At 66.0% G+C, this 54,577-nt stretch carries 59 protein-coding genes (2 of these 59 running past the window's edge); 36 read left to right on the top strand and 23 right to left on the bottom strand.

Translation table 11 applies throughout. The features are described from left to right. Window positions 1–120: the end of a ubiquinol-cytochrome C chaperone family protein gene (locus FSZ31_RS01560; protein WP_147121303.1), read on the top strand. Its footprint begins 417 nt before the window's first position; only the last 120 of its 537 coding nucleotides appear in the window; its start codon lies beyond the left edge, outside the window; it ends in the stop codon at window positions 118–120. Beyond that, window positions 117–671 (top strand): YceD family protein, encoded by a 555-nt coding sequence (locus tag FSZ31_RS01555; RefSeq protein ID WP_328592384.1) that lies wholly within the window; start codon window positions 117–119, stop codon window positions 669–671. The genes FSZ31_RS01560 and FSZ31_RS01555 overlap by 4 nt, the downstream gene beginning before the upstream one ends. Before the next feature lie 171 nt (window positions 672–842). Here FSZ31_RS01555 and gpmA read toward each other — a convergent pair whose 3' ends face one another. The 3 genes from gpmA to FSZ31_RS01540 are packed head-to-tail and all read right to left on the bottom strand — an operon-like array spanning window position 843 to window position 3,278. Next, on the bottom strand, window positions 843–1,529 hold the full coding sequence (gene gpmA, locus FSZ31_RS01550) for a 2,3-diphosphoglycerate-dependent phosphoglycerate mutase (protein ID WP_147121302.1): 687 nt from the start codon (window positions 1,527–1,529) through the stop codon (window positions 843–845). A 4-nt stretch (window positions 1,530–1,533) separates the two neighbouring features. Next, a complete protein-coding gene (locus FSZ31_RS01545; protein ID WP_147121301.1) occupies window positions 1,534–2,667 on the bottom strand; it encodes a M14 family metallopeptidase in 1,134 nt (377 codons plus the stop codon). Continuing rightward, window positions 2,664–3,278 carry a DUF4136 domain-containing protein gene (locus tag FSZ31_RS01540; protein WP_147121300.1) on the bottom strand — a complete coding sequence of 205 codons (615 nt, stop codon included), beginning with the start codon at window positions 3,276–3,278 and terminating at the stop codon, window positions 2,664–2,666. Before FSZ31_RS01540 ends, FSZ31_RS01545 begins: the two co-directional genes overlap by 4 nt. A gap of 236 nt (window positions 3,279–3,514) precedes the next feature. Here FSZ31_RS01540 and ykgO point away from each other — a divergent pair, with 236 nt between their 5' ends. Then, complete coding sequence (gene ykgO / locus FSZ31_RS01535) at window positions 3,515–3,640, top strand: type B 50S ribosomal protein L36 (RefSeq protein ID WP_147121299.1); 126 nt, start codon at window positions 3,515–3,517, stop codon at window positions 3,638–3,640. Between the two features lie 98 nt (window positions 3,641–3,738). Next, a complete protein-coding gene (locus tag FSZ31_RS01530) occupies window positions 3,739–4,347 on the top strand; it encodes an HAD family hydrolase (RefSeq protein ID WP_147121298.1) in 609 nt (202 codons plus the stop codon). 5 nt (window positions 4,348–4,352) lie between these two features. Here FSZ31_RS01530 and FSZ31_RS01525 read toward each other — a convergent pair whose 3' ends face one another. Then, on the bottom strand, window positions 4,353–6,629 hold the full coding sequence (locus FSZ31_RS01525; protein ID WP_147122485.1) for a S9 family peptidase: 2,277 nt from the start codon (window positions 6,627–6,629) through the stop codon (window positions 4,353–4,355). Here FSZ31_RS01525 and FSZ31_RS01520 point away from each other — a divergent pair. Then, entirely contained in the window at window positions 6,628–8,475 is a 1,848-nt protein-coding gene (locus tag FSZ31_RS01520; protein WP_147121297.1) for an aminopeptidase P family protein, read from the top strand. The two genes, FSZ31_RS01525 and FSZ31_RS01520, sit on opposite strands and share 2 nt — an antisense overlap. Window positions 8,476–8,828: 353 nt before the next feature. Here FSZ31_RS01520 and pgmG read toward each other — a convergent pair whose 3' ends face one another. Genes pgmG through FSZ31_RS01505 form a run of 3 tightly spaced genes read right to left on the bottom strand, consistent with a single transcriptional unit; the run spans window position 8,829 to window position 11,523 of the window. Beyond that, window positions 8,829–10,229, bottom strand: coding sequence for a phosphoglucomutase/phosphomannomutase PgmG (gene pgmG, locus FSZ31_RS01515; protein WP_147121296.1), 1,401 nt, complete (start codon window positions 10,227–10,229; stop codon window positions 8,829–8,831). Window positions 10,230–10,260: 31 nt separating this feature from the next. Then, the gene (locus FSZ31_RS01510; protein WP_147121295.1) at window positions 10,261–10,692 is read right to left on the bottom strand and encodes a J domain-containing protein; all 432 of its coding nucleotides are present in this window, start codon (window positions 10,690–10,692) and stop codon (window positions 10,261–10,263) included. A gap of 6 nt (window positions 10,693–10,698) precedes the next feature. Continuing rightward, complete coding sequence (locus tag FSZ31_RS01505; protein WP_147122484.1) at window positions 10,699–11,523, bottom strand: division plane positioning ATPase MipZ; 825 nt, start codon at window positions 11,521–11,523, stop codon at window positions 10,699–10,701. Between the two features lie 102 nt (window positions 11,524–11,625). Between FSZ31_RS01505 and panC the strand changes: the two genes are divergently transcribed. Next, window positions 11,626–12,462, top strand: coding sequence for a pantoate--beta-alanine ligase (gene panC, locus FSZ31_RS01500; protein WP_147121294.1), 837 nt, complete (start codon window positions 11,626–11,628; stop codon window positions 12,460–12,462). Between the two features lie 164 nt (window positions 12,463–12,626). Continuing rightward, a complete protein-coding gene (locus FSZ31_RS01495) occupies window positions 12,627–12,941 on the top strand; it encodes an SEL1-like repeat protein (RefSeq protein ID WP_147121293.1) in 315 nt (104 codons plus the stop codon). Between the two features lie 61 nt (window positions 12,942–13,002). Here the strand turns inward: FSZ31_RS01495 and FSZ31_RS01490 are convergent, their stop codons facing one another. The 3 genes from FSZ31_RS01490 to FSZ31_RS01480 form a co-directional block, all read right to left on the bottom strand. After that, window positions 13,003–13,500 (bottom strand): Dps family protein, encoded by a 498-nt coding sequence (locus tag FSZ31_RS01490; RefSeq protein ID WP_147121292.1) that lies wholly within the window; start codon window positions 13,498–13,500, stop codon window positions 13,003–13,005. Window positions 13,501–13,619: 119 nt separating this feature from the next. Further along, entirely contained in the window at window positions 13,620–14,177 is a 558-nt protein-coding gene (locus FSZ31_RS01485) for a TMEM165/GDT1 family protein (protein ID WP_147121291.1), read from the bottom strand. A gap of 12 nt (window positions 14,178–14,189) precedes the next feature. Beyond that, window positions 14,190–14,534, bottom strand: a complete 345-nt coding sequence (locus FSZ31_RS01480) for a hypothetical protein (RefSeq protein ID WP_147121290.1) — start codon at window positions 14,532–14,534, stop codon at window positions 14,190–14,192. Between the two features lie 264 nt (window positions 14,535–14,798). Between FSZ31_RS01480 and rpmG the strand changes: the two genes are divergently transcribed. Beyond that, window positions 14,799–14,966: a 50S ribosomal protein L33 gene (gene rpmG, locus FSZ31_RS01475; protein ID WP_147121289.1), complete on the top strand. Its 168-nt coding sequence runs from the start codon at window positions 14,799–14,801 to the stop codon at window positions 14,964–14,966. Window positions 14,967–15,099: 133 nt separating this feature from the next. Here the strand turns inward: rpmG and FSZ31_RS01470 are convergent, their stop codons facing one another. After that, on the bottom strand, window positions 15,100–15,471 hold the full coding sequence (locus FSZ31_RS01470) for a response regulator (protein WP_147121288.1): 372 nt from the start codon (window positions 15,469–15,471) through the stop codon (window positions 15,100–15,102). A gap of 78 nt (window positions 15,472–15,549) precedes the next feature. Here FSZ31_RS01470 and FSZ31_RS01465 point away from each other — a divergent pair, with 78 nt between their 5' ends. From FSZ31_RS01465 to FSZ31_RS01440, 6 genes are read left to right on the top strand one after another with little or no spacing between them, the layout of a single operon-like run. Continuing rightward, window positions 15,550–15,840: a DUF3572 domain-containing protein gene (locus tag FSZ31_RS01465; protein WP_408021642.1), complete on the top strand. Its 291-nt coding sequence runs from the start codon at window positions 15,550–15,552 to the stop codon at window positions 15,838–15,840. 9 nt (window positions 15,841–15,849) lie between these two features. Then, window positions 15,850–16,527 carry an HAD family hydrolase gene (locus tag FSZ31_RS01460; protein ID WP_147121286.1) on the top strand — a complete coding sequence of 226 codons (678 nt, stop codon included), beginning with the start codon at window positions 15,850–15,852 and terminating at the stop codon, window positions 16,525–16,527. Further along, window positions 16,524–16,991 (top strand): RidA family protein, encoded by a 468-nt coding sequence (locus tag FSZ31_RS01455; protein ID WP_147121285.1) that lies wholly within the window; start codon window positions 16,524–16,526, stop codon window positions 16,989–16,991. The genes FSZ31_RS01460 and FSZ31_RS01455 overlap by 4 nt, the downstream gene beginning before the upstream one ends. Beyond that, a complete protein-coding gene (locus tag FSZ31_RS01450) occupies window positions 16,963–17,751 on the top strand; it encodes a glycerophosphodiester phosphodiesterase family protein (protein WP_147121284.1) in 789 nt (262 codons plus the stop codon). The genes FSZ31_RS01455 and FSZ31_RS01450 overlap by 29 nt, the downstream gene beginning before the upstream one ends. A 5-nt stretch (window positions 17,752–17,756) precedes the next feature. Beyond that, window positions 17,757–18,896: a GNAT family N-acetyltransferase gene (locus FSZ31_RS01445; protein WP_147121283.1), complete on the top strand. Its 1,140-nt coding sequence runs from the start codon at window positions 17,757–17,759 to the stop codon at window positions 18,894–18,896. A gap of 41 nt (window positions 18,897–18,937) precedes the next feature. Further along, a complete protein-coding gene (locus FSZ31_RS01440; protein WP_147122483.1) occupies window positions 18,938–20,542 on the top strand; it encodes a cisplatin damage response ATP-dependent DNA ligase in 1,605 nt (534 codons plus the stop codon). A 3-nt stretch (window positions 20,543–20,545) separates the two neighbouring features. Here FSZ31_RS01440 and FSZ31_RS01435 read toward each other — a convergent pair whose 3' ends face one another. The 3 genes from FSZ31_RS01435 to FSZ31_RS01425 form a co-directional block, all read right to left on the bottom strand. Continuing rightward, entirely contained in the window at window positions 20,546–21,379 is an 834-nt protein-coding gene (locus tag FSZ31_RS01435) for a glutaminyl-peptide cyclotransferase (protein WP_147121282.1), read from the bottom strand. A 12-nt stretch (window positions 21,380–21,391) separates the two neighbouring features. Then, window positions 21,392–22,225 (bottom strand): cold-shock protein, encoded by an 834-nt coding sequence (locus FSZ31_RS13080; RefSeq protein WP_147121281.1) that lies wholly within the window; start codon window positions 22,223–22,225, stop codon window positions 21,392–21,394. A gap of 169 nt (window positions 22,226–22,394) precedes the next feature. Next, on the bottom strand, window positions 22,395–23,327 hold the full coding sequence (locus tag FSZ31_RS01425; RefSeq protein ID WP_147121280.1) for a DUF808 domain-containing protein: 933 nt from the start codon (window positions 23,325–23,327) through the stop codon (window positions 22,395–22,397). Window positions 23,328–23,446: 119 nt separating this feature from the next. On the opposite strand from FSZ31_RS01425, the gene FSZ31_RS01420 reads away from it, so the two are divergent. The 6 genes from FSZ31_RS01420 (at window position 23,447) to FSZ31_RS01395 (ending at window position 28,252) form a co-directional block, all read left to right on the top strand. Continuing rightward, window positions 23,447–24,079, top strand: a complete 633-nt coding sequence (locus tag FSZ31_RS01420) for a ribonuclease D (RefSeq protein WP_147121279.1) — start codon at window positions 23,447–23,449, stop codon at window positions 24,077–24,079. A gap of 3 nt (window positions 24,080–24,082) precedes the next feature. After that, complete coding sequence (locus FSZ31_RS01415; RefSeq protein ID WP_147121278.1) at window positions 24,083–24,721, top strand: LPS export ABC transporter periplasmic protein LptC; 639 nt, start codon at window positions 24,083–24,085, stop codon at window positions 24,719–24,721. A 68-nt stretch (window positions 24,722–24,789) separates the two neighbouring features. Beyond that, window positions 24,790–25,299 carry an LptA/OstA family protein gene (locus FSZ31_RS01410; protein ID WP_236643691.1) on the top strand — a complete coding sequence of 170 codons (510 nt, stop codon included), beginning with the start codon at window positions 24,790–24,792 and terminating at the stop codon, window positions 25,297–25,299. A gap of 123 nt (window positions 25,300–25,422) precedes the next feature. Then, on the top strand, window positions 25,423–26,220 hold the full coding sequence (gene lptB, locus FSZ31_RS01405; protein ID WP_147121276.1) for an LPS export ABC transporter ATP-binding protein: 798 nt from the start codon (window positions 25,423–25,425) through the stop codon (window positions 26,218–26,220). A gap of 79 nt (window positions 26,221–26,299) precedes the next feature. Next, entirely contained in the window at window positions 26,300–27,838 is a 1,539-nt protein-coding gene (gene rpoN / locus FSZ31_RS01400) for an RNA polymerase factor sigma-54 (RefSeq protein WP_147121275.1), read from the top strand. Between the two features lie 63 nt (window positions 27,839–27,901). After that, on the top strand, window positions 27,902–28,252 hold the full coding sequence (locus tag FSZ31_RS01395) for a DUF3147 family protein (protein WP_147121274.1): 351 nt from the start codon (window positions 27,902–27,904) through the stop codon (window positions 28,250–28,252). On the opposite strand, the gene FSZ31_RS01390 is transcribed toward FSZ31_RS01395, so the two are convergent. Together FSZ31_RS01390 and FSZ31_RS01385 are read right to left on the bottom strand one after the other, a co-directional pair. Further along, window positions 28,249–28,506 (bottom strand): glutaredoxin family protein, encoded by a 258-nt coding sequence (locus FSZ31_RS01390; protein WP_147121273.1) that lies wholly within the window; start codon window positions 28,504–28,506, stop codon window positions 28,249–28,251. The two genes, FSZ31_RS01395 and FSZ31_RS01390, sit on opposite strands and share 4 nt — an antisense overlap. A gap of 48 nt (window positions 28,507–28,554) precedes the next feature. After that, window positions 28,555–29,556, bottom strand: coding sequence for a ligase-associated DNA damage response exonuclease (locus tag FSZ31_RS01385; RefSeq protein WP_147122482.1), 1,002 nt, complete (start codon window positions 29,554–29,556; stop codon window positions 28,555–28,557). A gap of 18 nt (window positions 29,557–29,574) precedes the next feature. Between FSZ31_RS01385 and FSZ31_RS01380 the strand changes: the two genes are divergently transcribed. The 5 genes from FSZ31_RS01380 (at window position 29,575) to FSZ31_RS01360 (ending at window position 38,834) form a co-directional block, all read left to right on the top strand. After that, on the top strand, window positions 29,575–32,025 hold the full coding sequence (locus tag FSZ31_RS01380) for a ligase-associated DNA damage response DEXH box helicase (RefSeq protein ID WP_147121272.1): 2,451 nt from the start codon (window positions 29,575–29,577) through the stop codon (window positions 32,023–32,025). Between the two features lie 95 nt (window positions 32,026–32,120). Further along, the gene (locus tag FSZ31_RS01375; protein ID WP_147121271.1) at window positions 32,121–33,164 is read left to right on the top strand and encodes an aspartyl protease family protein; all 1,044 of its coding nucleotides are present in this window, start codon (window positions 32,121–32,123) and stop codon (window positions 33,162–33,164) included. A gap of 57 nt (window positions 33,165–33,221) precedes the next feature. Next, window positions 33,222–33,896, top strand: a complete 675-nt coding sequence (gene pdeM, locus FSZ31_RS01370) for a ligase-associated DNA damage response endonuclease PdeM (RefSeq protein ID WP_147121270.1) — start codon at window positions 33,222–33,224, stop codon at window positions 33,894–33,896. Between the two features lie 172 nt (window positions 33,897–34,068). Further along, window positions 34,069–36,825, top strand: a complete 2,757-nt coding sequence (locus tag FSZ31_RS01365) for a TonB-dependent receptor (protein ID WP_147121269.1) — start codon at window positions 34,069–34,071, stop codon at window positions 36,823–36,825. Window positions 36,826–36,965: 140 nt separating this feature from the next. Further along, window positions 36,966–38,834 carry a cation:proton antiporter gene (locus tag FSZ31_RS01360; protein WP_201739099.1) on the top strand — a complete coding sequence of 623 codons (1,869 nt, stop codon included), beginning with the start codon at window positions 36,966–36,968 and terminating at the stop codon, window positions 38,832–38,834. Here FSZ31_RS01360 and FSZ31_RS01355 read toward each other — a convergent pair. Then, window positions 38,831–39,508, bottom strand: coding sequence for a YggS family pyridoxal phosphate-dependent enzyme (locus tag FSZ31_RS01355; protein ID WP_147121268.1), 678 nt, complete (start codon window positions 39,506–39,508; stop codon window positions 38,831–38,833). The two genes, FSZ31_RS01360 and FSZ31_RS01355, sit on opposite strands and share 4 nt — an antisense overlap. 23 nt (window positions 39,509–39,531) lie before the next feature. On the opposite strand from FSZ31_RS01355, the gene FSZ31_RS01350 reads away from it, so the two are divergent. Beyond that, window positions 39,532–40,113: a thiamine phosphate synthase gene (locus FSZ31_RS01350; protein ID WP_236643611.1), complete on the top strand. Its 582-nt coding sequence runs from the start codon at window positions 39,532–39,534 to the stop codon at window positions 40,111–40,113. Window positions 40,114–40,131: 18 nt separating this feature from the next. Here FSZ31_RS01350 and FSZ31_RS01345 read toward each other — a convergent pair whose 3' ends face one another. Then, window positions 40,132–40,839, bottom strand: a complete 708-nt coding sequence (locus FSZ31_RS01345; RefSeq protein WP_236643610.1) for a hypothetical protein — start codon at window positions 40,837–40,839, stop codon at window positions 40,132–40,134. Window positions 40,840–41,089: 250 nt separating this feature from the next. On the opposite strand from FSZ31_RS01345, the gene FSZ31_RS01340 reads away from it, so the two are divergent. The 9 genes from FSZ31_RS01340 to FSZ31_RS01300 all read left to right on the top strand — a co-directional run bounded on the left by FSZ31_RS01340 (window position 41,090) and on the right by FSZ31_RS01300 (window position 51,420). Continuing rightward, on the top strand, window positions 41,090–41,536 hold the full coding sequence (locus FSZ31_RS01340) for a DUF3576 domain-containing protein (protein WP_147121267.1): 447 nt from the start codon (window positions 41,090–41,092) through the stop codon (window positions 41,534–41,536). 35 nt (window positions 41,537–41,571) lie between these two features. Then, window positions 41,572–44,103 (top strand): leucine--tRNA ligase, encoded by a 2,532-nt coding sequence (gene leuS, locus FSZ31_RS01335; protein ID WP_147121266.1) that lies wholly within the window; start codon window positions 41,572–41,574, stop codon window positions 44,101–44,103. Beyond that, a complete protein-coding gene (gene lptE, locus FSZ31_RS01330; protein ID WP_201739098.1) occupies window positions 44,100–44,627 on the top strand; it encodes an LPS assembly lipoprotein LptE in 528 nt (175 codons plus the stop codon). The genes leuS and lptE overlap by 4 nt, the downstream gene beginning before the upstream one ends. Continuing rightward, the gene (gene holA, locus FSZ31_RS01325; protein ID WP_147121265.1) at window positions 44,624–45,685 is read left to right on the top strand and encodes a DNA polymerase III subunit delta; all 1,062 of its coding nucleotides are present in this window, start codon (window positions 44,624–44,626) and stop codon (window positions 45,683–45,685) included. Before lptE ends, holA begins: the two co-directional genes overlap by 4 nt. A gap of 126 nt (window positions 45,686–45,811) precedes the next feature. Next, window positions 45,812–46,894 (top strand): type III polyketide synthase, encoded by a 1,083-nt coding sequence (locus FSZ31_RS01320; RefSeq protein WP_147121264.1) that lies wholly within the window; start codon window positions 45,812–45,814, stop codon window positions 46,892–46,894. A gap of 4 nt (window positions 46,895–46,898) precedes the next feature. Next, window positions 46,899–47,612, top strand: coding sequence for a methyltransferase domain-containing protein (locus FSZ31_RS01315; RefSeq protein ID WP_201739097.1), 714 nt, complete (start codon window positions 46,899–46,901; stop codon window positions 47,610–47,612). Beyond that, complete coding sequence (locus FSZ31_RS01310; protein WP_147121263.1) at window positions 47,609–48,709, top strand: NAD(P)/FAD-dependent oxidoreductase; 1,101 nt, start codon at window positions 47,609–47,611, stop codon at window positions 48,707–48,709. Before FSZ31_RS01315 ends, FSZ31_RS01310 begins: the two co-directional genes overlap by 4 nt. Before the next feature lie 40 nt (window positions 48,710–48,749). Continuing rightward, window positions 48,750–49,145 (top strand): peptide-methionine (R)-S-oxide reductase MsrB, encoded by a 396-nt coding sequence (gene msrB, locus FSZ31_RS01305; protein WP_147121262.1) that lies wholly within the window; start codon window positions 48,750–48,752, stop codon window positions 49,143–49,145. Window positions 49,146–49,257: 112 nt separating this feature from the next. Further along, complete coding sequence (locus tag FSZ31_RS01300) at window positions 49,258–51,420, top strand: transglycosylase domain-containing protein (RefSeq protein WP_147121261.1); 2,163 nt, start codon at window positions 49,258–49,260, stop codon at window positions 51,418–51,420. Window positions 51,421–51,422: 2 nt separating this feature from the next. Here FSZ31_RS01300 and FSZ31_RS01295 read toward each other — a convergent pair whose 3' ends face one another. The 3 genes from FSZ31_RS01295 to FSZ31_RS01285 are packed head-to-tail and all read right to left on the bottom strand — an operon-like array spanning window position 51,423 to window position 53,252. Next, window positions 51,423–52,196: a M48 family metallopeptidase gene (locus tag FSZ31_RS01295; RefSeq protein ID WP_147121260.1), complete on the bottom strand. Its 774-nt coding sequence runs from the start codon at window positions 52,194–52,196 to the stop codon at window positions 51,423–51,425. Next, a complete protein-coding gene (locus tag FSZ31_RS01290; protein WP_147121259.1) occupies window positions 52,165–52,614 on the bottom strand; it encodes a YcgN family cysteine cluster protein in 450 nt (149 codons plus the stop codon). Before FSZ31_RS01290 ends, FSZ31_RS01295 begins: the two co-directional genes overlap by 32 nt. After that, a complete protein-coding gene (locus FSZ31_RS01285) occupies window positions 52,611–53,252 on the bottom strand; it encodes an SCO family protein (RefSeq protein ID WP_147121258.1) in 642 nt (213 codons plus the stop codon). Before FSZ31_RS01285 ends, FSZ31_RS01290 begins: the two co-directional genes overlap by 4 nt. 39 nt (window positions 53,253–53,291) lie before the next feature. Here FSZ31_RS01285 and FSZ31_RS01280 point away from each other — a divergent pair, with 39 nt between their 5' ends. Next, window positions 53,292–53,927 (top strand): ankyrin repeat domain-containing protein, encoded by a 636-nt coding sequence (locus tag FSZ31_RS01280; RefSeq protein WP_147121257.1) that lies wholly within the window; start codon window positions 53,292–53,294, stop codon window positions 53,925–53,927. Window positions 53,928–53,945: 18 nt separating this feature from the next. Here the strand turns inward: FSZ31_RS01280 and FSZ31_RS01275 are convergent, their stop codons facing one another. Together FSZ31_RS01275 and FSZ31_RS01270 are read right to left on the bottom strand one after the other, a co-directional pair. Beyond that, window positions 53,946–54,449, bottom strand: coding sequence for an MmcB family DNA repair protein (locus FSZ31_RS01275; RefSeq protein WP_147121256.1), 504 nt, complete (start codon window positions 54,447–54,449; stop codon window positions 53,946–53,948). A 109-nt stretch (window positions 54,450–54,558) separates the two neighbouring features. Then, window positions 54,559–54,577, bottom strand: the 3' portion of a protein-coding gene (locus FSZ31_RS01270) for a cell wall hydrolase (protein ID WP_236643609.1). It continues 734 nt past the right edge of the window; only the last 19 of its 753 coding nucleotides appear in the window; the start codon falls outside the window, past its right edge — the gene reads right to left on this strand; it ends in the stop codon at window positions 54,559–54,561.

The raw sequence follows: 54,577 nt of genomic DNA, 5'->3' as shown, positions 1-54,577 counted from the left end.
CCGAACCCCGACGCGCTGGCGCACAGCAGCGCGGCACTGACCGCATTTCGCGATATGCTGGCGCAGCGCGACGCCGACGCCCTGCTCGCGGGCGACATCGAAGGACCCGAGGCCGCATGATGACCGCCGACGCGCCCGAATTTTCGCGCCCCCTGACGCTCGACAAGGTCGACCGCCAGCGCGAACCGCTGACGATCACCGCCGAGCCCGACGAGCGCGCCGCGCTCGCCGCTCGCTTCGCAATCGACGCGATCGACGCACTTTCCGCGACGGTTTCGTTCGCAAGCGAGGGCGACGACGTCATCGCGCGCGGCCGGTTGTCGGCGAAGGTGATGCAGACCTGTGTCGCAACGGGCGATGCGCTGCCGGTCAAGATCGACGAGCCCTTTGCCGTGCGCTTCATTCCCGAGCCCGGCAACGCCGCACCCGAGGAAGACGAGATCGAACTGTCGGCCGACGAGTGCGACACGATGCACTATCACGGCCGCGCGATCGACCTCGGCGAAGCCGTCGCGCAGACGCTGTTGCTCAGTCTCGATCCCTATCCGCGCGGCCCCGGCGCCGAGGACTTCCTCAAGGCCAAGGGCGTCAAGAGCGAGGGCGAGGCCAAGCGCGAGGCGAGCCCGTTCGGTGCGCTGGCTGCGCTCAAGGATACGTCCGGGAAAAACTGAGCGGCGTGCGTCTCCGCGCCCAGGCTCCGATCCTTCGATATTGGCCTTCGATACTGGCCTTCGATACTGGCCTTCGGCCCTACTCAGGACAAACGGGTCAGGGTGCCTCGGGCGCGGTGTAAACCAGAAAGACAGGGCTTCGACAGGCTTTGCCCGAACGGCTTGCGATGCCTAGCGATCGGCGAGATAATACCGGTCGGTCGCACCCAGCGTGTCGTCGAGTTCGTAGACGATCGGCTGGCCGGTCGGGATTTCGAGCCCGGTAATCTCGTCGTCGGGAATGTTCGACAGGTGCTTGACCAGCGCGCGCAGCGAATTGCCGTGTGCCGAGATCAGCACGCGCTCGCCCGCCTTTAGGCACGGCGCGATCCGGCTTTCCCAATAGGGCAGGACGCGCGCGATCGTGTCCTTGAGGCTTTCCGATTGCGGTACGTCGATCCCGGCATAGCGCGGGTCGGAAGACAGGTCGTACGGCCCGCCCGGCTCCATCGGCGGCGGCGGCACGTCGAAGCTGCGGCGCCAGATATGGACCTGCTCGTCACCGTAGCGATCGCGCGTGTCCTGCTTGTCGAGCCCGGTCAGCCCACCATAATGGCGCTCGTTGAGGTGCCAGTCCTTTTCCTCGGGCAGCCACAGGCGGTCCATTTCCTCGAGCGCGAGATGCAGCGTCTTGATCGCGCGCGTCTGCAGCGAGGTGAAGCAGCGGTCGAACTCGAGACCACGCTCGCGCATCAGTCGCCCGGCGGCGCGCGCTTCCTCGGCGCCCTTTTCGGTCACGTCGACGTCCCACCAGCCGGTGAAACGGTTTTCGAGGTTCCACTGCGACTGGCCGTGGCGAATCAGGACGAGCGTGGGCATTGTCTCACATCACCTCGTCGACCAGCTCGGCGAGGACGGCGAGGCAGTCGTGCGCCAGGCTCTTGCAGCGTTCGGGCGACCAGCCATGTTCGGCGTCGGGCAGGTCGACATTGTCCTTATAGGGCATTTCCAATGTCATCGCGGCGCAGCCGAAGCGTTCGGCGACCTGGTTGGTCGACATGCTGAGATTGGCGCTGCCCTTGGCAGCGGTCTCGTAGCCGAGCCTGGTCTGGAAATCTGGCGTGCGCTTGGCGAGCAGGTCGCGATAGGCGTAGAACTTGTCGCCCTGCGCGTCGGTCCACGACGCGATACCTTCGAAACCGGCGAGGAACACCGCGGGGATCGCTTCGTCACCGTGGATATCCATCGCGAAATCGACGCCGGTCGCGTCCATCGCATTGCGCACGCACAGGACTTCGGGGCTCTTTTCGGCGGTCGGCGTGTCCCATTCGCGGTTGAGGTTGGTGCCCGCGTAGTTGGTCCTGAGATGGCCGCGGATGCTGCCGTCGGGATTCATGTTGGGGACGATGTGGAAACGGCATTTCTGCCGCAGCAGCCGCGCGTGGGGATCCTGCGCGTCGCACAGCATTTCGAGCGCGCCTTCGACCCACCATTCGGCCATCGTCTCGCCGGGATGCTGGCGCGCATAAATCCACACCTGCTTGTCGCCCTCGCCCATTTCGAGGCAGTCGATCGGGCGGCCTTCGAGCGTTTCGCCGAGCTGGCGCAGCGAAACGCCGGCGGTCGAGGCGGCTTCGGACACCAGATTGTGGTGCCGGTCGAGACTGTAGGGTGCGAAATAGGCGAACCAGGCGATATTGCCGGTCGGCGCATAGCGGATCGTCAGCGTGCCGCCGTCGGCATCCTTGTCGTACGACGTCTCGGCGCGCGTCCAGTAATCGCGGTCTTCGCTGACGCACGCGTTGTACTCGCTCCAGCCGCCCGGATAGGCAGATTGCTCGAGCCCGGTGATCGCCAGTTCGAGCTCGGCCCCCGCTTCGCAGGCGACGCGGAAATGGAACCACTGGAAAAAGTCCGACTCGCGATCCTTCGCGATATGGAGGCGAGCCGAACTGCCGTCGATCGAATCGACGACGATGTTTCCGCCGTCAAACGCGGCGCTGATCTGAATAGTCATCGCACGGTGATAGTGCGCCCCGACTCCCCGGGAAACCCCTTGAACAGTGCTGCGGCAAGTTTATTTGCCATCGCCTCGACGCTCGCCGCATCGCTGCCCTCGCGCGCCGCGGTGTCGGCGCGGCCCTCCCACACAACGCTGGCGTCGGCGCGGCGTTCGATCGCAACGCTGAGCTGGGTTAGGACCTCGCCGCGCTTCTTGCCGCCGAGCGAGATGCCGAGGCCTATGCCGACGCCGCTGCCATAGCTGCCGGTCGATCCGCCGACCCCGACGCTGACCGGACTGCGGCTCGGTCCCGCTTCACGAGTCGCGCGGCGATAGTTGACGCGCGCCAGATAGGCGGCGCCGCTTGCTTCGGCGACGGGCGTATAGCCAATCTGCCTCAGCTGTTCGGCAACCGCGGCTGCGTAGCTGCGAAATTCGAGGCTTTGCGAATCGAGCGGCGAATCGGTCACCGTGCCGATCGCGATCGTACCGCGGGCGATCTGGCCGTCGCTGCCGGCAAGGTGAAAGCGCGTGACATCGACCGGACCGGCGCCCGATCCCATCGACGCGCATCCGCCCAGCGCGAGCAGCGGCGGGACTATCGCAAGACTGAGAAAACGCCGCATGGAATGGCTCCTTTTCGGACAAAACACGGTCGGTGACGACATGGTAACGCCAGCCACCGTTCGACGCATCAACGCGTCGGCTTCGATTCGGCTCCGTAATCATCGATTATGCGGTGCGATGCCAGCGTTTCGACGAAAGGCCGGTTGACTTTTAACGGGGGCAACCATAGATGCCCGCCTTCGCGATCGGTGACGAAAGATCCCGAACGCCCGCAGATTCATCCGGAAGAGATATCATGAAAGTTCGCAACAGCCTCAAGTCGCTGAAGGACCGCCATCGCGATTGCCGCGTCATCCGCCGTCGTGGCCGGACCTATGTGATCAACAAGACCAACCGCCGCTTCAAGGCGCGTCAGGGCTGATCCAGCGTGTCGGCCGTGCGCAGCGCGCGCGGCGGTAAAATCGACAACCGCCGCGGGAGCGATCCGGCGGCGGTTTTTCTGTGTCCGGGAGCCGAACATTGAGCCAGCCGACCGCGGTCATCTTCGACGTCGGGCGCGTCCTGTTCGAATGGGACCTGCGCCATCTGTTCGCCAAGCTGATCACCGATGACGACGCACTCGAACAGTTCGTCACCACCGTCGTCACGCCCGAATGGCATCTCCAGGCCGACCAGGGCCGCGCACTCGACGAGATGATCGCCGAGCGCATTGCCCAATTTCCGCAGCATGCGCAGCTGATCCATGCGTATGCGGAGCGTTTCACCGAGACGATCCCCGGCCCCGTCGCGGGCATGCCAGAGCTCGTCGCGCGGCTCGATGCGGCCGAGGTGCCGCTCTATGCGATCACCAATTTCGGGCATGAGTTCTGGCAGATGTTCCGCCCGGCCCAGCCGGTCTTCGACCGCTTCGCCGATATCGTCGTGTCGGGCACCGAACAGCTCGCCAAGCCCGACCGCCGCATCTTTCGCCTCGCGCTCGATCGCTTCGCGCTCGCGCCGCACCAGGCGTTTTTCATCGACGACAACGAAGACAATGTCGCCGCCGCGCGCGCGATGGGCATCACCAGCCACCACTTCACCGACGCCGCCAGCCTCGAAACCGACCTCGGGCGATTTGGGCTGCTCTGATCGGGTTACTCGGGGTCGGGCTGCATCTGCGTCAGGATGAAGGCGAATTCCTCGGCGGTTTCGCGCAAGCTTTCGAACCGCCCAGACTTGCCGGCATGGCCCGCACCCATGTTGGTTTTCAAGAGCAACAGATTGTCGTCGGTCTTGGTCGCACGCAGCCGGGCGACCCATTTGGCGGGCTCCCAATAGGTCACGCGCGGGTCGTTGAGCCCGGCGGTCACCAGCATCGGCGGATAGGCGTGGGCGGTCACGTTGTCATAGGGGCTGTACGATCGCATGTATGCGAACGCCGCCTTGTCGGTGATCGGATTGCCCCATTCCTGCCATTCGCCCGGCGTCAGCGGCAGCGATTCGTCCATCATCGTGTTGACGACATCGACAAAGGGCACGTGCGCGACGATCGCGCCGAAGGTTTCGGGCGCCATGTTGGCGATCGCCCCCATCAACTCGCCGCCGGCCGATCCGCCCGAGGCAGAGATGCGCCCCTCGCTGGTATAGCCCAATGCGGCGAGACCCTGAGCAACGTCGATGAAGTCGGTGAAGGTGTTGATCCGCTCCATCCGCTTGCCCTGCAGGTACCAGCGGCGGCCGAGATCGTCGCCGCCGCGGATATGCGCGATGGCATAGACGAAGCCCTGGTCGACGAGGCTGAGGCGCGTCGTCGAAAAGCCCGGCGGCACCGCGTAACCGTATGCGCCATAGGCATAGAGGTGGACGCGCGCCTTGCCGTCCTTCACCAGCCCCTTGCGATAGACGAGGCTGACCGGGACCATCGTCCCGTCGCGCGCCTTGATCGTGACGCGCTCGGTTTCATAACGCGACGCATCGTATCCCGACGGGATTTCCTGCACCTTGAGCGTTTCGAGGCTGCGTGCCGCGACGTCGTAATCATAGATCGTGTCGGGCGTCGTCATCGCCTCGTACGACAGGCGCAGCCTGGTCTGGTCGAATTCGGGATTGTCGTCGAGCCCGGCGGTGTAGCTGGCGGCGGGAAAGGCGATCCGTTCGATCCGCGCGGGGTCGTCGTAATAGCGCACCTCGACCTGGTCGAGCCCGTCCTCGCGGCCCTCGACGACATAGAAATCGCGGAAGGTCTGGACGTCGGTCAGGTAGAAGCGGTCGGACCCTTCGATCAGTGTCGTCCACTTCGCAGGCGCCGACAGCGGCGCGGTTGCGAGGCGGAAATTCTCATGGGTGTCGTTGGTCAGGATGAACAGCGTGCCGTCATGTTCGTCGATATCGTATTCGCGCCCGGTCTTGCGCGGCGCGACGAGCACGGCCTTGGCGAAGGGGTCGTTCGCGGGAAGCAGGCGGACCTCGCTCGTTTCATTGTCGCCGGTGGCGATGACGATATGGCCTTGCGAGCTGGTCAGGCCGACGCCGACCGAAAAGCTCTCGTCGGGCTCGTGATAGATTTCGCGATCGGCCGAGAAATCGGTGCCGATCGTGTGGACGCGGACATTGTCGGTGCGCCAGTTTTCGTTGGCGAGGCCATAGAGCAAATGCTTCGAATCGCTCGTCCAGACGAGGTTCGACAGCGTCCCGGGGATATGGTCGGACAGCAGCGCGCCGGTCGTCAGGTCCTTAACGACGACGTCGAAGCGTTCGGAGCCGTTGGTGTCGGTGGCATAAGCGAGCAGGCGACCGTCGGGACTGACCTCGGCCTGACCGAGACGGAAATAATCATGCGGTTTGGCAAGCGCGGTCTCGTCGAGGATCAGCTGCGCGTCGCCGCCAGCGACAGGTTTGCGGTACCATTTCTTGTACTGCGCGCCCTTTTCATATTCGACCCAGTAGAGCCAGTCGCCGTCCTTCTGCGGGACGCTGGCATCGTCTTCCTTGATCCGCGCCTTCATCTCTTCGAACAACGATTCGACGAGCGGCGCATTGGGCTTCATCGCCGCTTCGAAATAGGCGTTTTCGGCATTGAGATAGGCCCGCACATCGGCATCGTCGACCTTGGGGTAGCCCTGGTCCTTGAGCCAGAAATAGGGGTCCTCGACGGTTTGCCCATGCGCGGTGTAGCTGTGCGCGCGCCGATCGGCGACGGGCGCTGGCGGAAGGTCGGCGGGGGTCACGGAGATCAGGCGCGGCGGGGTCGGGGGTGTGGTCACGGGTCGGGGTGGTTCCTCTATGCACAGATTGCCCGCATCGGGGTCGGGGAGCGAGACGCATCCGGCGAGTGGGGTGGAAAAGACGAGGGCGAAGGTCCAGATAGGATGCAAAGCAATCTCCCCCGGCGCGTCAGGCGCGCCTCTCGTTACGAACAGGAAGCCCGCCATGTCCAGCGATACCAGCACCGCCACCCGTCCCGCCAACCTGACCGACAGCGGCCCCGATGCCGCCGCGCGCCTCGATTTGCTGCGCAATGAGCTCAAGCGGCGCGGGCTCGACGGCTTCGTCGTCCCGATCACCGACGAATACATGTCCGAATATGTCGGCAGCTATGCCCAGCGCATGGCATGGCTGACCGGCTTCCAGGGGTCGGCGGGCAGCGCCGCGCTGCTCGGCGACAAGGCGGCGGTGTTCACCGACGGGCGCTACACGATCCAGGTCCGCGAACAGGTTCCGGGCGACCTTTACGACTATGTCGACGTCCCCGCGTCGAGCCCGGCAAAATGGCTGGTCAAGAATGCCAAGCCAGGCATGAAAGTGGGCTATGACGCGTGGCTGCATTCGGTCGACTGGGTCAAGGCAACCGCCAAGGTGCTCGCCGCCAAGGGCGCCGAGCTCGTCGCCACCGACGGCAATCCGATCGACGCGGTATGGGAAAGCCAGCCCGCGCAGAGCCCCGCCGAAGCCAAGGTCCATGACGACACGCACGCGGGCAAGTCGGTCGCGGCCAAGCGGCAGGAGATCGCCGACTGGCTCAAGGAGAATGACTGCGACGCGACGATTGTTACCGCGCTCGATTCGGTTGCCTGGCTGTTCAACCTGCGCGGGTCGGACGTGACGCACACGCCGGTCGCGCTCGCTTACGCCATCGTCCATGCCGATGCGACCGCCGAGCTGTTCATCGCGCCGGGCAAGGTGACCGACGCGGTCAAACAGCATCTCGGCAATTCGGTCCGGCTCCATGCGCGCGACGATTTCGAGGCGGGGCTCGCCGACCTGGCCGGCAAGACCGTCGCGGCCGACCCCGAACGCGCAGTCGCCGGCATTTTCGAGGCGCTCGAAGCGGCAGGCGCGAAGATCGAACGGCTGCGCGACCCCGTCGTCCTCGCCAAGGCGGTCAAGAACGTCGCCGAGATCAGGGGCCACAAGGCCGCACAGGCACGCGACGGCGCAGCGCTGACCAAATTCCTGCGCTGGATGGAAAACGAAGCCCCCAAGGGCGAGCAGACCGAACTGTCGGCGGTCGATCGGCTGCTGGCATTCCGCGAAGACACCGGAAAGCTGCTCGATACCAGCTTCGACACGATTTCGGGCGCCGGTCCGAACGGCGCGCTGTGTCACTATCGCGTCGACGAGGCGAGCAACCGCAGAATCGCGCCCGGCATGCTTTATCTTGTCGATTCGGGCGGGCAATATGCGGATGGCACCACCGACGTCACGCGCACGATTCCCGTTGGCGAACCGACCGCCGAGAACCGGCGCCGTTTTACGCAGGTGCTCAAGGGACATATCGCCGTCGATCGCGCACGTTTCCCCGCCGGTACGACGGGCGGCCAGCTTGATACGCTGGCGCGGCAGTTTCTCTGGGCCGACGGCGTCGATTATGCGCACGGCACCGGCCACGGCGTGGGCAGTTTTCTCGCGGTCCACGAGGGCCCGCAGAGCATCGCCCCACCGCACAGCAAGCCGGGAACCGACGAGCCGCTCCGCCCCGGCATGATCCTGTCGAATGAGCCGGGTTACTACAAGGAAGGCGGTTTCGGCATTCGCATCGAGAATCTGGTGCTGGTCGTGCCCGTCGAGGTGGCGGGCGCCGAAAAGCAGGTGCTCGGATTCGAGACGCTGACCTTCGCGCCGATCGAACGCGACCTGATCGACGTGGCGTTGCTCACCGACGAAGAACTCGCCTGGCTCAACGACTATCACGCCAGGACGCTGGCATTGCTCGCCCCGCAGCTCGAGGGCGAGGACAAGGCGTGGCTCGAGGAGAAGTGCGCGCCTATTTCCAGGTAGGTTCGCGCGCGGCGCGATATCAGCAAAAAAAAGGGCCGCCCCGAGGGACGACCCATAAAAGTTTTAGGAGAGGATGCCTAAAAGGCACGCTCTTTGTGCAGCGCAGCATAAAATTGTGCAAGTGCGAAGAAAACAAACGCAGTTGCAAGGAATGCAATCGTGAAGACTGGCCCTCTCCCCTTCCGGGGAGAGGCAACGGAGCCTTGCAGCTTGCTGCTCAGGCGAGTGGAGAGGGGCTGTCCTTGGCGGATGCCTGCACTGAACGCACCCGCCTCGCCCCCGCTCTGCTGCGACTAGGCCGCTGCGCGGCCAAGTCTCGCTATCTCTCCCCGGAGGGGAGAGAGTTTAACGCCTCAATGTCCTGCGGCTTGGCCGCGCTCCATCCCCGATAGCGCGAGCTGCGCGTCGATCTGCGCGAGCAGGCGGTCGAGCCCGGCTTCATCGTTCGCTTCGGCGCGCGCGACGAGGACATCCTGCGTGTTCGATGCGCGCAGCAGCCACCAGCCGTCGGGCGTATTGACGCGCGCGCCATCGGTGCGGTCGATGTCCGCGCCATCGGCGGCAAGCCGTTCGAGCACTTCGTCGACCACCGCGAACTTGCGCGCATCATCGACCTGGAACCGCAGTTCGGGGGTGTTGACCATCGCGGGCATCGCGCCGCGCAATTCGGTCACGCTGTGACCCAGCACGTCGGCAGCGCGGATCAGTTGGATCGCGGCATAGAGCGCGTCGTCGAAGCCGTAATAATCGTGCTTGAAGAAGACATGTCCGCTCATCTCGCCCGCCAGCGGCGCGCCGGTTTCGAGCATCTTCTGCTTGATCAGACTGTGTCCCGTTTTCCACATCACCGGCTTGCCGCCGAGCTCGGCAACGCGATCGAACAGCGCCTGGCTCGCCTTGACGTCGGCGATGATCGTCGCGCCGGGCACGTCTTTCAGGACCATTTCGGCGAAAATCGCGAGCAGCTGGTCACCCCAGATCACCCGGCCGGTGCCGTCGATCGCGCCGATCCGGTCGCCGTCGCCGTCGAATGCCAGTCCGAAATCGAGGGTGTTCTCGGCGACCAACGCCTTGAGGTCGGCCAGATTCGCCTCATCGGTCGGATCGGGATGATGATTGGGAAACGCACCATCGACGTCGGTGTAGAGCGTGAAATGTTCGCCGGGCAGCCGCTTGACGAGCCGGTCGACGATCGGTCCGGCGGCGCCGTTGCCCGCGTCCCAGCCGATCCGCCACGCCTTGCCCTTGGCGCCGAGGCCTTCGAGCAGGCGGTCGACATAGGCGTCCATGATCGCCCGCTGCTTGTTCGCCGCGACATAGCCGGCGGGCGCATCGCACCACGCGCCGCTCGCCGCCATCCGGCCGAGATCCTGGATGTCCTCGCCGAAAAACGGACGGTGACCCAGGACCATCTTGAAGCCGTTATAGTTGGCGGGGTTGTGGCTGCCGGTTATCTGTATGCCGCCATCGGCATCCTCGACCATCTCGGCATAATATAGCATCGGCGTCGGGCCGAGGCCGACCTCGATCGCATCGACTCCGCCCGCGTTGAGGCCCTCGACGAGCGCGCGGGCGAGTCCCGGCGAGCTCAATCGGCCGTCATAGCCGACCGCGACGCGGCTGCCGCCGGTCGCGCGGACGCGCGTCGCAAAGCCGCGACCGATGGCATATGCGTCGGCATCGTGGAGCGTCTGGCCGACGATGCCGCGGATATCGTATTCGCGCAGGCTGCTGGGGTCGAACTGGTGCGTCATTGCTGGGGCTTTCATAATCCAAAAAAGAGCGTCAACCGCGGGTGCGTGCGGCAAGATCGGCCAACAGCAGGTCGCGCGCAGCGGCCAGCCGCGTTGCCGAGGCGGTGTCGCCGCCGGTGTCGGGGTGCGCCGCGACGATGCGGTTGCGATAGGCTGTGCGGATCGCGCGTTCGTCGGCCCAGGGCAGGAGGCCGAGCAGGTCGCGCGCGGCGTCGAGATCGGCCGCGTTGGCGGGGCGCCGCGCGAACACCGCGCCGCGCAACCTGCCCCAGTGCCGACCGATCCACAGCGCACCGCCGCCCGCGAGCAGCAGGCCGATCGCGACGCCGCCGCCGGTCAGCAGTTTCGCGCCGATGACGACCGCCGCGAGCGCGAGCGCGTCCTGACCGGTCCAGCCGGCAAGACGACCCGTCATCCAGGCCCAGGCGATCAGGCCGAGCGCGACGAGCGCGAGCAGCACCATCGCCGGCTAGACCGCCTCGGCGAGGGCTTGATCGCGGCCCGCCGAGGCGCTTTCCGCCCGCGGGCGCGGCAGTTGCAAGCCGGCGACCATTTCGCGCAATTCCTGGCGCGCGGCGATATGGCTGACGCCGAGTTCGCCGAGCATGCCCTTGTCGAGCAGGGTCAGGCCCGAGGGAAAGAGTTCGCGATAGACGACGCGCTCGCCAAGGCCCGGCAGGACGCGAAAGCCGACGCGCTTGGCCAGCTCGGTCAGCGCGGCGCCGACCCGGCGCATGTTGCGCGCCTCGATATGCTGCAAGCGGTTGCGCATCAGCACCCAGTCGATCGTCACCCCGTCCGATTTCGCGCGAGCCTTGCGCGCCTCCCAGATGAGTTCGGCGTAGAAGCTCAATTTCTTGACCTTGAAGGTATCGGGATCGACCTGGCCGACGAGGTCGAAATCGACGAAGCTGTCGTTCATCGGCGTCACCAGCGTGTTGGCCAGCGTCGCCATGTGGCGGGCGAAGCGGTCGTCGCGTCCCGGCGTGTCGGCGATCAGATAATCGGCGCCGTCGCTCATCCGCTCGACCATCTGCTCGAGCTCGCCGAGCGTATCGCCGGTGAACACCTCGTAAGCAGGGGTCGGCAGGTCGATGCCACGCCGCTGTGCGGTCGCGTCGCGGTTTTCGAGATAACGGTAGAAGGTCCGCTGGCGCGGATCGAGATCGATCCCCGCGACGCGATAGCCCTGGCTCGCGAGCGCCACCGCGACGTGCACCGCGCTGGTCGATTTGCCTGTTCCGCCCTTTTCATTGGCGAAGACGATGACATGCGGTCCCGCGGCGCGGCGCATCGGCGTATCATCGGTTTCGGCACGATCGGTTTGCACGCTCATCCTGGCTGTTCTAACCCCCCATAACAACTGTCCCCACCGTCTACCCAAGGGCTTGCCGCCATGCAAACCATCCGTGATCTCGCCGCGCTGCGCGCCGCCTGCAGCGCCGCACGCGCCGATGGCGGGCTCGCGCTCGTCCCGACGATGGGCGCGCTCCACGACGGCCACCTCGCGCTGGTCCGCGAGGCAAAGCGCCATGCGCGCCACGTTGCGGTGTCGATCTTCGTCAACCCGACGCAGTTCGGTCCGGGTGAAGACCTCGACGCCTATCCGCGCCGCGAGGCCGAGGACCTCGCGCTGATCGCGGCCGAGGGCGCGAGCATCGCGTGGTTGCCCGATGCGGCGACGATGTATCCCGACGGCTTTGCGACGAGCATCCGCGTCGGCGGCGCGAGCGAGGGGCTGTGCGGCGCGGCGCGACCGGGACATTTCGACGGTGTCGCCACCGTCGTCGCCAAACTGTTCAACCAGGTCGGCCCCGGTGTCGCGGTGTTCGGCGAAAAGGATTACCAGCAACTCGCGGTGATCCGCCGCCTCGTCGCCGACCTCGATTTCGCGATTGATATTATCGGCCTGACGACGGTGCGCGAGGCCGACGGGCTCGCCCGATCGAGCCGCAACGCCTATCTGTCGGCCCAGGACCGCGCGCGTGCCGCCGCTCTCCCCGCGACATTGCATGCCTGCGCAGCGCGGATCGTCGCGGGCGATGCCGTCGCCGAGGTGCTGCATGACGGGATCGCCGCATTGCACGAAGCAGGCTTCGCATCGGTCGATTATCTCGAGCTGCGCGACGCCGCATCGCTCGTCCCCGTGACGACGCTCGCCGCACCCGCACGGCTGCTCGTCGCGGCGCGGATCGGCACCACGCGGTTGATCGACAATATCGCGGTCGCCTAGTTTGCGCGCAAATTTATTGCGGGCGACCTCGCGATTCGCGACGTAAAATATCCTTTTACACCGACAAAGTACGATTTCCCGATCGCTGTTAACCATTTGGTTACCATGATCGCCGATCACTGGTCGTCACTGCCACAGGGGGCAGGGACCAAAGGGGAAAACCAGTGGCCAGCAGTAGCAAATCCGCCATGTTCCTGATCGAAAGCCGGCTCGCCGATGCGGCGCGCGGCAATCCGGAAGCCTATTACGATCTCGGCGTCGCCTATTCGACCGGATCGGGCGGGGTCGAATACGATCTCATCCAGGCGCACAAGTTCTTCAATCTCGCCGCACTCGGCGGCAGCAGCCGGGGTCAGATGTGCCGCGCGGAGATATCCGACGAGATGAGCCGCGATGACATCGCCGAGGCCCAGCGCCAGGCCCGCGGCTGGCTCAACGACACGGCGCGCGCCACCAGCTACGGCCGCTTCGCCGCATAACGAAACGAAAAAGGGCGGCCATCGAGCCGCCCTTTCGTTATCATCTATCAGTCGCCGGGCATCAGCCCTTGCGGCTGGCCTCGAACAGGAACCAGGCGCGCTGTTCGGCCTGGTCGGTCCAGTCGTCGAGAATGCCGCTGGTCGCATTGTCCTTGGCTTCGTCGACGATGTCCTTCGCCTCGCGCAGCGACGCCACGAGCGCGAGATTGTCCTCGCGCAGTTCGGCAAGCATCTTGTCGGCGCTGACGAAATCGGCGTCATTATCCTTAATCGTCTGATGCCGCGCGATGTCGCCGATCGAGCGCAGCGTGGTGTTGCCCGTCTTGCGCACGCGCTCGGCGATCGCGTCGGTGGTGCCGATAATCTGCGTCGCCTGTTCGTCGAGCATCAGGTGATAGTCGCGGAAATGCGGGCCCGAGACGTGCCAGTGAAAATTCTTGGTCTTGAAATAGAGCGCATAGCTGTCGGCGAGGATCGCGTTGAGCGCTTGCGCCACGGTCTTGGCGGCGTTGGTCTTGATGTCGGTCGGCGTATCGAGCTTGGCGGGGGCGTTTGTCATGAGGCTCTCTCTGTTGAATAAGCGTGTCTGATACCCGTCCAACTCACCACCACGGCGAGAGTTTCAGTTTAGCGGAACGATTTAATTGGGCAGTTTGATCGATGGGCTCGATCGAGCCGCTAAAGCGCGCCTACGCCGATCACGACTGCGGCGGCGGCAAAGCCGATTCCGCCCGCGAAGCGCAGCCATTTGAGCGGCGCCCATCCTTCGATCCGGCGGGCGAAGGCAACCGCGGGGAGCGTAGCGGCGGCAATGCCGATCGCGCCGCCGAGCCCGGCGATCCATGGCAGGTCGGCGCGCGCTGCACCCGCAATGACAAGAAACTGGCTCTTGTCGCCGAATTCGAGAACGAGGCAGCCGAGCAGGGCGAGCCAGAATGGCGCCATCCGCCAGCCGTCAAGCCGGTCGAGCGCGAGCCGCGGCCACAGCATCGCGATCGCCGCAAAGGCCAAAGCGAGCGCTTGAAACATCATCAATGCATGGCCCGAGATGACGCTCGCGAAAAAGCTGCCGACGAGGACAGACAGCGTGCAATTGACAACCGTTGCAGCTGCGAACCCCGCGAAGATCGGGCCCGGCCGCGCAGTGCGCACGACGAGCAGTGCGACGAGCAACTGCGTACGGTCGCCGATTTCGGCGACGAAGGTCGCGATCATGGTGAGGAGGAGGGTGTCCATGGCGGCGGGGTATCAGCCCGCGAGGCGGATTTCGACCGATGCCAGCAACGCTTCGCGCGCGCCCAATACCGGCGCCGCCTGCTGGTCGATGGCGATCGCGTCGTGCAACGCATCGAGAAAGGCGAGAATCCCCTGATGGCGTCCACCGCGCGAGATCGCCGCCTCGAGCGCCTCGGCGACGCATTGCACCGTCGGATAGTTCTGCTGCCGGGCATAGGCGCGCAGGCCCGCGACCTCGGTCAGGATCGGGCCGGGCCGTTCGCGCGAGCGGTGATTGGCGATAACCATTACGCGGCGCAGCATCTGCTGGCGGACAAAGCCGCCGTCGCCGCCAATATCCCGTGCTGTATAACCCATCGCCTGCCCCCCGTCCGCGACCCGCTTTGATCGCATTTCAAGGATGCACATGCTATGGTTAGCATCGGGTTAAACCCCGCGCTTTGACAGGTCTTTCATCGTCCCACGGCTTGACAGCGGGGGCGCGATTGGCCAAAGGGCGCGCTTCGAAGCGTAAGGGCGGCGAAGTGCGCCGCTTTTCTTTTGTCACCGACGATTCGCATCGCGGTACGAAAGCCCAGCGCACCGACCATACGCACACGCGAATTTGCAAGGGATTGGGCCATGGCCAAGCCAGCCACCATCAAGATCAAGCTCGTCAGCACTGCCGACACCGGATTCTATTACACGACCAAGAAGAATCCGCGCAACATCACCGAGAAGATGTCGCAGCGCAAATACGACCCCGTCGTGCGCAAGCATGTCGAGTTCAAGGAAGCCAAGATCAAGTAAGCCCGCGCCGGCGTTCGCGCCGGTTGCCGCTGCATGATCGCCAGAGCTTCAAGGCCGGCGTTTCAAAGGGCGTGCCGTTGGCGCGCCCTTTGCTTTGCGCGCCGTTCGCGCACGCTTGCGTCCGGCGGACGCGTCAGGCCGGTTGCAACATCCCGGCGACGGTTTCGATGAACTTGATCACCGATATCGGTTTCGACACATAGGTCTCGGCGCCCGCTTCGCGGATCCGGTCCTCGTCGCCCTTGCCGGCATAAGCGGTCACCGCCATCACCGGCACGACGCGAAGCTCCTCGTCGCGCTTGAGCGCGGTAATGAGGTCGAGCCCGCTGATGTGCGGCAGCTGGATATCCATGATGATGAGATGCGGGCTGAGCGCGCGCGCGCGTTCGATCGCATCGCGTCCGTCGCGAACCGCCTCGGCGATATAGCCATGTGCGCGCAACAGGTCGCAGAACAGTTTGAGGTTGAGTTCATTGTCCTCGACGACGAGCACGGTCCTGGTCATAATTGTCGCGCCGATCCTTGGCCTGGTTGAGCGCGGCAACCATAGCCAAAGCGTGCGCCTAGACAAAGGAGAAAGCCGATTCGCCCCGAACAGCCCGCCATCGATCCGACCGTCCGCGATGAAGATATCGCCACCGCGCTTTCCGCGCTGGTCTGGACGCTGAGCGACGAGTCGCGCGCGACGCGGCTGTTGTCGCTGACCGGACTCGACGCCGACGAGCTGCGCGGGCGGGCGGGCGACCCCGTCCTCCTCGGCGCGGTGATCGCGTTCCTGGGCGGACACGAACCCGACCTGACCGGCTGCGCCGAGGCGCTCGACCTGCCGCCGGGCGCGCTGGTCGCCATTGGCGAACGGCTGTCGGGTGGCTAAGGAGGCGGCATGACCACCGCTTCCCCCAGTTCGTCCCCTCGCCCGCTGCTCGTCACCGATTGCGACGAGGTGCTGATGCACATGGTCGTCCCGTTTCGCGACTGGCTCGACGAGCATCACGATATCGATTTTCGCCTGAAAGGCGCGAGCTTTGCCGGCGCGCTGCACCGCCGCAAATGCGGCAGCCAACTCGGGCGCGAAGAGGTCTGGCCGCTGCTCGACCAGTTCTTCACCGGCGAAATGCACCGCCAATATCCCGCACCGGGCGCGTTCGACGCGCTCGCGCGGCTGGCCGAGCAGGCCGACATCGTCGTCCTGTCGAATGTCGGCGACACGATCCACGCGCTGCGCGTCGAACAACTACGCGCGCACGGGCTCGACTGCCGGCTGGTTACCAACCGCGGCGAAAAGGGCCCGGCGCTCAAGCGGATCGTCGACGAATTCGCGCCGTCGGTGACGGTCTATACCGAGGATCTCGAAATCCATCATGCCTCGGCCGCCGAATACGTCCCCGACACGTGGCGGCTGCAGATGGTGATCGAACCCGAGATTGCCGACGCGATCGCGCATGCGCCGCACGCGCATGCGCGGATCGACCAATGGGCCGAGGCCGAGCGCTGGATCGCCGAGCGCTTCGCCGAAGCGCGACCCGCCCCCGCAACGAGCGACGAGAGGATCGAGGCATGAGCGGAACCATCGATGCGCGGATTGCCGAACTCGGCCTGGTCCTGCCGACCGCGGCAGCGCCGATCGCCGCCTATCGCCCCGTCGTGGTCGCCGGCGGCATCGCGCACGTTTCGGGCCAGTTGCCCTTTCGTGACGGCGACCTCGTCACCGGCCGCGCGGGCGAGAGCGACGACGTCGCCAACGCCGCCGAGGCCGCGCGTCTGTGCGGCCTGATGATCGTCGCGCAGCTGCGCGCCGCGCTCGGCGATCTCGACCGCGTCGAACAGGTCATCAAACTCAATGTCTTCGTCAATTCGGCGCACGATTTCCACGACCAGCCCAAGGTCGCCAACGGTGCGTCCGAGCTGATGCAGGCGGTCTTCGGCGATGCCGGCATCCATGCCCGCGCCGCCGTCGGGGTCGCCGCGCTGCCGCTCGGTGCACTGGTCGAGGTCGATGCGCAGGTCGCCGTCCGCGCTGCTTGATTCGCGCTATGCGCCGCCGCCCGAACCGGGCCGGGTCGCCTGGCTGAGCGCGCAACCGTTCGCGCACAGAGGGTTGCATGGCGATGGCCGGGTGGAGAACAGCCGCGCGGCGTTTGCCGCGGCGATCGCGGCGGGGCACGGCATCGAATGCGACGTCCAGCTGTCGCGCGACGGGATCGCCTTCGTCTTCCATGACGATGCGCTCGACCGGCTCGCCGGGCGGCCCGACCGTGTCGCGTCGCTGTCGTCGGACGCGCTCGCCGGGATCGCGCTGACGGGCAGTGGCGAGACCATACCGCGCCTCTCCGAGATGCTGCGGCTGGTCGATGGGCAGGTGCCGCTGCTGATCGAGATCAAATCGACCAACCGCCGCGTCGCGCCGATCTGCCAGGCGGTGGTCCGCGCGCTCGAAGGCTATCGCGGCCCGCTCGGCGTGATGTCGTTCAACCCGCTCGTCGGCGGCTGGTTCGCGCGCCACGCGCCGCGCATCATTCGCGGCCTCGTCGTCACCGAAGAGGGCAAGCACACGCTGCGTGGGCGGATCGAGCGGTATCTGTGGCTGTGGCGCGCGCAGGCGCAGTTCCTGGCCTATGACATTCGCGATCTGCCGTCGCGCTTTGCCGCAGCGCAGCGCGCGCGCGGCCTGCCCGTCACGACGTGGACGGTGCGCACGCCCGGGCAATTGCAGACCGCGCGCGCCGAGGCTGATGCACCGATCCACGAAATGCCGCTGGAAGCGTTTGGCAAACAACCCATATAGGCGCGATGGCCGACCAAGATCCCCCCGAAGTCATCGCCCGGATCGCAAGCGGTGTCAGCCCGATCAATGCGACGCAATGGGACGCACTGACCGGCGGCAATCCCTTTGTCGGCCATGATTTCCTCGGCCTACTCGAGGATTCGGGCAGCGTCGGGCCCGAGACCGGCTGGACGCCTGCGCCGATCGTCATCGAGCGCGACGGGCAGCTGATGGGCGCGCTGCCCGCCTATCTCAAGACGCACAGCCAGGGCGAATATATCTTCGACCACCATTGGGCCGATGCCTATGAGCGCGCGGGCGGGGCCTATTATCCCAAGCTGCAGATCGCCGCGCCGTTTTCGCCGGTGCCGGGCCCTCGCGTGCTGGCGAGCGACGAGACGACCGCGCGCCAGCTGCTCCGCGCCGCCGAAGCGCTGGTGACACAGAGCGGCCTGTCGTCGGCGCACGCGACCTTCATCGACCCCGAGCAGATCGCTTTGTTCGAGCGCGCAGGCTGGCTGGCCCGCGAGGACGTCCAGTTCCACTGGATCAACCGCGACTATTCCGATTTCGAGGATTTCCTCGCCGCGCTATCGTCGCGCAAGCGCAAGGCGATCCGCAAGGAGCGCGCCGCCGCGCAGGCCGAGGTGCGGATCGAGCATGTCACCGGCGATGCGCTGACCGAAGCGCACTGGGACATCTTCTGGGAGTTCTACCAGGACACCGGCGCGCGCAAATGGGGCCAGCCCTATCTGACGCGCGAGGCGTTCAGCCTGATGGGACAAACGATGGCCGACCGCGTGCTGCTCGTCCTTGCCTGGCGCGGCAACGTTGCGGTCGCGGGCGCGCTCAACGTGATCGGTCCCGACCGGCTCTACGGGCGCTATTGGGGCTGCCGCGAGGACATCCCGTTCCTCCATTTCGAGCTGTGCTATTACCAGGCGATCGAGGCGGGCATTGCGCGCCGCCTCGAGGTCGTCGAGGCAGGCGCGCAGGGCGCGCACAAGCTCGCGCGCGGCTATGAACCCGTCGTCACGCACAGCGCGCATTTCATCGCCGATCCGGGCTTTCGCGCAGCGATCGCCGACTTCCTGAGGCGCGAGCGCGCGGGCAATGCCGAGGAGGTCCGCTACCTTTCCACCCACGCGCCGTTCCGCAAACCATGAGCGGGGCGATTCCCCCCGTTGCCGCGGCTGCGCGCGGCGGCATGGCGGCGTTTGCCGCGCTGATCGACCAGCTGATCTACACGCGGTCGCGCAACGCCAAGCTGCATCTCATCGCCGAGTACCTGAAAGCCACGCCCGATCCCGATCGCGGCTGGGCGATGGCAGCGCTGACCGGCGAGCTCGACCTGGCCGGGGTCAAGCCCGCGCAGGTCCGCGCGATGATCGAGGCGCGCGTCGATCCGGTGCTGTTTCGTCTCAGCCGCGATTATGTCGGCGACACCGCCGAGACGGTGTCACTGTTGTGGGAGCGCGGCCCGGCGGTGGCGGATTTGTCTAACGACGAGGGAATGAGCCTCGACGAGATCGTTGCGACGCTGTCGGTGCTCAAGCGTGCCGAGGCACCCGCGGTGCTCGCGGCGATGCTCGACCAGCTCGGCCCGAGCGGACGCTATGCGCTGCTCAAGATCGCCACGGGCGGCATGCGGATCGGCGTTTCGGCGCGGCTTGCAAAGACCGCGCTGGCGCAGGCGTTTGACCTCGATGTCGACGATGTCGAGGAGGTCTGGCACGGTATCGACGCGCCTTATGAGCCGCTGTTCGCGTGGGGCGAGGGCCGCGCGCCACGGCCGAGCGTCGACGACCTGCCCGTCTTTCGCCCGTTCATGCTGGCGCACCCGCTCGAGGACAAGCGCGTCGATCTGGCCGACTATGTCGCCGAGTGGAAATGGGACGGGATTCGTATCCAGCTGGTCCATGCCGGTGGCGAGACGCGCGTCTACAGCCGCGGCGGCGAGGAGATTTCGGCGAGCTTTCCTGATGTCGTCACGGCGTTCGATGTGCCCGGCGTGGTCGATGGCGAGCTGCTCGTGCGCGGCGATGTCCAAGGCGGGAGCAGCGGCGGCGCGGCGAGTTTCAACGCGCTGCAGCAGCGGCTCGGGCGCAAGCTGGTGTCGAAGAAAATGCTGGCCGAGGCGCCCGCCTTCGTGCGCCTATACGACATCCTGCTCGACGGGCGCGAGGATCTGCGCAGCCTGCCGTGGAGCGCGCGGCGCGCGCGGCTCGAGGCGTTCATGCCACGCCTGCCGGCCGACCGCTTCGACCTGTCCGAAGTCGTTGAAGCCGAGCATTTCGACGCCCTCGCCGAGGTGCGCGACGGCGCGCGCGATGCCGCGATCGAGGGGCTGATGCTCAAGCGGCGCGATTCGCCCTATGTCGCGGGGCGCAAGACCGGCCTGTGGTACAAATGGAAGCGCGACCCGCTGACCGCCGATTGCGTCATGCTCTATGCCCAGCGCGGATCGGGCAAACGGTCGAGCTTCTATTCGGACTATACCTTCGGCTGCTGGACCGCGCCGCCCGAGGATGGCGGCGAGCTGCTGCCGGTCGGCAAGGCCTATTCGGGATTTACCGACGACGAGCTCAAGATGCTCGACAAGTTCGTCCGGCAGAACACCCTGCAGCGTTTCGGGCCGGTCCGCGAGGTCGAAAAGTCGCTCGTCCTCGAGGTCGCGTTCGATTCAGTGCACAGTTCCAAACGGCACAAATCGGGGCTCGCGATGCGTTTCCCGCGGATCAGCCGGATCCGCACCGACAAGCCCGCCGAGGAAGCCGACCTGATCGCGACGCTGACCGCGATGATCGTCTGATCGTCAGTCGAGGGTGAGCGCGAAGATCGTCGGCCACAGCTTGCCGGTGACAAGCAGCTGCTTCGCAACGGGGTCCCAGGCGATGCCGTTGGGCGTCTTGACCGACATGTCGCCGCCTGCTTCGGCGGTGAGCGGCGCGATGTCGATGGTTCCGGTAACGCGGCCGGTGGCGGGATCGATCCTGACGATCAGGTCGCTCTGCCAGACATTGGCGTAGATCACGCCATCGACCCATTCGAGTTCATTGAGCCTGGTCAGAGGCGCGCCGTCGAGCGTCACGGTGAGGATCCGCCTGGTCGTCAGCCTTTCGGGATCGAGGAAGCGCAGCGTTTCGCTGCCGTCGCTCATGACGAGGTCGGTCGGCGTCGCGGCGAGACCCCAGCCCTCACCCGCGTAGGAAAACGCGCCGAGCGGGGCGAAGTCGTCGAGCGACCAGATGAAACCCTGTCCCCCCATCCACGTCAGGCTGACCAGCCGATTGCCGGCAGGCGCGATGCCTTCGCCGAATATCCGCGGGTCGAGCTCGCGCTGGCGAACCAGCCTGCCCGTCCTGGCCTCGCGCGCAACGATTCGTGAGTGCCCTTCAAGGCCCGTGCTTTCGAACAGCAATCCGTCGCGCCAGAATAGGCCTTCGGTAAAGGCGGTGACATCGTGCGGATAACGCGCGGCGATGCGGTAGCCGATCTGTGCGACGGGTTTCGCGGCGGGCTGGGCCGAGGGTTGGGCGACCGATTCGGCCGGTGACGGTACCGCGCACCCGGCCAGCGCAGCGGCGAACGCCAGATACGACAATGCCCGGCATCCGGTTGTCCGGAGCCGGGCATCGTTAAAAGCCATGCTGATCAGCAATCAGTCGGCCGGCTTGAGGTTCACCGCCGCGAACTTGCCGCGATTGTCGACCTCGACGTCGAATCCGACGCGATCGCCTTCGTTGAGGCTGTTCATCCCGGCGCGTTCGACCGCACTGATATGAACGAACGCATCGGGCTGTCCATCGTCGCGCTGAATGAAGCCGAAGCCCTTCATCGCGTTGAAGAACTTGACGACGCCAGTCGATTTTTCACCGGTCAGCTGACGCTGCGGACGGCCACCGCCGCCGGCACCTGCGCCGCCGCGATCGTTGCCGAAGCCGCCACGCTCTTCGCGCGGCGCGCTGGCGGGAACGGGGAGCGGCTCGCCCTCGATCTCGATATCGCTGGCCGAAACCTTGCCGCCGCGATCGACGAGCGTGAACGAGATCGGCTGGCCCTCGGCGAGACCGGTAAGGCCTGCCTGTTCAACCGCGCTGATGTGCACGAACACGTCTTCGCCGCCGTCATCGCGGACAACGAAGCCGAAGCCTTTTTGCGCGTTGAAGAATTTGACGATGCCCTTGCCTTCGCCGACGACCTGCGCGGGCATGCGCCCGGCGCCGCCACGATCACCGCCGCCGCCGCCGCCGAAGCCGCCGCCACCGCGCGGTGCGCCGCCAAAGCCGCCGCCGCCGCTGTTGTAGCCGCCGCCGCTGGGTGCGTTGTAGCCACCGCCACGATCGCCGCCGCCGAAGCCGCCGCCACCAAAGCCGCCGCCACCGCTGCTGCGTCCACCACGATCATCAAACGGCTCGAAGTCGCCGCCAGGATTGTCACGCTTGTCGCGTCCACGTCCACCACGTCCGCCGCGGCGATCTCTATCGAAACTCATGCCCTGTTAGTCACTTTCGCTTCGCCCCAGAACCAAGATCGGGCCGCTGTCACGGACGAATACGACAGCCGACCACCATCATGAACGAAGAGATTCGCCCATGTGGGCGCGACTCATAGCGTAATTTATCGGATTCGCGAAAGAAAAAGCGGTGCGGCGGGCCGCGCGCTCAATGGCTACGAGCAAAAAGATGGTGCACTGCGACAATCGCGCCACCCCAGACGAGACCGAGCAGCCCCGCGCCGAGCGCGCCGACGATCCATTCGACTGCGTCCGCCAGTTGGCCCAGGCCGTGACCGACCGATTCGGCCAGGCCGTGAATCGCGTGCGCCGGAGCCGAAAGGCCGAATTCTTCAAGTCCGTGCAGGATGATCCCGCCGCCGACCCAGATCATCGCGGCAATGCCGATGATCGACAGCGCCGCCATCACCTTTGGCATGGCGCGCACCAGGCCCCGGCCGAACGCACGCGTCCCGGCTTGCTCGCGCCGGGCGAGATGGAGTCCGATATCGTCCATCTTCACGATCAGCCCGACCGCGCCATAGACGCCGAGCGTGATCGCCACTGCAATGATCGCGAGGACGATCGCGCGGGTGACGATGGGGTCGCCCGCAACCTCGGCAAGCGCGATGACCATGATTTCGGTCGACAGGATGAAGTCGGTACGAATCGCGCCCGAGACCATCTTGGCCTCGTGCGCGGGATCGGCGAGAACCTCGGGACCGACATCGTCGGCGGTGCTCGTGCCCGACAGCCATTCCCAGACCTTTTCGGCGCCTTCGTAGCAAAGGTAGGTGCCGCCGAGCATCAGGATCGGCGTGATCGCCCATGGCAGGAACGCACTGAGCAGCAGCGCGACCGGCAGGATGATCGCCAGCTTGTTGATCAGCGAGCCCTTGGCGATCTTGGCGATGATCGGCAGCTCGCGATCGGGGGTAAAGCCGGTCACGTAGCGCGGCGTCACCGCGGTATCGTCAACGACGACGCCCGCCGTCTTGACCCCCGCGCGGCCCGCGCCTGCGGCGACATCGTCGACCGAGGCGGCGGCGATCTTGGCAATCGCGGCGACGTCGTCGAGTAATGCGGCCAGTCCACCCGGCATAGGAATTCCCCTGATTGCAGTGGCGTCCCTGTTAGCGCCGACGCGCGACCGATCAAGCGACATGCGTATCGCCGAGGGTGGATTGAGCCGCGCGACATTTGCGCCTATGGCGCACGGCGATGACCGTATATTTTCATGAAGAAGACCTGCCCGAGGGCGTCCTTGCCGCCAATGGGACCGGAGGTGGTCCGATCGCCGTCGACACCGAAACGATGGGGCTGATCACGCCGCGCGACCGGCTGTGTCTCGTCCAGCTGTCCGATGGCAGCGGCGACGAGCACCTCGTCCGCTTCAATCGCGGCAGCGATTACGCCGCGCCAAATCTCAAGGCGGTGATCGGCGATCCCGACCGGCTCAAGATCTTTCATTTCGCGCGCTTCGACATTGCCGCGCTCGAATATTATCTCGGCGTCAAATGCGAGCCGGTCTATTGCACCAAGATCGCCTCGCGGCTGATCCGCACCTATACCGATCGCCATGGCCTCAAGGAGCTCGTCCGCGAACTGCTCGGCCAGGACATTTCCAAGCAGCAGCAGTCGAGCGACTGGGGCGGCCCCGAGCTGAGCGAGGCGCAGCGCGATTATGCCGCGTCCGACGTCCGCTTCCTCCACGCGATGCGCGACGAACTCGACCGCCGCCTCGCGCGTGAAGGCCGCACCGAACTGGCCCAGGCGTGTTTCGATTTCCTCCCGACACGCGCGCGGCTGGATATTGCGGGCTGGCCCGAAATCGACATTTTCGCGCACGCTTGAGCCATGTCCGTCCGCGCCGAAACCGATCGCCAAGCGCGCAAACTCTGGGCGCGGCGCGGCGGCAGCCATGATCGCGTCATCGCGGTGCTGCGCCTCGTCCTGCCCGCCGCGGTCGGCGCGCTCGCGGCCGCCATGGTGTTCACCCCGCTGGTCAACCGCAACGAATTCAGCTTCGTCCTCGACAAGAACAAGGTGGCGATCGCGCGCGATCGCTTCGCGGTATCGAGCGCGCTGTATCGCGGCGAGGACGATCGCGGTCGCGCCTTCGTCCTGTCGGCAGGTTCGGCGGTCCAGAAAAGCGTCAGCGATCCGGTCGTCAAGATCCTCGACATGACCGCGCGCATCGCGCTCGACGACGGCCCGGCGCAACTGATCGCGGCGAGCGCGCTCTACAATATGGATGCCGACACGGTCGCGGTCGACGGGCCGATATCGGTGGCCGGCGCCAATGGTTTCGACCTGCGCACGCGCGACGTGCTGGTCGACCTGAAAGCGCGTACGATGACGGGCAGCAACGGCGTCAGCGGCACCCTGCCGATCGGCCGGTTCAGCGCCAACAGCCTGTTCGCCGATCTCGATGCACGCAATGTGCGCCTGTCGGGTGCGGCGCGCCTCCATATCAACCAGGGAGCAATCCGATGACCGGTTCGAACTATCGCGTGACGCTGCGCGACGCCGCGCTCGGCCTCGGCGGTTTTGCGGTGACCGCGATGCTGCTGGCATCGATCGGCGCGGGGCCCGTCGCCAGCGCGCAGGCGCTCGCCAATCACAACAGCAACGCGCCGGTCGATTTCGCCGCCGACCGGATCGAGGTGCAGGACCGCAGCGACCGCGTGGTTATCGCCGGCAGCGTCCGCGTGACGCAGGCCGGACTGACGCTGACCGCGGCGCGGATGACGGTCGCCTATGCCCGTAGCGGCAGCGTCCAGGTCAACCGGATCGATGCCTCGGGCGGCGTGACCGTGACCAAGGGCGACGAAAGCGCGCGCGGCAATGTCGCGATCTACGATCTCAACCGCCGGCTGATCACGCTGGTCGGCGACGTCCGCCTCAACCAGGGCGCGAACCGGCTCAACGGCGGGCGACTTGTCATCGACCTCGCCAGCGGGCGATCGACGATCGACGGCCAGGGCGCAACGCGCGCCGCCGACGGAACCACGGCCCCCGGCCAGAACGGACGCGTCACCGGCACCTTTACCGTTCCCCAACGCGGCGACTGATCGGTCGATTCGCACGCTGCAGCGGGTTGCGGCGGCGCGTTAAGCCCTTTATCCGTGGCAACTGCGATAAACGATATGCAATAATCCTGCCAAGCGCAGGTTATGCAGTTCGAAGGGATGGCCATGGACACCGAAGCGACCGCCGATATTGCCGAACGTCCGGGCTCGCCAGCCGATGCGATCACCGACGAGGGGCTGAACGAAGGCCTCGCGGTCGTTTCGATCGCCAAGAGCTATGACAAGAAGGTCGTGCTGAGCGACGTATCGCTGTCGGTGGCCAAGGGCGAGGTCGTCGGCCTGCTCGGCCCCAATGGCGCGGGCAAGACAACGTGCTTCTATTCGATCATGGGGCTGGTCAAACCCGATTCGGGCCGCATCATGCTCGAGGGAGAGAATATCACCGGCCTGCCGATGTATCGCCGCGCGATGCTCGGCCTCGGCTATCTGCCGCAAGAAACGTCGATCTTTCGCGGCCTGTCGGTTGAAGCCAATATCAATGCGGTGCTCGAACTGAGCGAACCCGACCGGGCCGCGCGGCGCGACCGGCTCGAGGAACTGCTCGAAGAATTCGGCCTGACGCGCTTGCGCGCATCGCCCGCAATGGCGCTGTCGGGCGGTGAGCGGCGGCGCTGCGAGATTGCCCGCGCGCTGGCCGCCAGCCCGTCGATCATGCTGCTCGACGAACCGTTCGCGGGCATCGACCCGATCTCGATCAGCGATATTCGCGAGCTCGTCTGCGACCTCAAGCGCCGCGGTATCGGCGTCCTCATCACCGACCATAACGTCCGCGAGACGCTCGACATCGTCGATCGCGCCTGCATCATTTATGACGGCAAGGTGCTGTTCGCCGGATCGCCCGCCGAGCTCGTCGCCGATGCCGAAGTGCGCCGCCTCTATCTCGGCGAGGGTTTCGAATTGTGAGCGGTGTCTTTTCCAAATTGTGCGGAAGAGCACAATTTGGGAGCGGGCTGGCACCGTCTCTGCCGCACGGCAGCAACTAATGAGCCTCGCGCCGAGCCTCCAGCTGCGCCAGAGCCAGTCGCTGGTGATGACGCCGCAGCTGCAGCAGGCGATCCGTTTGCTGGCCTGCTCGAACCTCGAAATCGAAGGCTTCATCGCCGAGGAGATCGAGAAGAACCCCCTGCTCGAGGCGGGGCGCACCGACGACATGGCGACGCCCGAACGGTCGGAGAAGAGCGACGCGGCCCCCGACGGCGCCGACGCGATGATCGACGGCGGCGGCGATGCCAGGGAAAGCCTCGACGTCGACTGGAACGAGGCCGCCTTCCATCATGACAGCGCCAGCGACATGGCCGGGGGATCGTTTGACGGCGCGCTCGGCCAGAGCGGCGGCGGCAGCCTTGGCGGCGACCTTGGCGGCGGTTCGGCTGGATCGGGCGAAGCGATCGATTTCGACGGCTTTGCCGGGGCCGAGCCGACGCTGCACGACCATCTCCAACGCCAGGCGGGCGAAGTGCTCGACGGGCCGCAGCTCGCGATCGCGCTGGCGCTGATCGACCGGATCGGCCCGGCCGGCTATCTCGACGCGCGCCTCGCCGACATCGCCAACGACATCGGCGCGCCGCTGGCGGCGTGCGAGGATGCGCTGACGGTCATTCATGGTTTCGATCCGTGCGGCGTCGGCGCGCGCGACCTGGCCGAATGCCTCGCGCTGCAGGCCAAGGAGGCCGATCGCTATGACCCGGCGATGGCGTGCATGATCGCGCATCTCGACTTGCTCGCCAAGGGCGGGCTGGCGCAGCTCAAACGCGTCTGCGGTGTCGATGACGAGGACATCGCCGACATGATCGCCGAGATCCGCAGCTACGACCCCAAGCCGGGCCTGCGCTTCGAGACGGGCGAAACGCAGAGTATCGTGCCCGACATCTTCATCGAACGGCGCGGCAGCGGCAAGCAGGTCGGATGGTCGGTCGAGATCAATTCGGCGACGCTGCCGCGCGTCCTGGTCAATCGCCATTATTATGCCGAAATGGCGCGCGGCGCGGCGAGCAAGTCGAAGGCCTGGCTCAACGAATGTCTCGCCAGCGCCAACTGGTTGGTCAAAGCGCTCGACCAGCGCCAGCGGACAATCGTCAAGGTCGCGTCCGAAATCGTCAAGCAGCAGGAAGGGTTCTTCCTCCACGGCGTCGCGCAGATGAAGCCGCTGACGCTCAAGACCGTCGCCGACGCGATCGGCATGCACGAATCGACGGTCAGCCGCGTGACCAGCAACAAATATCTCAGCTGCGCGCGCGGCGTGTTCGAGCTCAAATACTTCTTCTCGAGCGGCATCCAGTCGAGCGAAGGCGGCGAGGCTTCGTCGGCCGAGGCGGTCAAATCGGCGATCAAGTCGCTGATCGATACCGAAACGCCCAAGAAGATCCTGTCTGACGACACGCTCGTCGACCTGCTCAATGCCAAGGGCTTCGGCATCGCCCGGCGGACGGTCGCCAAATATCGCGAGGCGATGGGGATCGGATCATCGGTCCAGCGCCGCCGCCAGTCGAAGCTGTCAGCGGGCGAACGCCGCGCGGGCTAGTTGCGCGGCGCGACATGCTCTGTCATTCCCTCGGGGTATCTCGGTAACACTTGGGATCATTGCATGCTCTATTTGTTCATCAAGGCCGCGATATCCGGGCTGATCATCGCGATCGCGTCCGAAGTCGCGCGGCGCAGCCCGGCGCTCGGCGCGCTCGTCATCGCATTGCCGACCGCGACGATCCTCGCGATGATCTGGCTGTGGCGCGATACCGGCGATACGCTGCAGGTCGCGGCGCTGACGCAAGGGACGTTGTTCTACGTCTTTGCGACGCTGCCCTTTTTCCTCATCGTGCCGTGGCTGCTGCGATCGGGCTGGGGCTTCTGGGCCGCGCTCGGCGTCGGCAGCGTCGTCACGGTGATCGCCTATCTCGCAATGACCGCGCTGCTGGCGCGGCTGGGCTACCGGATCTAGATCCGCGTATCGAGACAGCGGCGCAGCTCGTCATAGCCGCCGATCTTCTCGTCACCGATGACGATCAGCGGGGTCGTCTCAAGCCCATGCTCGGCCATGAAGGCGTCGGTTTCCTCGCGCGACGCCAGGATCCGGTCGTCGACCTCGTACCCCTTTTCCTTGAGCAGCGCGAGCGCCTGCACGCCGAACGGGCAGCTGTGGTCGGGCAGGATCATGCGATAAAGCGTGGCGGACTGGGTCTGGCTATCGGTCATTCCGGTCCAACCATCGCCGCGTCGCGCGGTTCCGCCCGGCTGTCCTCGTCAGTCGTCTTCGTCCTCGTAGTGCGCGAGGTGGAGCGGCACCGCCTTGATCTGGCGCGTCATGCACCAATGGACCAGCGCATCCTCGCGCCCGTGCGTCACCCACACCTCCTGCGGACGGATTTCGAGCAGCGTCGAGGTCAGCTCGTCCCAGTCGGCATGGTCCGAAAGGATCAGCGGCAGTTCGACATTGCGTTGCCGCGCGCGCTGGCGAACGCGCATCCAGCCCGACGCCATCGCGGTGATCGGATCGGGCAGGCGGCGCGACCAGCGGTCGTTGAGCGCGCCCGGCGGGCACAGCACGATCGCGCCCTTCATCTCGTCTTTAGGCGTGTCAGCGACGAGCCGCAGCTCGCCGAGTTCGACGCCGAAATCGCGATAGAGATCGCACAATCGCTGCAGCGCGCCGTGAATATAGAGCGGCGCATCGTAACCCGCGGCGCGCAATGCCATGATCACGCGCTGTGCCTTGCCGAGCGCATAGGCACCGACGAGGACGCAGCGATCGGGCTCGGCAGCGATCGCATCGGTCAGCTTGGCGATCTCGCTGGGCGTATCGGGATGGCGAAAAACCGGCAGGCCGAAGGTCGCCTCGGTAATGAAGACATCGCACGGCACCGGCTCGAACAAGGCGCAGGTCGGATCGGGGCGGCGCTTGTAATCGCCCGACGCAACGACGCGGACATTGTCCTTTTCGAGCAGGATCTGCGCCGAGCCCAGGACATGGCCGGCAGGATAATAGGTCACCGCGATATCGCCGATGGTGATCGTCTCGCGATACGCCATCGCGTGCCCGCGATGCGCGTCGCCATAGCGCACGCCCATGATCGCGAGCGTTTCGGGTGTCGCCCAGACCTCTTTATGGCCGCCGCGCGCATGATCGGCATGGCCGTGCGTGACCAGCGCGCGCTCCACCGGGTGCGACGGATCGATCCACGCGTCGATCGAGGGGAGGTAAATGCCTTCGGGTCGCGCCTCGACCCATTGCGCCAGTTTCGCCATCGCCCCCATATAGGAGGTGTGAGCGAAAAATCCCCCCTGCCGCAACGATTTGCCGACTGGTTCGCGGCGCGCGGCTGGCGACTGCGCGATCACCAGGCGGGCATGCTCGCGGCGGCGCAGGCGGGCGAGCACGCGCTGCTCGTCGCGGCAACCGGCGCGGGCAAGACGCTAGCGGGGTTCCTGCCGAGCCTGATCGAACTGTCGCAGGCCGAACCGACCGCCGGATTGCACACGCTGTACATCTCGCCGCTGAAAGCGCTCGCGGTCGACGTGCAGCGCAACCTGCTGACGCCGATCGAAGAGATGCGGCTGCCGATCCGCGTCGAGGCGCGCAGCGGCGATACACCCGCCGACCGCAAGGCACGACAGAAGTCCAACCCGCCGCAAATCCTCAACACGACGCCGGAAAGCCTCAGCCTGCTGTTGTCGCACCCCGACAGCCTGACGATGTTCACGGGCCTCAAGACCGTCATCGTCGACGAGATCCACGCCTTTGCCAGCGGCAAGCGCGGCGACCTGCTCAGCCTGTCGCTCGCGCGGCTGCAGCGGATCGCGCCCGATCTTCGCCGCGTTGGTTTGAGCGCGACGATTGCCGATCCCGACGCCTATCGCGCGTGGCTCGCGCCCTATGGCGATATCGACAGCGTTCGGCTGGTCCCAGGCGAAGCGGGTGCCGCGCCCGACATCGCGATCCTGTTGCCGAGCGAGGAGAACGGCGTCGTCCATGTCCCGTGGTCGGGCCATTCGGGCAGCTATGCCGCCGCGCCGGTGATGCGCCTGATCGAGGCGAACCGCACGACGCTGGTGTTCTGCAACACGCGCAGCCTTGCCGAGCTGATCTTCCAGCAATTGTGGAAGGAGAATGAAGGCAATCTGCCGATCGGCATCCATCACGGCAGCCTGAGCCGCGAAGCGCGGCGCAAGGTCGAGGCGGCGATGGCGCGCGGCGCCCTGCGCGGGCTCGTCGCGACCGCGAGCCTCGACCTCGGCGTCGACTGGGGCGATGTCGACCTCGTCGTCCAGATGGGTGCGCCCAAGGGATCGAGCCGGCTGCTGCAGCGGATCGGCCGCGCCAACCATCGGCTCGATGAAGCCTCCAAAGCGCTCGTCGTGCCGGGCAACCGTTTCGAATATCTCGAGGCGCGCGCCGCGCTCGACGCGGTCGAGGCGGGCGAACGCGATCCCGATGATTTTCATCCCGGCGCGCTCGACGTGCTCGCCCAGCATGTCATGGCGTGCGCCTGTGCTGCGCCATTTTCGGAAGGCGCGATGCTCGACGAGATCCGCTCGGCGACGCCCTATTCGGCGATCGATACCGAGCTGTTCGGCCGCGTCCTCGGCTTCATTCGCGACGGCGGCTATGCGCTCAAGGCCTATGACCGCTTCCGCCGCCTTGCCCCCGACGGGACCGACGCCGACGGCAGCCCGGTCTGGCGTGTCAGCCATCCGCGCTTCGTTACCCAGCACCGGATGAACGCGGGGATCATCGTCGATGCGCCCTTGCTCGATGTGCGTTTCAAGAACGGGCGCAAGCTCGGCACGGTCGAGGAATTCTTCGCCAGCACGCTGTCGGCGGGCGACACCTTCTTCTTTTCGGGGCTGAGCCTCGAGGTGATCAGCATCAAGGACACCGACCTGCTGGTCCGCGCGACGAGCCGCAATGCGCGCATCCCCACCTATGTCGGCGCGCGCATGGCGATGAGCACCAACCTCGCAACGCGCGTACGCAATTTCCTGTGCGACAAGGCCGAATGGCCGCGCTTTCCCGACGAGGTGCGCGAGTGGCTCGAGGCGCAGGACCGCAGATCGGTCCTGCCGCAACCGGGCCAGCTGCTCGTCGAGACCTTTCCGCGCGACGGTCGCCATTACATGGTCGCCTATCCGTTCGAGGGGTGGAATGCGCACCAGTCGCTCGGCATGTTGCTGACCAAGCGGATGGAGGCGCGCGGCCTGCAACCGCTCGGCTTCCAGGCGTCGGATTATGCGCTGGTCTGTTACGGCCTCGAACCCGTCGAGGACCCCGCCAGCCTGTTTTCGGCCGATATCCTGGCCGACGAATTCGTCGAATGGGTCGAAGGATCGTCGCTGCTCAAGCGCGCGTTTCGCGAGGTCGCGGTGATCGGCGGGCTCGTCGAACGCCACCATCCGGGCCGCCGCAAATCGGGCAAGCAGGTGACCTTTTCGACCGACCTGATCTACGACGTGCTGCGCAAGTACGAGCCCGACCATTTGCTGATGAAGGCGGCATGGGCCGATGCGCGCCGCCGCCTGACCGATGTCGGGCGGCTCGGCGACCTGCTCGATCGCGCCGCCGACACGATGCTCCACGTGACACTCGACCGCCTCAGCCCGCTCGCGGTGCCCGCGCTGATCATGATCGGCAGGGAAAGCGTCGCGCGCGGCGCCAGCGACGACGCGCTGCTCGAAGAGGCCGAAACGATCATCCGCGAAGCAATGCAAGCCGGATAACCCCTCGCAGGACCGATTATTTCACTCAATGCGTGTATTGCTTGTCTAAAACGCTCAGGAGGCGTAGGATCGAAGCCATGTGAAAGGAAGCTGCCATGCTGCATCCGCGCGTATTCGAAACCTTCGGCCTGGTCGGGCGCATCGCGATCCCGCTGGCCGCAAGCCTCGCGACGCTGGCATCACCCGCCAGTGCGCAGGTGCCGCTGGCCCAGCTGCCGGTAGATGCTACGGCGGTCGCCGAACCTGCCGCTGAACCGTTGAGCGAATGGGAACGCTTCGTCTACGACCGTACTGCCCGGATGACGGTTCCGGTGAGCATCAACGGCACCGCGGCGGTCCCCTTCATCATCGACACCGGATCCGAACTCACGGTGATCAGCCGCGAACTGGCCGCCTCGCTCACACTGCCACCGGCCGATTCCATGCTACTCGCGACTATCTCCGGCCCGGTGGTGACTGACAGCTATCGCATCCACGACCTTGCCAATGGCGGCTTTGCCGTCAACGATATCATCGCGCCGGCGCTTGCTCGCCGCCACTTGGGAATTGACGGGCTGATCGGAATCGAAAGCATCAAGGACAAGGTCATCGTGTTCGATTTTGCCCAGCAGCAAATGCTGGTCCTGCCGTCGGGGACGACGCCCATGCGCCAAACGGATAGCGACGACGTCATTATCGTCACCGCCAAGCGCAAGAATGGCCGGTTGATCCTGTCCGACGCGCGTATCGGCGATCGCCGTGTCGATCTGGTCATCGATACCGGGTCGCAAAGCAGTGTCGGCAATTTCGCTCTGCAACGTATGGTCGCTTCGCAATCGGGTGAATCGGAGGGCGTGGCGTCCAGCCTGATCGATGTCGGTGGCACCCTCGTTGCTACCGAGGCCGATGCGGTGCCCGAGATCACGATCGGCAAGGTGACGCTGGCGCGCCTGCCGATTGCCTATGCCGACAGCTACGCCCTCGACGTGCTCGGACTAGGCAAGCGCCCCGCGATATTGCTGGGGATGGACGCGCTCTCGCTGTTTGACCGTGTCGAAATCGATTTTGGCCGCCGCAAGGTCAAGTTCGTTATGCCCGAGGCCACCTATCGCAAGCCGATCCGACGTCGGGCCACCCGGATCGGCACGGAAAGAATCTGAACCCGGCGACCCTCGACCTGACTTGCCAACGGTCGCAATCGCCGTCATTGCCACGCCATGGTTCCCCTTTCGTTCGACGGCAGGCAATGGATGGCGACGCGCGAAGGTGCGCTGTTCGATCCCGTATCGCGGACGCTGGTCGTCGCCGACCTGCACCTTGAAAAGGCCAGCTGGTACGCGGCGCTCGGCCAGATGCTGCCGCCTTATGACAGTTTTGCCACGCTCAGCGCGCTCACGTATCTGGTCGATCGCCTCGATCCGCGCGCCCTGTGGTGCCTCGGCGACAATTTTCATGACGGTGGCGGCCCGGCGCGGCTGCCGCGCCATGCCCGCGACCTCATCGAGACGCTTGCCGCGCGGCTGACGTTCAACTGGATTGTCGGCAATCACGATCCCGCGCTGAGCGATGCGTTCGGCGGCACGGTCCATGCCGAGGGGCGGCTCGAAGGCGCCGCCTTGCGCCACATCGCACGGCGCGACGTGGCGGGACCCGAACTGTCGGGCCATTTCCATCCCAAGCTGCGCCTGACGCTGCGCGGCCGTCGAGTCTCGCGTCCCTGCTTCGTACGCGCCGGCGAAAAGTTGATCCTTCCCGCCTTCGGTTCGCTGACCGGCGGGATGGATGCCTTCGATCCGGCAATCGCGGTGGCAGCGGGACGCGTCAGCGAGGCCCTGATCGTTACCGATCGGCGCTTGGTCTGTTTCCCCAATGCCGTAACGGAAATGATCTGAAAAACTCGATTTTCTAATCCAAATTCGGCTGTTTTCCAACAGTTCTGTTGCAAATCGTGCATTTGGGTTCATAATCTGCAACGCGTCCGGCAAAGTCGGTCGCCCGCTAATTAAAAGCGCAAAAACGCGCTGCAAGAAATCGCGCGCCAGTGCGCGAATGGGAGAGGGTTTGATGAACACGATTCACACCACAGCTGCGTCCGCGCGTCGCGCCGCACTGCTATTGACGGTCGCCGGATTGGCGTTGAGCAGCCCGGCGTTCGCCCAGGATACCGCCGCCGATCAGCAGGCCCAGCAGGCCGCCGACGAAGCCTCGGGCGAAGGCTCGATCATCGTCACCGCGACGCGGCGCGCCAGCCCGCTGAGCGACGTGCCGATTGCGGTCACCGCGATTACCGCCGACTCGCTCCAGAACACCGGCGCCAACGACATCCGCCAGCTCAACCAGGTGGCACCGTCGCTGCTCGTCTCCTCGACCGGCTCTGAAGCCAACGGTTCGGCGCGTATCCGCGGCATCGGAACGGTCGGTGACAATCCCGGCCTCGAAAGCTCGGTCGCGGTGTTTATCGACGGCGTCTACCGCTCGCGGTCGGGCATCGGCCTCAACGAACTCGGCGAGATCGAACGGATCGAGGTCCTGCGCGGGCCGCAAGGCACGCTGTTCGGCCGCAACGCGTCGGCCGGCCTGATCAACATCGTATCCAAGTCGCCGTCGTTCACGTTTGGCGGCAATGCCGAGCTGACCTATGGCAATTACGATTTCATGCGCGCTGCGGGCAGCATCACCGGCCCGCTGAGCCAGTCGATCGCGGCTCGCATCGATGGCGTCTATGTCAAGCGCGACGGCTTCTACCACGACGTCATCAACGATACCGACGTCAACAACCGCGACCGCTATTTCGTTCGCGGCCAGTTGCTGTTCGAACCGACTGACGCGTTCAGCGTCCGCCTGATCGGTGATTACAGCAAGCGCGACGAAAAATGCTGTGGCGCGGTCAACCTGACGAGGAATCAGAATCCACTGATCGGCGGGCTCAACGACCCGGCGCAGAACAACATCGTGCGCGTCCTGCTCGACCTCGGTCAGCCCGCCGCAGCTTTTAACGATCCCTATAGCCGCAACATCTATGTCACGCCGGGCCGCGGCTATGGTGGCAAGACGACCGACGGCGGCGTCAGCCTCGAAGCCAATTACGATTTCGGCGGCGCCACGCTGACCTCGATCACCGCCTATCGCGATTACAAGAGCTCGCAGGGCGGCGACATCGACTATAGCGCGGTCGACATTCTCTACCGCGCCGACGACGACAAGAGCTATCGCCAGTTCAAGACCTTCAGCCAGGAACTGCGCCTCCAGGGCGCAGCCTTCGACGATCGTCTCGACTGGCTGGTCGGCGCCTATTTCGCCGACGAGAAGCTGACCGTCGGCGACAATCTGCGCTTCGGCAGGGACTATGGCCGCTTTGCCACCTGCCGTCTGGTCACCGGCAGCAGCCTTGCGCCGTTCTATAATCCAGCAGGAGCGGGCTGCCTGGCCGCACGACCGGCCGCGTTCGGCGCATTATCGCCGGTTTTCTATGGCGCGATCGACCGGCTCGATTCATTGCGTGACCTCGGCAGCACGCAGGACATCTACAAGCAGGACAGCCGCAACTGGGCGCTGTTCACGCACAATATCTTCCACGTGACGCCGACGCTCGATGTGACGCTGGGCCTGCGCTACACCAACGAACGCAAGAAGTTCGATGCGACGTTCGGCAACGACAATACGGTCTGTACCGCCAACCAGGCGGCGCTGTTGCCATACCGGGCCATTCCGACGCTGACCGCTACGGTTGATGCCATCGTCGGCCTGAGCTGCCAGGGCAACTCGACCGCCGAACTCAACGGCGTGTCGATCAACGACCAGCGCAACGAGGACGAATTCACCGGCACCGCGGTGGTATCGTGGAAGCCCGATCCGAAGTGGCTGGTCTACGGCAGCTATTCGCGCGGCTACAAGGCGGGCGGTTTCAACCTCGACCGTTCGGCGCTCAAGCCCCCGGTTGCGCCGTTTGGCGGTCAGGCCGGTGCCCAGGCGCTGGTCAGCGGGCTCCAGTTCGACCCCGAAATCGTCAACGCCTATGAGGTCGGGATCAAGTATTTCACCCGGCCATTCTCGTTCAACATCGCCGCGTTCCGCCAGGAGTTCCAGAACTTCCAGCTCAACACGTTCAACGGAACGGTCTTCCTGGTCCAGAACATCAACGGCTGCACCGATAGCCTTAACGGCGGCGACCGCGACCAGAGCAAGTTTACCAATGCGGCGAACTACAACATCAATGCTTCGACGACGGGATCCTGTGCGGCAGGCAATGTCAGCTATGGCGTGCTCTCACAGGGCGTCGAACTCGAAGCAACGATCGCTCCGACCCGCGATTTCCGTATCGGCATGGGCGTGACCTATGCTGATACCAAATATCGCGATCAGCTGGTCGGCAACGACAGCGGCGCACCGCTCGACCAGGCGCTGCGCAAACTGCCGGGCGACAACCTCTCGAACGCGCCCAAATGGACCGTGACGAGTTCGGCGACCTGGACGCCGGCGATCGGCAACACCGGCCTGTCGGGCCTGGTCTATGTCGATAGCCGCCTGACCGGCGACTATAACACCGGTTCGGACCTGTTCCCGCAAAAGGCACAGGACGGCTATCTCATCGTCAACGCGCGCCTCGGCCTGCGGGGGCGTGACGAGCGTTGGGGCATCGAGGTCTGGGCACAGAACGTGTTCAACACCAATTACACCCAGGTCGCGTTCAACTCGCCGTTCCAGGAAGGCGGCACGACCGCAGCCTATTCCGATCCCCAGTTCCCGGGCGGTCGGCAGATATTCTCTGCCTACCTCGCCGAACCGCGGACCTATGGCCTGACGCTTCGCGGCAAGTTCTAAATCCGCCAATCACGCGATCGGGGGCCTCGGCACAATCGGTGCCGGGGCCCCTGTCGTATTGGGCACCGGCGCAAGGTCGTTGTAGCGACGCGACGCTCGGCAATTGTCGATTGGGCCTTAGCCATGCATAAGCGGGCACGATGATTTCCCAATACCTCCCCCTGTTCGACTCGTTGATGGTCAAGATCGCGCTGATCGGCGTGCTTGGCATCGGCGCGCAATGGATCGCCTGGCGCACGGGTCGGCCGGCCATCGCGCTGATGCTGATCGTCGGCGTCATCGCCGGACCAATCCTCGGCCTGATCCGGCCGGAAGAGGATTTCGGCCCGCTGATGGAGCCGATCGTCAAGCTGGCGGTCGCGGTGATCCTGTTCGAGGGCGGCCTGAGCCTCAATTTCCGCGACCTGCGCCATGCCGGCGCGGGCGTGCTCAGGCTCGTCGTCATCGGCGTGCCGGTCGGCTGGGGCCTCGGCACCGCTGCGGCATACTATGGCGCGGGCCTGCCGCTACCGGTCGCGGCGTTGTTTGGTGGAATCCTTGTGGTCACCGGTCCGACGGTGATCGGGCCGATGCTGCGCACGCTGCGCGTCGGTGACCGCGTCCGCAACATATTGAAATGGGAAGGGATTATTAACGATCCGATCGGCGCGCTGCTCGCCGTCGCGATCTATGCCTATATTTCCTACACCGGCCCGCAAGTGAACTTCGTCGACATCGGCGTCGAGGTGATCGGCGCGACGTTGATCGCCGCATTGCTTGGCGCCGCGCTCGGCTTTTTCCTCACCTGGGCGTTTCCGCGCGGCTATGCGCCCGAATATCTCAAGGCGCCGATCCTCCTCATCACCGTCATCTTCGGCTTCGTCGCCGCCGATCTCATCATGCACGAAACCGGCCTCGTCACCGTCACCGTGATGGGTGTCGTGATGGCCAACCGGGCAATCTATTCGAGCCACGCGCTGCATCGCTTCAAGGAGGATCTCGCGGTCCTCCTGATCAGCGGCGTGTTCATCCTGCTGTCGGCAACGCTCGACTGGGAGACGGTCAGCCAGTTCCAGGCGCGCTTCGTCGCCTTCCTGTTGCTGCTGCTGTTCATCGTCCGGCCGCTGACCGTCTTTGCCAGCCTGATGTTCTCGAACGTGCCATGGCGCGAACGGATCTTCATCGGCTGGATCGCGCCGCGCGGCATCGTCGCGGTCGCGATCACCGGGCTGTTCGCGATACGGCTCGTCGATTACGGGGTCGAGGACGCCGAAGCGCTGGTTCCTTTGTCATTCGGGGTCGTCATCGTGACGATCTTCGCGCACGGTTTTTCGGCCGGCTGGCTCGCCCGGCGGCTGGGCATCGACCAGGGCAAGGGTGAGGGCCTGCTGATCGTCGGGGCCAATCGCTGGACGATCGCGCTCGCCGAGTTCTTCAAGGCGCGCGACATCCCGGTCATGATTGCCGATACAAGCGCGATCGCCTTGCGCGGCGCACGGCGTGCCGAGCTCGAAACCTATCGCGGCGATATCCTCGACGAAGTCCATGAGGACGACCTCTCGCTCGGCCGGTTCCAGCACCTGATCGCGGCGACCGACAACGACAGCTACAACGCGCTCGTCGCCAACGACCTCGGCCCCGAAATGGGCCATGAGGCGATCACGCGGATCGGGCGCGACGCCAGCGTCGGCGCGTTGCAGAAACGCGGGCGCATCCTGCTTGAAAGCGGACGAACGATCGACGGGCTGCTCGATCGCCTGCTCGCCGGCTGGGCGTTCAGCCAGACGCGCATCACCGAGAAATTCCCGGTCGAGGACTATCGCGAGAACATGAAGGCCGGCGGCGGCGAAAGCGTTGCGGTGATCAAGCCCGACAACCGCGTGTTGTTCTTTTCGATGCAGGCCCGGCCGGTGATCGATATCGGCGACCAGCTGGTCAGCTTCGTCCCGCCCGAGGATCCGCAGGAGATCAAGGAAAAGCGCGACGAGGAACGGGTGGTCAAGGACGAGGCGAAGAAGAAGGCGGGCTAACCCCGCGCGCCGAATAGCGCGCTGCCGACCCGCACGCACGTTGCCCCGAGCATCGCCGCGGTTTCGTAATCGCCCGACATGCCCATGCTGAGACCGGCGAGGCCGTGGTCGGCGGCGAGCTTTGCGAGCAGTGCGAAATAGGGCGCCGGTTCGACATCGAGCGGCGGCACCGCCATCAGCCCGGCAATCGTCAGCCCCTTCTCTTTTGCATAGGCCAGCAACGCGGGCAGGTCGGCGATCGCGACGCCGCCCTTTTGTGGTTCTTCGCCGATATCGACCTGGACATAGAGCGTCGGCGGGCTGGCGCTATCCGCCATCGCCTTGGCCAGCGCATCGACCAGCGAAGTGCGATCGACCGAGTGGATCGCGTCACACAAAGCCACCGCCTCGGCGGCCTTGTTCGACTGCAGGCGGCCGATGCAGTGCAGCCGGACATCGGGGTGGCGGGCGCGCAGGTCGGGCCATTTGGCCTGCATTTCCTGGACGCGGTTTTCACCGAAGTCGCGCACGCCCGCGGCGATCAACGCCTCGATCGCCTCGACCGGCTGCGTTTTAGATACCGCGATCAGCGTCACCGCATCGGCATCGCGCCCCGCGAGGCTCGCGGCATGCGCCAGCCGATCGGTCACTTCGGTCAGGCGCGCCGCGGCGCCACTTTGGTCTTCGTGGGTCATAGCGCGCTGCTATACGGATCGCCGTGACCGACCGCCACCCTTCGCGATTCGCCGCCGCCGACCGAACCGGCTGGCCGCAGATCTGGCTGTTCAGCGATGAACGGATGGCCGATTGCCTCGCCGCCGTGCGCGCCTTGCCGCCGCGATCGGGAATCGTCTTTCGCCATTACTCCACGCCTGCCCGCGCGCGTCACCGCCTGTTTCGCGCCGTGCTGCGCATTGCCCGCGCGCGGCGCCATGTCGTGTTGATCGCAGGAAAGCCGATTGCCGGAGCCGATGGCGCGCACGCTTCGGCGCGTCGCGGGCTTGGGCGCGGTCAGCCGCCGGTGTCGTTAGCCGTCCACAATCGCCGCGAGCTCGACCTTGCGAAACGGCTGGGCACGCCGATCATATTCATTTCGCCGGCTTTCGCCACGCGCAGTCACGCGGGCACCAAACCGATCGGGAGGGCGGGCTTTGCGCGATTGGCTGGCGGTTTCGGCGGCGAGTGCATCGCGCTCGGCGGGATGAACGCCGAGCGGTTTCGCGCCTTGCGCATTCACGGCGCACACGGCTGGGCGGCGATCGATGCGCTGAGTAAAAAACTGGAAGTGCGGGGGCGCTAGCTCGCGACCCTGGCGCGATCAGAACTTGAAGCGCGTTCCGACATAGACCGCCTGGCTGTCGCGACGATCGTCGGCCAGCGGGGTCAGGTGATCGTTCGCCTGCTTGTAGCGAACGCCCGCCGTCACCTTGAGGCGGCGGCTGAGGCTGTAGCCCGCGCCAACATCGACCGAGGCCGCATCGTCGGGGTTGAGCGTCCGTGCGCTGCTGACCGCCGCGCCGTCCTGCCCGAGCTTGAGCTCGGTGCTGAAACGCGATTTGCTCGTCGTCGTTTCAGGCGCACGCGCCTTGGGCAGCGTGGCAAGATCGAGGCCGGGTCCGGCATCGGGAATGGTGAACTTGGTATAGCCGACCGACTTGCCGAGATTGTACGCGACCGGTGCAATCGCCAGCGGCTTGTCGCGTTCGGTCGGCAAGATATTCTGCGCGGTCGTCGAGCCGAGCGAACGCGCGGGCGCGCGCACCACGACGGTAATCGCACGGCTGCCGTCGGCCGAGCGGGCAACGACCGGCGTGAAGCGGAAATTGCGCTTGGTCGCGTCCGAAACCCTGGCGTAGCGTTCGATCAGGCGCGGATCGCCCGTCGCCGGGGTGAACTGTCCGGCCATCTCCGCGACGTCCATCGTGCGGTCCGACAGCGACACGGCAGCGCTCAGCGCAGGCGACGCAAAAAGCGTCACAACCGCGCCGGTTGCCATCAATGCTGCAATGATCGCCTTGGATTTCACCGCTTTGCGACTCCACACCCACATGTTCGTTTTCAATAGCTAGCACATAGCTGGGGACGATGGCGAATCGAACAAGGCCTATTTGGCGAAAGATGCGATGGTGTTGCACAAGCCCCACAGTCCCTCCCCGGCGGCGACGCGATGCCGACGTGCTTGCTCCGCTTCGGCTTGGCGGTTAGACGTGCTGCCAACGCTTCCCTGCCCACCATGCCGCAGAGTTAACCCGCGCCGTATCGAAAGCCTTTCAGCCATGACCAGTTTCGCCCCCTCTTCTGTCAAAACCCTGATCGCCGCCGGCGCGATCGCGCTTGCCCTGGCGGGTTGCGCCTCGAAGGATCGCCCGCGGGCCGATCTCGCTGCAGCGCAGACGACGACGATCGGGGTCAACAGCTATCTGTGGCGCGCCAGCCTTGAAACGCTGTCGTTCATGCCGCTGACGCAGGCCGACAGCAACGGCGGCGTGATCGTCACCGACTGGTACGCCAATCCGGCCAACCCCGGCGAGCGCGTCAAGGTGACGGTCTCGATCCTCGACAGCGACCTGCGGGCCGACGCGCTACGCGTCGCGGCATCGCGCCAGGTTTCGCGCGGGACCGGCTGGGTCGACGCGCCGGTGGCCGCTGCGACGGTGCAGAAGCTTGAGGAAATCATCCTCACCAAGGCGCGTTCGCTGCGCCAAAGCGCCATCGCGGGCTGATCCGGCCCCCCCATGATCGCTAGACGGGGCGCACTATGACAGATCAGCGGTTCAACCCGCTCGCCGCCGATGCGCGCTGGCAAGCGCGCTGGGAGCAGGACGCGACCTTCGTCGCCGACGACGCGAGCGCCAAGCCCAAGTCCTATATCCTCGAGATGTTCCCCTATCCGTCGGGGCGCATCCATATCGGCCATGTCCGCAATTACACGATGGGCGACGTGCTGGCGCGCTACAAGCGGATGACCGGGCACGAAGTGCTCCACCCGATGGGCTGGGACGCGTTCGGCATGCCCGCCGAGAATGCGGCGATGGAAAAGGGCGTCCACCCCGGTGGCTGGACGCGCGACAATATCGCGACGATGCGCGCGCAATTGAAGAAACTGGGCTTTGCGATCGACTGGACGCGCGAACTGGCGACCTGCGAGTCCGACTATTACGGGCACGAGCAGGCGCTGTTCCTCGACCTGCTCGAAGCCGGCCTCGTCTATCGCAAGGAATCGGCGGTCAACTGGGATCCGGTCGACATGACCGTGCTCGCCAACGAACAGGTGATCGACGGCAAGGGCTGGCGATCGGGTGCGCCGGTCGAAAAACGCAAATTGAGCCAGTGGTTCCTCAAGATCACCGATTTCGCCGACGAGCTGCTCGACGGCCTTGGCGATCTCGACAAATGGCCCGACAAGGTCCGGCTGATGCAGGAGAACTGGATCGGCAAGAGCGAGGGGCTGACGTTCCGCTTCGCCGTCGCGGGGTCGTCCGGCACCGTCGAGGTCTTCTCGACACGGCCCGACACGATCTTCGGCGCCAGCTTCGTCGCGGTCGCCGCCGATCATCCGCTGGCGCAGCGGATCGCCGCCGACAATGCCGATGCCGCAGCGTTCGTCGCGCGGTGCAAACAGGGCGGAACGACCGCGGCCGAGGTCGAGACGCAGGAAAAGCTGGGCTTCGATACCGGGCTGAAGGCGATCCACCCGCTCGATGCCAATATCGCGCTGCCCATCTACATCGCCAATTTCGTGCTGATGGATTATGGATCGGGCGCGGTGATGGGCGTGCCGGCGCACGACCAGCGCGATCTCGATTTCGCGCGCAAATACGGTCTCGATGTGCGGCAGGTTGTCACGCCGGACGATAGTGCCGATGCGGTATTCGAAGGCGACACCGCGTTCACCGGCGAGGGCAGAATCGTCAATTCGGGCTTTCTCGACGGGATGGACGTCACGGCGGCCGGTGCCGCGGTGACCGCGCGGGCCACGTCAGAAAATTGGGGCGAAGCGACGACGACGTGGCGCCTGCGCGACTGGGGCGTGAGCCGTCAGCGGTATTGGGGTACCCCGATTCCGATCATCCACTGTGCCACATGCGGCCCCGTCGGCGTGCCCAAGGACCAGCTGCCCGTCGTCCTGCCCGAGGACGTCGATTTCAAGACGCCGGGCAATCCGCTCGACCGCCATCCGAGCTGGAGCCAGGTCGATTGCCCCAAATGCGGCGGCGCGGCGCGGCGCGAGACCGATACGCTCGACACGTTTGTCGACAGCAGCTGGTATTTCCTCCGCTTCGCCAGCCAGCCGAAGGACCGCCCGTTCGATCCCGAGATCGTCAGGCAATGGCTGCCGGTCGACCAGTATATCGGCGGCGTCGAACACGCGATCCTGCACCTGCTCTACGCCCGTTTCTGGACGCGCGCGCTGGCGCGGATCGGCATGATCGACGTCAAGGAACCGTTCGCCGGGCTGTTCACGCAGGGCATGGTGACGCACGAGACCTACAAGGCGGGCGACGGCAGCTGGCTGAGCCCGAATGAGGTCAAGCGCGACGGCGCCGACTGGACGCGTATTATCGACGGCACGCCGGTCACGCCGGGCCGCGTCGAGAAGATGTCGAAGTCGAAGAAGAACACGATCGATCCGCTGCCGATCGTCGACCAGTACGGCGCCGATGCGGTCCGCTGGTTCATGCTCAGCGATTCGCCGCCCGAGCGCGACCTGCCGTGGAGCGAGGCCGGGATCGAGGGCGCGTGGCGCTTCGTCCAGCGATTGTGGCGCCTGATCGGCAGTGTCGGCAAGGGCGGCGGCGAGACCGACAAGCCGCTCGCGCAAAAGCTCCACCGGACGATCGCAGGCGTCGGCGACGATATCTCCGCGCTGGCGTTCAACAAGGCGGTGGCCAAGCTCTACGAACTGGCCAATGCGATCGAGAAAGCCAAGCCGTCGGCGACACGCGACGACGCGATCGACGGTCTGGTGCGCCTGGTTGCGCCGATGGTGCCACATCTTGCCGAGGAAGCCTGGGCGCAAATGGGCCGCGCCAATAATGAAGATCGGGGCCTGATCGCCGACGCGGCGTGGCCGGTCGCCGATCCGGCGTTGCTGGTCGACGACGAAGCGACGATCGCAATCCAGGTGATGGGCAAATTGCGTGACACGATGACGCTGCCCAAGGGCATGGCCAAGGACGAGATCGAAGCCGCGGCGATGGCGCGCGAGAAGATCGTCGCCTATGTTGGCGACTCTGTCCCCAAGAAGGTGATCGTCGTGCCCGACCGCCTGGTCAATATCGTCCTGTGACGCGCCGCGGCGCGCCCTTGCTGCTGCCGCTGGTCCTGCTGAGCCTGGCGCTGGGCGGCTGCAGCCTGACGCCGCTCTATGCCGGCGGGACGCATGGCGCGGTCGCCCACGGGCTGGCCGACGTCAAGATTGCGCCGATCGAAGGGCGCGCGGGCTGGCTGGTGCACAATGCGCTGGCGCAGCGGCTCGACGCACTTAATGGCGGAACGTCGCAGCGCTATCGCCTGATCGTCACGCTCGACGACGACATCACCGGCTATGGCGTGCGGCGCGACAATGCGGTGACGCGCGAACGGCGGACCTTGCGCGCGCGCTACCAGCTGACCGACAGCACCAACGGCGAGGTCGTGCTCGACGCGACCGCCAGTTCGGATGCCGGGATCGACGTCGTGTCCTCGGAATATGCCACGATCGCCGCCGAAGACAGCGCGCTCGAACGGCTCGCCGAAATGATTGCCGACCAGATCGTCGCGCGGCTCGCCATCTATGCGCGCAACATGGACGCCGCGGCCAAGACACCGTGAAGGTCAAGCCGCCCGAAATGGCGCGCGCGCTCGCCCGCCCCGACGGCGCGATACGTTTCTACCTGCTGACCGGACCCGACGCCGCCGCCTCGATCGCGGGCGCACGCGCGCTCGGTGAGGCGATCAAGGCGCAGTCGAGCGAGCCGCCCGAGCGCATCGATATCCATTCGCCGAGCCTGAAATCCGATCCTGCGAGACTCGCCGACGAGGCTGCATCGATCGCGCTGTTCGGCGGGCCGCGCTATGTCGAACTGAACATCGCCGGAGCGGGCGACGATTGCGTCGCGGCGGTCACCGCACTGCTCGAAGCGCCGCAGGCGGGCAACCCCGTCGTCGCGATCGGCCCCGGGGTGTCGGCGCGATCGAAGCTGATGAAGCTTGCCGAAGGGTCGCGGCTGGCGATGGCGACGATCCATTATGCCCCCGAAGGCCGCGAGCTCGAAAAGGTTGCGCGCGATATCGCCGGCCCGCTCGGCCTGCGCTTCGAGGGCGATGTCGGACGGATGCTCGTCGACATGGTCGCGGGCGACCGGCTGGTGCTGGCGCAGGAGCTCGAAAAGCTCGCGCTCTATCTCGATGCCTCGCCCGCCGAACCCAGGACGTTGACGCCCGATGCGCTGATCGCTCTCGGCGCCGAAACGCACGAGGAGGACATTGCGCGCAGCATCGACGTCGCGCTCGGCGGCCGCGTCGCCGACCTCAGCGCGATGATCGAGAGCATCGATGCGACCGGGCTCAACGAGATCCGCCTGATTCGCGCGATGGGCAATCGCGCCCGGCTGCTCGCGCGGTTGCGCGCCGCGGTCGATGGCGGCCGTTCGCCGGGCGAGGTCGCGCGCGATCGCAGCGTCTTCTTCAAGGAGCAGGCGAGCGTCGCGCATCAGCTGGCGATCTGGGATACCGAGGCGACCGCGCGGATCGTCGAACGGCTGCAGGCAACCGAACGCGCAATCAAGGCGCGCGCGAGCCCGGGCGGCGTACTGATGCGCCAGCTGCTCGTCGCAATGGCGCACGAGGCGAACCGCCGTTCAGCGCGTGTCGGCATGTCGCGCCGGTGATCGCGGAACAGCCATCGCGCGGTCGCGTTGATAGAATTCGGGTGAACAACATCCGATTCCGCGCTTTGAGCGTATAGTGGCGGGACTCCCCAAAGCCGATCGACGGCGATTCGCCGGAAGGCCGCTATGACCCAATCCATTACCACCGCCGTCCATGGCATCGGCACGGCGGTTCCGAGCCACGAGGTGCACGGCGCGTTCATCGACTGGGCGAGCGCGCACGTCGCCGACGAGCGCGCCGACAAGATGTTCCTCCGGATGGCGGCGCGGTCGGGCATCGATCAGCGCTGGTCGGTTCTGCCGCACGGCGATGATGGCGGCTCGCCGGTGGCGCCCGGCGGGTTTTACGATCGCGATCCTCTCCCCGGCACCGCCGAGCGGATGGCGGCCTATGCCCGCTACGCGCCGCAGCTCGCGCTCGCCGCGATCGGCGACCTGGCGAGCCGCGTCGAGCTTGGCGGCATCACCCATCTCGTCGTCGCCAGTTGCACCGGCTTCGTCGCGCCGGGCATCGACCAGATCATCGCGCGCGAACTCGGCCTCGATGCCGACGTCGAGCGGACCTTCATCGGCTTCATGGGCTGCTATGCCGGGATTACCGCGCTGCGGACCGGGCGCCATATCGTTCGCTCCGAACCCGATGCTCGCGTCCTCGTCGTCGCGGTCGAGCTGTCGTCGCTTCACCTGACGCCGACCGACGAAATCGAACGGCTGCTCGCGATGCTCCAGTTCAGCGATGGCGCCGCGGCAGCGCTGCTCACCGCCGCCGACGCTGCGCCGGCCGACGCAATGCGGCTCGGCGATCCCGCCAGCCTTGCACTCGCCGGCGGCGAAGAGCTGATCCAGTGGCATATCGGCGATGCCGGATTTTCGATGGAGCTGTCGGGCGCAGTGCCGCGACGACTGCACGACGCGCTCGAGGATCCAGCGGTCCGCGTGCAGCTGATCGGCGACACGCCACCCGATCTTTACGCGATCCATCCCGGCGGGCGCTCGATCCTCGACGCGGTCGGGCGCGGCCTCGACCTGCCCGAGCACGCGCTCGACGACAGCCGCGCGGTGCTTGCCGCCTTTGGCAATATGAGCTCGGCCAGCGTCCTGTTCGTCCTTGCCCGGATGATCGCCGAGCGGCGCACCGGCTCCGGCATCGCGCTCGCTTTCGGCCCCGGCGTCGCGGTCGAGGGGCTGGCGTTCGACCTGCCCCGATGACGCGATGAACCCGTTCGCATCCCTGTCGCAACGTCACACGACCGAAGAGCAGATGGACGCCGCCGACCTGCCCGCGACGCGGTATGACAGGGTGCTGCGCGACCTCGCGCGGGTCAACGCGGTGACGATGGCGCCGCGCGCGACGCTGCGCTTTCTAGAAGCTGTACATGCACGCGATGCGCGCGCGACACCGTGGCGCATCCTCGACGTCGGCTATGGCCAGGGCGACATGCTGCGGCGGATCGCGCGCTGGGCGGGGCAACGCGGCCAGCGCGTCGAGCTGGTCGGGATCGACCTCAACACCAGGAGCGCGGCAAGCGCGCGCGCAGCAACGTCGCCGGAAATGGCGATCGACTGGCGCACCGGCGACTATCGCGACCTTGCCGGAGAGCGCTGGGATATCGTCCTGTCGAGCCTCGTCGCGCATCACATGTCCGATGCCGAGCGCGCCGATTTCCTGACGTTCATGGAAGGCGAGGCGGCGCTTGGCTGGATGGTCAACGACCTCCACCGCCACCGCCTGGCCTATCTCGGCTATCCGTGGCTGGCGCGGGCGATGGGCGTCGATCCGATTGTCCGTGCCGACGGTCAGCTGTCGATCGCGCGGAGTTTTCGGCGCGGCGAGTGGACGGCGATGCTGGCGCGCGCCGAGTTGGAAAACGCGGCCAAAATCGTCCGGCGATTTCCCTTTCGCCTCTGCGTAGAGCGGATCAGATGAGCGCCGATCCAGTCACTATCATCGGCGGCGGTCCGGCAGGTTCGGCCGCGGCGATTGGCCTCGCGCGCGCCGGGTCCGAGGTCCATCTGGTCGAACGCCAGCGCGCAATCGGCGATGCAATTTGCGGCGGGTTCCTCAGCTGGCGGACGCTGCAACAGCTCGAAGCCTTGGGGATCGATAGCGACGCGCTCGGCGGGCAGCGCGTTACGCGCCTCGCGCTGTTCGCGGGCGATCGCGTGGCGCATTCGCGCCTGCCGCATGCCGCGATGGGGGTGTCGCGCCACCGGCTCGATACGCTGATGCTCGACCGTGCCGCCGCATGCGGTGCGCGCATCCAGCTTGGCGTGAAGGTGCGCGGAATCGGCGATGATGGGCAGGTCGATTGCGGCGAGGCGGGAATGTTGCGCGCGAACGCGCTGATTCTTGCGAGCGGCAAGCACGAGCTGCCCGGCGCGCGGCGGACGATGCCCGAAGCGATCGCCGACGATCCCGTGCTCGGCCTGCGCGTCCGCGCCGACCCCTCGGCTGGCTTTGCCGCGCTGGTCGGCGACGGCATCGAGCTCCACCTGTTCGACCGCGGCTATGCCGGGATCGTGCGGCAGGAGGACGGTGGCGGCAATATCTGCATGGCGGTGCGCAAGTCGCTGCTGACCCAGGCCGGTGGCAGCCCCGCTGCGCTGCTCGCAATGCTCGGCGCCGCCAACCCGCAGCTTGGCGAACGGCTTGCGCACGTCGCCGATCTCAGCGCGACCGATGCGATCGCCGCGGTGCCCTATGGCTTTATCGCGCAGAGCACCGAGCCGGGCCGGCTTCGTGTCGGTGACCAGGCGGCGGTGATCCCGAGCCTGGCGGGCGAAGGGATCGGTATCGCACTCGCCTCGGCACGCGATGCGGTGGCCGCATTGCTGCGCGGCGGGGCCGGTGCGGCCAGCGACTATCAAGGCGACTTCGCGCGCCGTGCGGCATTGCCGATGCGTGTCGCGGGGGCGGCGTGGCGCGCCGCCGAGAGCCCCGGGCTGGCAAGGCTGGGCATCGGTGCGGCGCGATGGTTCCCCGCGCTGCCGCGACTGATTGCCCGTACAACGCGGATCGTTTGAGCACCTTGCATGACCGGCCCAAGCATCCCACATTCGCGTGATGGAAAAGATTCAAAAGACCGACGCCGAATGGCGTGCCGAACTCACCCCCGAGGAATATCACGTGTTGCGCGAGGCGGGCACCGAGCGCGCCTTTGCCGGCGCCTATACCGACGAGAAGACGCCCGGCGTCTATCGCTGCAAGGGCTGCGGCGCGGAGCTGTTCTCGAGCGAGACCAAATATGACAGCGGCTCGGGCTGGCCGAGCTTTACCAGCCCTGCCGCCGACGGCGTCGTCGTCGAGAATGTCGACGACAGCCACGGCATGCGCCGCGTCGAGGTGCGCTGCGCCGCATGCGACGGCCATCTCGGCCATGTCTTTCCCGACGGTCCGGGCGAAACCGGCATGCGCTATTGCATCAATTCGACCTCGCTCGACCTCGACGCCAAAGCCTGACAACGGGGCCTGACGCCTAGCCTCTTTCTTCGCGTGTTCAGCTATCGTAAACGCGTCGCGAGCCAACGCGCCGGTCGGGACCGGGCGCAATGATGCCGCCCAGGGGAACTGAATGGCCAAGCGCAAGGCGACCGGCGGTCGCCCAAAATCGAACCCCGCCAAGGGTGGACCGCTGACCTGGCGCGACTGGCTGCGGCGGATCGTCAAGGGTGGCCTCGCGCTCGCGCTGATCGGTACCGTGGCGCTCGCCACATGGGTCGCGATCGCGGCCAACCAGCTGCCCGACTACCAGGCGCTCAAGCAGTCGAAGAACGAACAGACGATCCGCATCCGCGCCAATGACGGCACGGTGATCGTTTCGATGGGGCCCAATTACGGCCAGTGGCTGTCGCTCGACGAGATCCCGCCGGTCATGTCCGACGCGATGGTCGCGGTCGAGGATCGCCGTTTCTACAGCCATTTCGGGATCGATCCCGTCGGCATGGCGCGCGCGGTCTATACCGCGTGGGAACGCCGCGGGACGGGCCGCCGTTGGCAGGGCGCATCGACCATCACGCAGCAGGTCGCGCGCAACCTGTTCCTGACCAACAGCTACTCGATCGGTCGCAAGATCAACGAGGCGGTGCTGTCGTTTGCGCTCGAATGGAAATTCTCCAAATCGCAGATCGTCGAACTGTATCTCAACAAGGTCTATTTCGGCGGCGGCAGCTATGGCGTCGATGCCGCATCGCGGCGCTTTTTCGGCCACTCGGCGCGCGAGCTGAGCCTTGAAGAGGCAGCGATCATCGCGGGCCTCGTCAAGGCGCCGTCGCGCTATTCGCCGACCGCCGATGCGCAGGCCGCGATCGACCGCGCCTCGGTCGTCCTCCAGGTGATGCAGGATGCCGGCGCGATCACCCCCGCACAGGCTGCCGCGGCGCAACCGACCAAGGTCAAACTGGCGCGCCAGTCGAACCAGAACAGCGCGCGCTATTTCACCGATTGGGCGCTGCCGCAGCTCGACATGCTGATCGACGAGACCAACGACCCGATCGACGTCTGGACCACGCTCGACCTGCCGATGCAGCAGGCGGCGACCAACGCGATTTCGAAGGATACGCCGAACGGACTGCAAGGCGCGCTGGTCAGCCTCGACCGCGACGGCGCGGTGCGTGCGATGGTCGGCGGACGCGATTACGTCACGTCGAACTACAACCGCGCGACGCAGGCGGTCCGCCAGCCGGGCTCGGCGTGGAAGATCTTCGTCTACATGACCGCGCTCGAATCGGGCTATCGTCCCGAGGACATGGTGGTCGACGAACCGGTCTCGATCAACGGCTGGTCGCCGAAGAATTCGAGCGGGCGGTTCAGCGGCAAGGTCTCGGTCCGTACCGCTTTCGCCTATTCGATCAACACCGTCGCCGCGCAGATCGGCAACGAGGTCGGCTATTCGTCGATCGCCAACATGGCGCGCCGGTTCGGCATATCGACGCCGATCAACACCCACCCGTCGATGGTGCTGGGATCGTCCGAAGTGCGCGTCATCGACATGGCGCGCGCGATCGCCGCGATCCAGCGCAAGGGTGTGTCGGTGACCCCCTATGCGATCACCAAGGTCACGACCGCCGACGGCGACGTCCTTTACCAGCACCGCGAGGCGGCGCCGACGCAGCTGGTCGACGACTGGGTCGCCGCCGGGATCACCGACCTGATGCAAACCGCGGTCAACACCGGCACCGGTCGCGCGGCGCAGATCGGCCGCCCGGTGGCAGGCAAGACCGGCACGACCAACAGCAACAAGGACGGCTGGTTCGTCGGCTTTTCGAGCGGCCTGAGCACCGCGGTATGGATGGGGCGCGACGACGCCAAGGCGGTCGGCGGGCTGCAGGGCGGACGCGCACCGGCGACCGCCTGGGCCGACTATATGCGGATCGCGGTCGCCAAGCGACCGGTCGAGAATTTCGACACCCAGGTCACGCTGCCCGACTGGGTCCTGTCGAACGAACAGGACCAGTATCTCGATGCGCCCGACAACGGCATGCTGGTCGATGAAAACGGCATGCCGATCGAAATACCGGCCCCCGCACAGCCGGGCGAACAGCCGTCTGCGGCCGACCAGCCGATCGACCAGCAATGGATCGATGAAATGACCGGACGCAAACGCCCCGGGGCACCGGCACCGCAACCCGCGCGCCCGGAAGCCCCGCGTGAGCAGCCCGGGCGGGCGCAACCGCCGAACCAGCCTCCGCTGCCCGCGCCCAACCAGGAACCGGTCGGCCAGCGCGGGATTTACTGAGCCTAGGCGAAGCGCAGGCGGCGCAGCTGCTGGCCATGCGCGCGTAGCCAGGCGCGCGCGGCAACGGGATCGCCTTCGAACAGCGCCGCGTGCAGTGCATGGAAGCGCGCGCTGTGGTCGAGATGACCGAGATGCGCAACCTCATGCGCGACGGTCGCGCGGCGCACCGTCTCGGGCGCCATGATCAACCGCCAATTGTAGCGGATCGTGCCGCGCGCCGAGCAGCTGCCCCAGCGCGAGCGCGGGTCGCCGATGCTGACGCTTTCACAGACCAGCCCGCCGCGGGTCGCATATTCGTGCGTTTCGCGCGTCATGATCGTGCGCGCCTGATCCTTGAGCCAGCGTTCGACCCGGCGCGCAATCGCCTCGCGCGGGCCGCCGAGCTGAAGCTCGTCGCCGACGCGGCGTGCGGCGCGCGGATAGGCCGGATCCCAGGCGATGACGATCTCGCCGCCGCAAAACGGTATTGCGCTACCATTATCGACGCTCTCGGGCGCACCGCCCTTGCCCGCCTGTTCGCGCGCCCAGCCGCGATGGCCGTCGGCCCAGGCGATCGCCTTGCGCTGGGCCATGCGTGGCGGAACGGTCAGGCGGAATTCGCCGCGCACCGGGTCGCAGGCTAGGCGCAGGCGGCGCGCGCGCGGGTGGACCACGAGCCGCAGCGGCCAGTCCGTGCCGCACGGGCCGGTGACATAGCAAGCGAGCGCCGCGTCGGTGGTGGCGGCGGCGTCAGATCGGCCCGAGTTAGATCGGAAAATCGACAAGGTGATTCTCATACGGGCCGGCATCGGCCTCTGCCACGGTCCAGCCGCGCACCGACTGGCCCGCGCGATGGACCGCCTCGCGGTCTCCGCTGATCAGGTAATGCCAGTCGAACAGCGGCTTGCCTCCGGCGCGCAGGCGATAGGCGCAGGTCAGCGGCAACCAGTCGATGTCCTCGACCTTGGCGAGGGTCAGCTGGAGACAGTCGGGAACGTGGCGCTTGCGGTGTGCATAATCGCTGCAGCGCGCGGTTTCGCGGTCGAGCAGGCGGCAGGCGATGTTGGTCGGATAGATCCGGCCACTATCCTCGTCCTCGGCCTTGTGCAGGCAACATTTGCCGCAGCCGTCGCACAGCGCTTCCCACTCGCCGGCGTCGAGGCTGGCGAGCGGGCGTTCCCAGAACGGCGCGGGCCGCGGTGCGTCGTCGGTCATCTCGCCGGGCGGACCCATTGCGCCAGCGTCGCGGCGATCGCTGCGGGGCTCGCCTCATCCTGGCTGGTCGAGGGATCGTCGAGCGGAAGCAGCGCGATCGGTTCGCCATTTGGCCCCATCAGATAGGCGATCTGGGTATGCGCCATCAGATAGGCGTCGGGCTGCGAGCCGGCGACCTTGTGATAGCTCGCAGCATAGGCCTTGGCGGCCGCCGCGACCTGTTCGTCGGTCCCGGTCAGGCCGATCAGGCGCGGCCCAAAGCTCCTCACGAAGGTCTTGAGCACGGGAGGCGTGTCGCGCGCCGGATCGACCGAGATGAAGACGGGCTGGACCAGCGCGGCGGCGGCCGGATCGGACTTTTCAAATGCGGCAAGGCCGCGCATCAGTTTCTGCAGATCAACCGGGCAGACATCGGGGCAATAGGTGTAGCCGAAATAGACGATGGCGTATTTGCCGTTGAGGTCGCGGTCGGTGAAGACGGCGCCGTCCTGGTCTACCAGGCTGAAGGGTCCGCCGATCGACGCGCCGGCGAGCGGCGGTTCGGCGGTGTTCGAGGGCGATGGCGAGCAGGCCGAAAGACTGGCCAAGGCCAAAGCGAGCGTGATAGAAGAGGCAATGTTCATGATGCTGTCAGCCATGCGCTGCCATGCGCGTGAAATCAACAATCGGTGCCAGATATGATGCGTTCCTTTCGGTCTTTTCACTATGCGGTCGCCCTGAGCCTTGGTCTTGCCGTGATCGGCCAGCCGCAAACGGTGATGGCGCAGGAAGCCCTGCCTTCGGTCCGCTTTCTCAAGGCGGTGACCGACCGTGACGGCACCGCAGTTATGACGCTGTTGGGCACTGCTTCAAACGGGCTGATCAACACGGCTGATCGCGACAGCGGCGAAACCGCGCTGCATATCGTCACGCAACGCGGCGATTCCGAATGGATCCGGTTCATGATTGGCAAGGGTGCAAACCCCGATGTTCTCGACAAAGCTGGACGTTCGCCGTTGATGATCGCGGTTTTCAACAGCGACAGCGAGACCGCGCAGCTGTTGCTCGATCTTGGCGCGAGCGCCAACTTCGCCAATTCGCGCGGCGAGACGGCGCTGATCCGTGCAGTCCAGTTGCGCAAGCCCGTTCTCGTCCGGATGCTTGTCGCACACGGCGCCGATCCCGATCGCGCCGATTATGTCGCCGGGCTGAGCGCGCGCGATTATGCGACGCGCGACGCACGTTCGGACGCGCTGCTCGATGCGCTGACGCCGCGCTCCGCGGAACCCGACGACGCGCTGCCCAACGGGCCGATCTTCAAGCCCGGCGGCTGATCCGCCCGGCGACCGGCGTCAACCGTCGGCGTACAGGTTGAGCATCTCGGGGTCGGCAGCGACCATCATCCGCCGCATCGCCAGCCGCACGATCCTCAGCAACTCGGCTTTGCGCCGCGCCGGGGCGAGCGCGTGGACCGCCGCCTCGCGGACGATCTCTGCACCGTAGCGATCGGCGATGATGAGGCCGCAGCGTTCGGGCTGGTGCGTATCGCGCGACAGCAACTCCGCATCGAGCGCGGGATCGAGCGCCCAGAAGAAGCGATCGCAATAGGCAAGATAGTCGGGCCATTTTGTGTCGCCGTGAAGATCGCCGCGCGCGACCTTGATCTCGACGATCGTCACCGCTCCCTTGGCGTCGATCGCCAGCATGTCGGCGCGCCGGCCGTTGGGCAGCGGGACTTCGCACAACACGGTCAGGCCGGCGGCATGAAACATCCGGGCGACGCCGCGCGCGACGTCGCTCGCGCACGGGTTGGCGAGCGACTCACGATCGGAGTTGGGAGGCGAAAGGCTGGCCATGCGGTTAACCTAGAACAAATCGGCAACACATGGCAACGCCCCGCCCTTTGAGGGCGAGGCGTTGCGGAAGCTCGATGCGAACGTGTCGGCGCGGGCGCCGCGGTTATGTTCAGCGATAGAAGATGTGG

It is taken from the genome of Flavisphingopyxis soli, from assembly GCF_007995095.1.
GTDB lineage: Bacteria > Pseudomonadota > Alphaproteobacteria > Sphingomonadales > Sphingomonadaceae > Flavisphingopyxis > Flavisphingopyxis soli.
Note: the sequence above shows the minus strand (reverse complement) of the source record. Positions and strands in the feature narration are given on the sequence as shown.

What these genes read in the sequence shown, in the direction of transcription:
- FSZ31_RS01555 (WP_328592384.1), top strand. Translation starts at nt 117, where the DNA reads ATGATGACCGCCGACGCGCCCGAATTTTCGCGCCCCCTGACGCTCGAC.
- gpmA (WP_147121302.1), bottom strand. Translation starts at nt 1,529, where the DNA reads ATGCCCACGCTCGTCCTGATTCGCCACGGCCAGTCGCAGTGGAACCTC.
- FSZ31_RS01545 (WP_147121301.1), bottom strand. Translation starts at nt 2,667, where the DNA reads ATGACTATTCAGATCAGCGCCGCGTTTGACGGCGGAAACATCGTCGTC.
- FSZ31_RS01540 (WP_147121300.1), bottom strand. Translation starts at nt 3,278, where the DNA reads ATGCGGCGTTTTCTCAGTCTTGCGATAGTCCCGCCGCTGCTCGCGCTG.
- ykgO (WP_147121299.1), top strand. Translation starts at nt 3,515, where the DNA reads ATGAAAGTTCGCAACAGCCTCAAGTCGCTGAAGGACCGCCATCGCGAT.
- FSZ31_RS01520 (WP_147121297.1), top strand. Translation starts at nt 6,628, where the DNA reads ATGTCCAGCGATACCAGCACCGCCACCCGTCCCGCCAACCTGACCGAC.
- FSZ31_RS01525 (WP_147122485.1), bottom strand. Translation starts at nt 6,629, where the DNA reads ATGGCGGGCTTCCTGTTCGTAACGAGAGGCGCGCCTGACGCGCCGGGG.
- pgmG (WP_147121296.1), bottom strand. Translation starts at nt 10,229, where the DNA reads ATGACGCACCAGTTCGACCCCAGCAGCCTGCGCGAATACGATATCCGC.
- FSZ31_RS01510 (WP_147121295.1), bottom strand. Translation starts at nt 10,692, where the DNA reads ATGGTGCTGCTCGCGCTCGTCGCGCTCGGCCTGATCGCCTGGGCCTGG.
- FSZ31_RS01505 (WP_147122484.1), bottom strand. Translation starts at nt 11,523, where the DNA reads ATGCGCCGCGCCGCGGGACCGCATGTCATCGTCTTCGCCAATGAAAAG.
- panC (WP_147121294.1), top strand. Translation starts at nt 11,626, where the DNA reads ATGCAAACCATCCGTGATCTCGCCGCGCTGCGCGCCGCCTGCAGCGCC.
- FSZ31_RS01490 (WP_147121292.1), bottom strand. Translation starts at nt 13,500, where the DNA reads ATGACAAACGCCCCCGCCAAGCTCGATACGCCGACCGACATCAAGACC.
- FSZ31_RS01485 (WP_147121291.1), bottom strand. Translation starts at nt 14,177, where the DNA reads ATGGACACCCTCCTCCTCACCATGATCGCGACCTTCGTCGCCGAAATC.
- FSZ31_RS01480 (WP_147121290.1), bottom strand. Translation starts at nt 14,534, where the DNA reads ATGGGTTATACAGCACGGGATATTGGCGGCGACGGCGGCTTTGTCCGC.
- rpmG (WP_147121289.1), top strand. Translation starts at nt 14,799, where the DNA reads ATGGCCAAGCCAGCCACCATCAAGATCAAGCTCGTCAGCACTGCCGAC.
- FSZ31_RS01470 (WP_147121288.1), bottom strand. Translation starts at nt 15,471, where the DNA reads ATGACCAGGACCGTGCTCGTCGTCGAGGACAATGAACTCAACCTCAAA.
- FSZ31_RS01460 (WP_147121286.1), top strand. Translation starts at nt 15,850, where the DNA reads ATGACCACCGCTTCCCCCAGTTCGTCCCCTCGCCCGCTGCTCGTCACC.
- FSZ31_RS01455 (WP_147121285.1), top strand. Translation starts at nt 16,524, where the DNA reads ATGAGCGGAACCATCGATGCGCGGATTGCCGAACTCGGCCTGGTCCTG.
- FSZ31_RS01450 (WP_147121284.1), top strand. Translation starts at nt 16,963, where the DNA reads ATGCGCAGGTCGCCGTCCGCGCTGCTTGATTCGCGCTATGCGCCGCCG.
- FSZ31_RS01445 (WP_147121283.1), top strand. Translation starts at nt 17,757, where the DNA reads ATGGCCGACCAAGATCCCCCCGAAGTCATCGCCCGGATCGCAAGCGGT.
- FSZ31_RS01440 (WP_147122483.1), top strand. Translation starts at nt 18,938, where the DNA reads ATGGCGGCGTTTGCCGCGCTGATCGACCAGCTGATCTACACGCGGTCG.
- FSZ31_RS01435 (WP_147121282.1), bottom strand. Translation starts at nt 21,379, where the DNA reads ATGGCTTTTAACGATGCCCGGCTCCGGACAACCGGATGCCGGGCATTG.
- FSZ31_RS13080 (WP_147121281.1), bottom strand. Translation starts at nt 22,225, where the DNA reads ATGAGTTTCGATAGAGATCGCCGCGGCGGACGTGGTGGACGTGGACGC.
- FSZ31_RS01425 (WP_147121280.1), bottom strand. Translation starts at nt 23,327, where the DNA reads ATGCCGGGTGGACTGGCCGCATTACTCGACGACGTCGCCGCGATTGCC.
- FSZ31_RS01420 (WP_147121279.1), top strand. Translation starts at nt 23,447, where the DNA reads ATGACCGTATATTTTCATGAAGAAGACCTGCCCGAGGGCGTCCTTGCC.
- FSZ31_RS01415 (WP_147121278.1), top strand. Translation starts at nt 24,083, where the DNA reads ATGTCCGTCCGCGCCGAAACCGATCGCCAAGCGCGCAAACTCTGGGCG.
- FSZ31_RS01410 (WP_236643691.1), top strand. Translation starts at nt 24,790, where the DNA reads ATGCTGCTGGCATCGATCGGCGCGGGGCCCGTCGCCAGCGCGCAGGCG.
- lptB (WP_147121276.1), top strand. Translation starts at nt 25,423, where the DNA reads ATGGACACCGAAGCGACCGCCGATATTGCCGAACGTCCGGGCTCGCCA.
- rpoN (WP_147121275.1), top strand. Translation starts at nt 26,300, where the DNA reads ATGAGCCTCGCGCCGAGCCTCCAGCTGCGCCAGAGCCAGTCGCTGGTG.
- FSZ31_RS01395 (WP_147121274.1), top strand. Translation starts at nt 27,902, where the DNA reads ATGCTCTATTTGTTCATCAAGGCCGCGATATCCGGGCTGATCATCGCG.
- FSZ31_RS01390 (WP_147121273.1), bottom strand. Translation starts at nt 28,506, where the DNA reads ATGACCGATAGCCAGACCCAGTCCGCCACGCTTTATCGCATGATCCTG.
- FSZ31_RS01385 (WP_147122482.1), bottom strand. Translation starts at nt 29,556, where the DNA reads ATGGCGAAACTGGCGCAATGGGTCGAGGCGCGACCCGAAGGCATTTAC.
- FSZ31_RS01375 (WP_147121271.1), top strand. Translation starts at nt 32,121, where the DNA reads ATGCTGCATCCGCGCGTATTCGAAACCTTCGGCCTGGTCGGGCGCATC.
- pdeM (WP_147121270.1), top strand. Translation starts at nt 33,222, where the DNA reads ATGGTTCCCCTTTCGTTCGACGGCAGGCAATGGATGGCGACGCGCGAA.
- FSZ31_RS01365 (WP_147121269.1), top strand. Translation starts at nt 34,069, where the DNA reads ATGAACACGATTCACACCACAGCTGCGTCCGCGCGTCGCGCCGCACTG.
- FSZ31_RS01360 (WP_201739099.1), top strand. Translation starts at nt 36,966, where the DNA reads ATGATTTCCCAATACCTCCCCCTGTTCGACTCGTTGATGGTCAAGATC.
- FSZ31_RS01355 (WP_147121268.1), bottom strand. Translation starts at nt 39,508, where the DNA reads ATGACCCACGAAGACCAAAGTGGCGCCGCGGCGCGCCTGACCGAAGTG.
- FSZ31_RS01340 (WP_147121267.1), top strand. Translation starts at nt 41,090, where the DNA reads ATGACCAGTTTCGCCCCCTCTTCTGTCAAAACCCTGATCGCCGCCGGC.
- leuS (WP_147121266.1), top strand. Translation starts at nt 41,572, where the DNA reads ATGACAGATCAGCGGTTCAACCCGCTCGCCGCCGATGCGCGCTGGCAA.
- FSZ31_RS01320 (WP_147121264.1), top strand. Translation starts at nt 45,812, where the DNA reads ATGACCCAATCCATTACCACCGCCGTCCATGGCATCGGCACGGCGGTT.
- FSZ31_RS01315 (WP_201739097.1), top strand. Translation starts at nt 46,899, where the DNA reads ATGAACCCGTTCGCATCCCTGTCGCAACGTCACACGACCGAAGAGCAG.
- FSZ31_RS01310 (WP_147121263.1), top strand. Translation starts at nt 47,609, where the DNA reads ATGAGCGCCGATCCAGTCACTATCATCGGCGGCGGTCCGGCAGGTTCG.
- msrB (WP_147121262.1), top strand. Translation starts at nt 48,750, where the DNA reads ATGGAAAAGATTCAAAAGACCGACGCCGAATGGCGTGCCGAACTCACC.
- FSZ31_RS01300 (WP_147121261.1), top strand. Translation starts at nt 49,258, where the DNA reads ATGGCCAAGCGCAAGGCGACCGGCGGTCGCCCAAAATCGAACCCCGCC.
- FSZ31_RS01295 (WP_147121260.1), bottom strand. Translation starts at nt 52,196, where the DNA reads ATGAGAATCACCTTGTCGATTTTCCGATCTAACTCGGGCCGATCTGAC.
- FSZ31_RS01290 (WP_147121259.1), bottom strand. Translation starts at nt 52,614, where the DNA reads ATGACCGACGACGCACCGCGGCCCGCGCCGTTCTGGGAACGCCCGCTC.
- FSZ31_RS01285 (WP_147121258.1), bottom strand. Translation starts at nt 53,252, where the DNA reads ATGGCTGACAGCATCATGAACATTGCCTCTTCTATCACGCTCGCTTTG.
- FSZ31_RS01280 (WP_147121257.1), top strand. Translation starts at nt 53,292, where the DNA reads ATGATGCGTTCCTTTCGGTCTTTTCACTATGCGGTCGCCCTGAGCCTT.
- FSZ31_RS01275 (WP_147121256.1), bottom strand. Translation starts at nt 54,449, where the DNA reads ATGGCCAGCCTTTCGCCTCCCAACTCCGATCGTGAGTCGCTCGCCAAC.